The organism is Clostridium sp. AF19-22AC, assembly GCF_003479085.1.
Lineage (GTDB): Bacteria > Bacillota > Clostridia > Lachnospirales > Lachnospiraceae > Faecalicatena_A > Faecalicatena_A orotica.
This window is the reverse complement of sequence record NZ_QUGN01000018.1, coordinates 57,672-115,134: the sequence shown is the minus strand read 5'-3', so window position 1 is coordinate 115,134 and position 57,463 is coordinate 57,672. Positions and strand designations below refer to the sequence as shown.

At 44.0% G+C, this 57,463-nt stretch carries 48 protein-coding genes, 1 pseudogene and 1 riboswitch (1 of these 50 running past the window's edge); of the genes and pseudogenes, 43 read left to right on the top strand and 6 right to left on the bottom strand.

The window, feature by feature from the left end:
* Positions 1 to 386: 386 nt before the first annotated feature.
* From DWX43_RS18850 to DWX43_RS18790, 13 genes are all read left to right on the top strand, one after another.
* Positions 387 to 1,850 carry an amino acid permease gene (locus DWX43_RS18850; RefSeq protein ID WP_118621437.1) on the top strand — a complete coding sequence of 488 codons (1,464 nt, stop codon included), beginning with the start codon at positions 387 to 389 and terminating at the stop codon, positions 1,848 to 1,850.
* An 18-nt stretch (positions 1,851 to 1,868) separates the two neighbouring features.
* Positions 1,869 to 4,937 carry a beta-galactosidase subunit alpha gene (gene ebgA / locus DWX43_RS18845; RefSeq protein ID WP_118621436.1) on the top strand — a complete coding sequence of 1,023 codons (3,069 nt, stop codon included), beginning with the start codon at positions 1,869 to 1,871 and terminating at the stop codon, positions 4,935 to 4,937.
* Positions 4,938 to 5,376: 439 nt separating this feature from the next.
* The gene (locus tag DWX43_RS18840; protein WP_118621435.1) at positions 5,377 to 5,895 is read left to right on the top strand and encodes a nitroreductase family protein; all 519 of its coding nucleotides are present in this window, start codon (positions 5,377 to 5,379) and stop codon (positions 5,893 to 5,895) included.
* A complete protein-coding gene (locus DWX43_RS18835) occupies positions 5,879 to 6,556 on the top strand; it encodes an alpha/beta hydrolase-fold protein (RefSeq protein ID WP_182440759.1) in 678 nt (225 codons plus the stop codon). The genes DWX43_RS18840 and DWX43_RS18835 overlap by 17 nt, the downstream gene beginning before the upstream one ends.
* 101 nt (positions 6,557 to 6,657) lie before the next feature.
* Positions 6,658 to 9,198 (top strand): FAD-dependent oxidoreductase, encoded by a 2,541-nt coding sequence (locus tag DWX43_RS18830; RefSeq protein WP_118621433.1) that lies wholly within the window; start codon positions 6,658 to 6,660, stop codon positions 9,196 to 9,198.
* A 153-nt stretch (positions 9,199 to 9,351) separates the two neighbouring features.
* Positions 9,352 to 10,023 carry a response regulator transcription factor gene (locus DWX43_RS18825; RefSeq protein WP_118621432.1) on the top strand — a complete coding sequence of 224 codons (672 nt, stop codon included), beginning with the start codon at positions 9,352 to 9,354 and terminating at the stop codon, positions 10,021 to 10,023.
* A 10-nt stretch (positions 10,024 to 10,033) separates the two neighbouring features.
* Positions 10,034 to 10,993 carry a HAMP domain-containing sensor histidine kinase gene (locus DWX43_RS18820; protein WP_243099399.1) on the top strand — a complete coding sequence of 320 codons (960 nt, stop codon included), beginning with the start codon at positions 10,034 to 10,036 and terminating at the stop codon, positions 10,991 to 10,993.
* 122 nt (positions 10,994 to 11,115) lie between these two features.
* Positions 11,116 to 11,823, top strand: coding sequence for an ABC transporter ATP-binding protein (locus DWX43_RS18815; RefSeq protein ID WP_118621431.1), 708 nt, complete (start codon positions 11,116 to 11,118; stop codon positions 11,821 to 11,823).
* Entirely contained in the window at positions 11,820 to 14,486 is a 2,667-nt protein-coding gene (locus DWX43_RS18810; RefSeq protein ID WP_118621430.1) for an ABC transporter permease, read from the top strand. Before DWX43_RS18815 ends, DWX43_RS18810 begins: the two co-directional genes overlap by 4 nt.
* Before the next feature lie 15 nt (positions 14,487 to 14,501).
* On the top strand, positions 14,502 to 15,353 hold the full coding sequence (locus tag DWX43_RS18805; protein ID WP_118621429.1) for an AraC family transcriptional regulator: 852 nt from the start codon (positions 14,502 to 14,504) through the stop codon (positions 15,351 to 15,353).
* A 111-nt stretch (positions 15,354 to 15,464) separates the two neighbouring features.
* Positions 15,465 to 16,820 carry an MFS transporter gene (locus tag DWX43_RS18800; protein WP_118621428.1) on the top strand — a complete coding sequence of 452 codons (1,356 nt, stop codon included), beginning with the start codon at positions 15,465 to 15,467 and terminating at the stop codon, positions 16,818 to 16,820.
* A gap of 23 nt (positions 16,821 to 16,843) precedes the next feature.
* Positions 16,844 to 19,201 (top strand): alpha-xylosidase, encoded by a 2,358-nt coding sequence (gene yicI, locus DWX43_RS18795; RefSeq protein WP_118621427.1) that lies wholly within the window; start codon positions 16,844 to 16,846, stop codon positions 19,199 to 19,201.
* 169 nt (positions 19,202 to 19,370) lie between these two features.
* On the top strand, positions 19,371 to 20,054 hold the full coding sequence (locus tag DWX43_RS18790; RefSeq protein ID WP_118621426.1) for a YoaK family protein: 684 nt from the start codon (positions 19,371 to 19,373) through the stop codon (positions 20,052 to 20,054).
* Between the two features lie 104 nt (positions 20,055 to 20,158).
* Here DWX43_RS18790 and asnB (DWX43_RS18785) read toward each other — a convergent pair whose 3' ends face one another.
* The 3 genes from asnB (DWX43_RS18785) to dpsA form a co-directional block, all read right to left on the bottom strand.
* Positions 20,159 to 22,009 (bottom strand): asparagine synthase (glutamine-hydrolyzing), encoded by a 1,851-nt coding sequence (asnB, locus tag DWX43_RS18785; protein ID WP_118621425.1) that lies wholly within the window; start codon positions 22,007 to 22,009, stop codon positions 20,159 to 20,161.
* A gap of 79 nt (positions 22,010 to 22,088) precedes the next feature.
* Positions 22,089 to 22,667, bottom strand: coding sequence for a dipicolinate synthase subunit B (locus DWX43_RS18780; protein WP_118621424.1), 579 nt, complete (start codon positions 22,665 to 22,667; stop codon positions 22,089 to 22,091).
* Between the two features lie 13 nt (positions 22,668 to 22,680).
* A complete protein-coding gene (dpsA, locus tag DWX43_RS18775; protein ID WP_118621423.1) occupies positions 22,681 to 23,577 on the bottom strand; it encodes a dipicolinate synthase subunit DpsA in 897 nt (298 codons plus the stop codon).
* Between the two features lie 156 nt (positions 23,578 to 23,733).
* On the opposite strand from dpsA, the gene guaA reads away from it, so the two are divergent.
* The 22 genes and pseudogenes from guaA to DWX43_RS18670 all read left to right on the top strand — a co-directional run bounded on the left by guaA (position 23,734) and on the right by DWX43_RS18670 (position 46,297).
* Entirely contained in the window at positions 23,734 to 25,053 is a 1,320-nt protein-coding gene (gene guaA / locus DWX43_RS18770; RefSeq protein ID WP_330582291.1) for a glutamine-hydrolyzing GMP synthase, read from the top strand.
* A gap of 17 nt (positions 25,054 to 25,070) precedes the next feature.
* Positions 25,071 to 25,472, top strand: a pseudogene (locus DWX43_RS18765) (TnpV protein).
* A gap of 552 nt (positions 25,473 to 26,024) precedes the next feature.
* Positions 26,025 to 26,225 carry a hypothetical protein gene (locus DWX43_RS18760; protein ID WP_147356317.1) on the top strand — a complete coding sequence of 67 codons (201 nt, stop codon included), beginning with the start codon at positions 26,025 to 26,027 and terminating at the stop codon, positions 26,223 to 26,225.
* Positions 26,226 to 26,539: 314 nt separating this feature from the next.
* A complete protein-coding gene (locus tag DWX43_RS18755) occupies positions 26,540 to 26,890 on the top strand; it encodes a hypothetical protein (protein ID WP_118621420.1) in 351 nt (116 codons plus the stop codon).
* A gap of 90 nt (positions 26,891 to 26,980) precedes the next feature.
* On the top strand, positions 26,981 to 27,121 hold the full coding sequence (locus DWX43_RS27675; RefSeq protein ID WP_330582292.1) for a BsuBI/PstI family type II restriction endonuclease: 141 nt from the start codon (positions 26,981 to 26,983) through the stop codon (positions 27,119 to 27,121).
* Positions 27,090 to 28,373, top strand: a complete 1,284-nt coding sequence (locus DWX43_RS18745) for an SIR2 family protein (protein ID WP_243099397.1) — start codon at positions 27,090 to 27,092, stop codon at positions 28,371 to 28,373. Before DWX43_RS27675 ends, DWX43_RS18745 begins: the two co-directional genes overlap by 32 nt.
* A gap of 15 nt (positions 28,374 to 28,388) precedes the next feature.
* Positions 28,389 to 30,191, top strand: a complete 1,803-nt coding sequence (locus DWX43_RS18740; RefSeq protein ID WP_118621418.1) for an ATP-binding protein — start codon at positions 28,389 to 28,391, stop codon at positions 30,189 to 30,191.
* On the top strand, positions 30,184 to 30,411 hold the full coding sequence (locus DWX43_RS18735) for a KTSC domain-containing protein (protein WP_118621417.1): 228 nt from the start codon (positions 30,184 to 30,186) through the stop codon (positions 30,409 to 30,411). The genes DWX43_RS18740 and DWX43_RS18735 overlap by 8 nt, the downstream gene beginning before the upstream one ends.
* 57 nt (positions 30,412 to 30,468) lie before the next feature.
* The gene (locus DWX43_RS18730) at positions 30,469 to 31,410 is read left to right on the top strand and encodes a bacteriophage abortive infection AbiH family protein (RefSeq protein ID WP_118621416.1); all 942 of its coding nucleotides are present in this window, start codon (positions 30,469 to 30,471) and stop codon (positions 31,408 to 31,410) included.
* A 64-nt stretch (positions 31,411 to 31,474) separates the two neighbouring features.
* Positions 31,475 to 32,584: a topoisomerase II gene (locus tag DWX43_RS18725; protein ID WP_118621415.1), complete on the top strand. Its 1,110-nt coding sequence runs from the start codon at positions 31,475 to 31,477 to the stop codon at positions 32,582 to 32,584.
* A gap of 346 nt (positions 32,585 to 32,930) precedes the next feature.
* Positions 32,931 to 34,097, top strand: coding sequence for a virulence RhuM family protein (locus DWX43_RS18720; protein WP_118621414.1), 1,167 nt, complete (start codon positions 32,931 to 32,933; stop codon positions 34,095 to 34,097).
* A 305-nt stretch (positions 34,098 to 34,402) separates the two neighbouring features.
* A complete protein-coding gene (locus DWX43_RS18715; RefSeq protein ID WP_118621413.1) occupies positions 34,403 to 35,701 on the top strand; it encodes a sugar ABC transporter substrate-binding protein in 1,299 nt (432 codons plus the stop codon).
* A 107-nt stretch (positions 35,702 to 35,808) separates the two neighbouring features.
* The gene (locus DWX43_RS18710; RefSeq protein WP_109730136.1) at positions 35,809 to 36,714 is read left to right on the top strand and encodes a sugar ABC transporter permease; all 906 of its coding nucleotides are present in this window, start codon (positions 35,809 to 35,811) and stop codon (positions 36,712 to 36,714) included.
* A gap of 2 nt (positions 36,715 to 36,716) precedes the next feature.
* The gene (locus DWX43_RS18705; protein ID WP_109730137.1) at positions 36,717 to 37,553 is read left to right on the top strand and encodes a carbohydrate ABC transporter permease; all 837 of its coding nucleotides are present in this window, start codon (positions 36,717 to 36,719) and stop codon (positions 37,551 to 37,553) included.
* Between the two features lie 28 nt (positions 37,554 to 37,581).
* A complete protein-coding gene (locus DWX43_RS18700; protein ID WP_118621412.1) occupies positions 37,582 to 38,898 on the top strand; it encodes an ADP-dependent glucokinase/phosphofructokinase in 1,317 nt (438 codons plus the stop codon).
* A gap of 98 nt (positions 38,899 to 38,996) precedes the next feature.
* A complete protein-coding gene (locus DWX43_RS18695) occupies positions 38,997 to 39,860 on the top strand; it encodes a ketose-bisphosphate aldolase (protein WP_118621411.1) in 864 nt (287 codons plus the stop codon).
* 29 nt (positions 39,861 to 39,889) lie between these two features.
* Positions 39,890 to 40,735 carry a MurR/RpiR family transcriptional regulator gene (locus DWX43_RS18690; RefSeq protein ID WP_242995955.1) on the top strand — a complete coding sequence of 282 codons (846 nt, stop codon included), beginning with the start codon at positions 39,890 to 39,892 and terminating at the stop codon, positions 40,733 to 40,735.
* A 94-nt stretch (positions 40,736 to 40,829) separates the two neighbouring features.
* The gene (locus DWX43_RS18685) at positions 40,830 to 41,516 is read left to right on the top strand and encodes a D-lyxose/D-mannose family sugar isomerase (RefSeq protein WP_118621410.1); all 687 of its coding nucleotides are present in this window, start codon (positions 40,830 to 40,832) and stop codon (positions 41,514 to 41,516) included.
* Between the two features lie 278 nt (positions 41,517 to 41,794).
* On the top strand, positions 41,795 to 41,887 hold the full coding sequence (locus DWX43_RS27440) for a putative holin-like toxin (protein WP_018593238.1): 93 nt from the start codon (positions 41,795 to 41,797) through the stop codon (positions 41,885 to 41,887).
* A 344-nt stretch (positions 41,888 to 42,231) separates the two neighbouring features.
* A complete protein-coding gene (gene asnB / locus DWX43_RS18680; protein WP_118621409.1) occupies positions 42,232 to 43,770 on the top strand; it encodes an asparagine synthase (glutamine-hydrolyzing) in 1,539 nt (512 codons plus the stop codon).
* A gap of 16 nt (positions 43,771 to 43,786) precedes the next feature.
* Positions 43,787 to 44,662, top strand: a complete 876-nt coding sequence (locus DWX43_RS18675; protein WP_118621408.1) for an AraC family transcriptional regulator — start codon at positions 43,787 to 43,789, stop codon at positions 44,660 to 44,662.
* A 261-nt stretch (positions 44,663 to 44,923) separates the two neighbouring features.
* On the top strand, positions 44,924 to 46,297 hold the full coding sequence (locus tag DWX43_RS18670) for a dicarboxylate/amino acid:cation symporter (RefSeq protein ID WP_118621407.1): 1,374 nt from the start codon (positions 44,924 to 44,926) through the stop codon (positions 46,295 to 46,297).
* Positions 46,298 to 46,303: 6 nt separating this feature from the next.
* On the opposite strand, the gene DWX43_RS18665 is transcribed toward DWX43_RS18670, so the two are convergent.
* The gene (locus tag DWX43_RS18665) at positions 46,304 to 47,173 is read right to left on the bottom strand and encodes a DNA methylase (protein WP_109730144.1); all 870 of its coding nucleotides are present in this window, start codon (positions 47,171 to 47,173) and stop codon (positions 46,304 to 46,306) included.
* Between the two features lie 2 nt (positions 47,174 to 47,175).
* Positions 47,176 to 48,447 carry a DNA methyltransferase gene (locus DWX43_RS18660; protein WP_207666098.1) on the bottom strand — a complete coding sequence of 424 codons (1,272 nt, stop codon included), beginning with the start codon at positions 48,445 to 48,447 and terminating at the stop codon, positions 47,176 to 47,178.
* Positions 48,448 to 48,664: 217 nt separating this feature from the next.
* Positions 48,665 to 48,771, top strand: a riboswitch (TPP riboswitch).
* A 175-nt stretch (positions 48,772 to 48,946) separates the two neighbouring features.
* Between DWX43_RS18660 and thiS the strand changes: the two genes are divergently transcribed.
* The 8 genes from thiS (at position 48,947) to DWX43_RS18620 (ending at position 55,640) form a co-directional block, all read left to right on the top strand.
* Positions 48,947 to 49,144, top strand: a complete 198-nt coding sequence (thiS, locus tag DWX43_RS18655; protein ID WP_118621406.1) for a sulfur carrier protein ThiS — start codon at positions 48,947 to 48,949, stop codon at positions 49,142 to 49,144.
* Positions 49,145 to 49,148: 4 nt separating this feature from the next.
* Positions 49,149 to 49,778, top strand: a complete 630-nt coding sequence (thiF, locus tag DWX43_RS18650) for a sulfur carrier protein ThiS adenylyltransferase ThiF (protein ID WP_118621405.1) — start codon at positions 49,149 to 49,151, stop codon at positions 49,776 to 49,778.
* Complete coding sequence (locus DWX43_RS18645) at positions 49,778 to 50,551, top strand: thiazole synthase (protein ID WP_118621404.1); 774 nt, start codon at positions 49,778 to 49,780, stop codon at positions 50,549 to 50,551. The genes thiF and DWX43_RS18645 overlap by 1 nt, the downstream gene beginning before the upstream one ends.
* Before the next feature lie 89 nt (positions 50,552 to 50,640).
* Complete coding sequence (gene thiH / locus DWX43_RS18640; RefSeq protein ID WP_347559310.1) at positions 50,641 to 51,777, top strand: 2-iminoacetate synthase ThiH; 1,137 nt, start codon at positions 50,641 to 50,643, stop codon at positions 51,775 to 51,777.
* Positions 51,770 to 52,369, top strand: a complete 600-nt coding sequence (locus DWX43_RS18635) for a thiamine phosphate synthase (protein ID WP_118621402.1) — start codon at positions 51,770 to 51,772, stop codon at positions 52,367 to 52,369. The genes thiH and DWX43_RS18635 overlap by 8 nt, the downstream gene beginning before the upstream one ends.
* Before the next feature lie 242 nt (positions 52,370 to 52,611).
* Positions 52,612 to 53,994 (top strand): sodium:alanine symporter family protein, encoded by a 1,383-nt coding sequence (locus DWX43_RS18630; RefSeq protein ID WP_118621401.1) that lies wholly within the window; start codon positions 52,612 to 52,614, stop codon positions 53,992 to 53,994.
* A 125-nt stretch (positions 53,995 to 54,119) separates the two neighbouring features.
* A complete protein-coding gene (locus DWX43_RS18625) occupies positions 54,120 to 54,554 on the top strand; it encodes a hypothetical protein (protein ID WP_118621400.1) in 435 nt (144 codons plus the stop codon).
* 165 nt (positions 54,555 to 54,719) lie between these two features.
* Positions 54,720 to 55,640, top strand: a complete 921-nt coding sequence (locus DWX43_RS18620) for an aldo/keto reductase (protein ID WP_118621399.1) — start codon at positions 54,720 to 54,722, stop codon at positions 55,638 to 55,640.
* 313 nt (positions 55,641 to 55,953) lie between these two features.
* On the opposite strand, the gene carB is transcribed toward DWX43_RS18620, so the two are convergent.
* Positions 55,954 to 57,463: the 3' portion of a carbamoyl-phosphate synthase large subunit gene (carB, locus tag DWX43_RS18615; protein WP_118621398.1), read on the bottom strand. 1,715 nt of this gene lie beyond the right edge of the window; 1,510 of the gene's 3,225 nt are visible here — the last part of the coding sequence; its start codon lies beyond the right edge, outside the window — the gene reads right to left on this strand; its stop codon occupies positions 55,954 to 55,956.

Sequence of the window (57,463 nt, the reverse complement as noted above, 5' to 3'; positions counted from 1 at the left end):
GGTCAAAGCAAACCACCGGCTAAGCCGGTGGTCGTGATTACTAAAGTATACTCCCGGTAAGGGGATTGTTCAAGCAGGAAAAAAGAGCGAGTCAACATATGTATAACTATTCAACATAAATGATAATCGTATAAAATCCTGTGGATGCCGGGAAATGGCTGGATTGTTATTTTTATATCAAATCACAGCAGGAAACACGCTGAAATGTGGGGGGATGTTACCATATACGAAAAAGGGATTTTAAAATAAAAGATATAAAACTGTCAACATAAGTATAAAACACTTCAACATATCTGATAGAATTCAGAATATCAGGGTGCTACAATAATAACCATAAAGCAGATGCGCAAATGCTAAAAAAAGGAAAACGATAAGGAGAAACTCTCATGGAAAAATCAAATTCAAGAGAAAGACTGGGGGCAGCTGCCCTGATGATGATGACCTTCTCTGCTGTTTTTGCATTCCCTAGTATCATCAATAACAGCATCCAGATAGGTCTTGCAACAATCCCGGCGTATATATTTGGTTCTGTATTTTATTTCCTTCCGTTCATACTGATGATCGCGGAATTTGCATCTGCAAACTCAGGAAAAGAATCAGGAGTGCACAGCTGGCTGGAATGTGTTTTAGGTCCAAAATGGGCATTCCTTGGTGCCTGGACATATTTCTTCGTAAACTTATTCTTCTTCTGCTCCCTTCTTCCGCAGACACTGATCTATGGGTCCTATGCTTTTGTCGGAAGAAACGTATTTACGGGTGACAACGGAACAAGAATCATCGCAATCATCTCTGTTGTACTCTTCTGGCTTGCAACCTATGTATGTGTAAAGGGAGTCAGCTGGATTTCAAAAGTTACAGGATTTGCAGGAAGTGCACGTTTATTAATGGGTGTGGTATTTGTTATTCTGGCGTTTATCGTCGTATTCGGATTCGGTGAGGCTCCGGCACAGGAATTTACAATGGAATCCATTACACCGAAGTTTAACTGGACCTTCTTCATGACAATGGCCTGGGTATTACAGGCAGTCGGAGGCGGGGAGAGTATCGGAGTCTATATTAAGGACGTAAAGGGCGGCAATAAGACATTTGTTAAGATCATGGTGCTCTCTACAATCGTAGTTGGCGTGATGTATGTGCTGGGTGCAGTAGCGGTAGGTCTTGTCGTACCATCAGAAGTGCTCTCCGGTAACTTCTCAAACGGTATTTTCGATATCTTCAAGATACTGGCAGGCAAATTCGGAATTCCAAACGGTGTGATTGTCAGGCTGGTAGGACTGATTCTGTTTCTCGGAAGCCTTGGTTCACTGGCACTGTGGACGGCAGCCCCTGTAAAAGTATTTTTCTCCGAGATACCGGAAGGTGTATTCGGGAAATGGCTTGTTAAGACGAACGAGGAAGGTAACCCGACAAACGCATTATTTGTACAGGGAATCGTTGTAACAATCCTGTTAGTGATTCCGGCACTCGGAATCGGTAATATGGACAGTTTTCTGGAGATGCTGATCAACATGACCGTGGCGACTTCACTGCTTCCTGTCTTATTCCTGATTGCGGCATATATTGGACTGCGCTGGAAGAAAGATAAGATGCAGCGGGACTTCAAATTCGGCAGCAGAACATTCGGTATCGTGGCAGGTATTTTCCTGATGGTTGTATTCCTGTTTGTATTCTTCATGTCAACAGTACCGGAGCCGACACTAATGAAACAGGCGCTTGACGGGACACTTCCGGCTGGAACGGCAAACCCGATCGGAACACTTGCTTACAATATTGTAGGTCTGGTTATATTCGTAGGTGTTGCATGGATCTGCTGGAACCGTTATGAGAAAAAACAGAAAACTATCAAATAATATATTGGAGGATTCAAAATGAAAATCTGGGAAAACCATCAAATAGACGGCATCAACAGGATGCCAGCAAGAGCACATTTTTTAACATTTCCAACGAGGGAAAAGGCACTTCTTAATGACAACAAATACACACATGCATTCAAAAATCTGAACGGGGTATGGAAATTCATGTTTCTGGATGCACCGGAATACAGCCCGGAGGGATTTTTTGCAAGCGAATATGACACATCCACTATGGATGACATCACAGTTCCGGGAAACTGGCAGCTGCAGGGATATGGGAAAATGCACTACTCCGATCTGTGGTATAATTTCCCGATCAACCCTCCGTTTGTACCGACAGAGAACCCGACAGGCATCTATAAGCGTACATTCTTTATAGAGGAGAGCTTCAGGGGAAAACAGATCATCTTAAGATTCTGCGGAGTGGATTCCGCATACCACCTCTGGGTCAACGGGCAGGAAGCAGGCTACAGCAAGGCCGCCAGAAATGAATCAGAGTTTGACATTACCGACATGGTAAAGGTTGGTCAGGAGAATGATGTGACAGTCCGCGTGTACCAGTGGTCTGACGGGACCTACCTTGAGGATCAGGATATGTGGTGGGAGAGCGGCATCTTCCGTGATGTGGAACTGCTCGGCGTTCCGAAGGACGGAATCCGTGATTTTAAAGTAACAGCGGATCTGGATGAAACATATACAAATGGGCTTCTGCGTGTTGAGGCGGCACTGCGGACAGAAGAAAACGTACAGGTAACATTTGAACTTATGGATGCACAGGGGAATACAGTCCTGACAGAGACGGCTGGCAATCACGGCGAAAAAGTCTGCATGGAGGCTGTTGTAGAAAACGCAGAACATTGGAGTGCAGAGATTCCTTATCTCTATAAGCTGCTTATGACCGTGGAAAAAGACGGACAGGTAATTGAGGTGATTCCGCAGAATGTCGGATTCAGAAATATCCGCATGAATGGCGATACCTTCCTCGTGAACGGCGTTGCCATCATATTCAAGGGAATGAACCGCCATGACTATAATCCGAGAAACGGGCGTGTTGTGGCAAAAGAGGAGATCGAAAAAGATATTATCCTCATGAAACAGTTCAATGTCAATGCAATCCGTACGTGCCACTACCCGGATTCCTATTATCTGTACGACCTTTGCGATGAATACGGAATGTACCTGATTGATGAGACAGATCTGGAGTGCCACGGCTTCGAACTGACCGGAGACTACAAATGGATCACGGACGATCCGACATGGGAGACGGCATATGTATCCAGAATGACACGCATGATTGAGCGTGACAAAAACCACCCGTCTATCATCATGTGGTCTCTGGGAAATGAATCTGCTTTCGGCTGCAACTTCCGCAGGATGACTGAAGTGGCACACGAGATGGATTCTTCCAGACTGGTTCATTATGAGGGTGACTTTGATGTGGAATCCGCAGATGTATATTCAACGATGTATACCTGGCTGGAAAATCCGGATAAACCATTCCTCATGAAGGATATCATAGAAAAATCCCAGAAACCGCATATTCTCTGTGAATACTGCCATGCAATGGGAAATGGGCCGGGCAACCTGAAGGAATATCAGGATTTGTTCTATGCACATGACAAACTTCAGGGCGGATTTATCTGGGAATGGTTTGACCACGGTATCGAGTCATACACCGAAGACGGTGAAAAATACTACCGTTACGGGGGAGACTTTGGCGATGACCCGAGCAACAAAGATTTCTGCATCGACGGAATGCTGATGCCTGACCGAACCCCTTCACCGGGCCTCTATGAATATAAGAAAGTTGTAGAACCGGTAACAACATCAGCGGTAAATCTGGAACAGGGAATCATCCACCTGATAAGCCGTTATGATTTTGCGGATCTGGATCAGTTCCGTCTTGTATACAGCATAATGGAAGATGATGTGATGATTCAGGGCGGAAGTATGGAACTGCCGTCTATTCCGGCAAGGTCAGAGAAAGAAGTGAAGATTCCGTATGACTTCGCATCAGTAAAGGCAAAGCCGGGGGCAGAATACTACCTGAATCTGTCCTACCAGTTAAAGGAGCATACAGCGTATGCACCGGCCGGACATGAGCTTGCAACGGCACAGTTCAAGCTTCCGGTTTATAAAGAAGGAATCGAAGTAGTTCCTGAGGGAATGCTGAGGGTGACAAAAGAACACACAGTCCTTCATGCAGAAGGCGCAAATTTCCATGTAGACTTCGATCTGGTACGCGGTAATATCACCAGCATTGTCAGAGATGGCATGGAAGTGATGAGCAAAGGCCCGCGCCTGACACTCTGGAGGGCACCGATCAGCAACGATATGGAAATTATCGACCAGATGAAGAAGGTACATTTCCTTCATTTGGAACACGAAGTGGTAACAGAGGTGCAATATCAGGAAGAAAATAACTTCCTCAGAGTACAGGTTGATACGATCAACAGTACCACAAACAGCGCATGGCATTTCAAGACAAGGTATTCCTATGTGGTATGCCCGACAGGGGATGTTCTGATTCAGGTAGAAGGAACGCCGTCCGGAAGGACAGATCTGGCGCCGGATATGTTCCCGCGGATCGGGGTGACGATGCATCTGGACCAGTCAATGGATCAGGTACGGTACTTCGGAATGGGACCGGGGGAGAATTATGCAGATTCCAGAGAAGCCGCCATGATGGGAGTATACGAAAATACAGTGGACGGATTATTTACCAACTATGTTGTTCCACAGGCAAACGGAAACCACATGGACTGCAAATGGGTATCTTTGACAAACGACAGAGGCATGGGCCTTGTAGCGTCAACCGAAGATAGCTTTAACTTCAGTGCATCACGCTTTGAGGAAAAAGATCTGGACGATGCAAAACACACATGCGATCTGAAAAAACGGGATTATGTTGTATTCAACATAGACTACAAACAAAATGCACTCGGGACATATGCCTGCGGTGAGTGGCAGCTGGACAGATACCGTGCAAAATTTGAACCATTCAAACTGTCATTCAGAATCACACCGTTTAACAATAAAGAAATAAGCGACAAACAAGTAGCGCATGAGAGGGTTCGAGTTTAGCTGGTAAGTTTTAGACTGGGGACGCAAAATCAAGGGATGGCCGCCGGTCTGGCAAGGGCACGCATGCCGTTTTGAATTGCGGACGCAGACCTGAGAAATTCTAAGAAGCATCCAGCCGGAAAGGCGGGGCACAGATGGCACATCACGGGAAATCTGATGATTTCCCGCGCTGGGCCATCCGCTTTTATGATTCGGAATCATAAAAGCTCCCCATTTTTCCGGCTGTCTCCTTCTAAGAATTTCTAGGGGCTGCTTTAGCGATTCAGAACGGCATGCGTGTCCTTGTCAGGCCGGAGGCTATCCCTTCATTTCGCTGGCGCATCAGGTAAGAAAAGTATGCCAGCTAAGGAGGGCTCGTGACGGAGGCAGCAATTATTATTTACCATATTTTTTTTACGTGTTAAAATGGAAGAAATATATGGTGAAGGAGTGGTTTTTGATGAATGAGACTTTGAACACGTTGGAGACGCGCAGGAGTATTCGGAGTTATAGGAGTGAGCAGGTGCCGGAAGATGTTTTGGAGGAGATTCTGCGGGCGGGGATGTATGCTCCGACGGGGATGGGGATGCAGTCTCCTGTTATGGTGGTTGTGCAGGAGCCGGAGATGATCAGGAAGTTGTCTGCACTGAATGCAGCGGTGATGGGGACTGACAGTGATCCGTTTTACGGGGCTCCTACGGTTATTGTGGTGCTGGCGGACAAGGAGCGGGGAACTTGTGTCGAAGACGGTTCTTTGGTGATGGGGAACCTGATGAATGCGGCGGCTTCTCTTGGGATTGGTTCTTGCTGGATTCACCGTGCGAGAGAGGTGTTTGCAGGGAATGAGGGCGAAGAGCTTATGAAAACGTGGGGACTCGACCCTGAAAAATATATCGGCGTCGGGCACTGCATTTTAGGCTATGCAGCAGAACAGGGAAAGGCAAAGCCGAGAAAAGAGGGATATGTTATCCGTGTATAAGGACTCTGTCAAAATAGACGATTACACGATAGAAATTTTTCGTGGGGATTCTGCTACTGATTTATCCGTCATCTGGCTTCACACCTTTCCGGGGGAGGCGGAAGAAATATGGGAAAGGCTTTCCGGGATCAGTACTCTGCTTGCGGTAACCGGTAATGACTGGAACCGACAGTTTTCCCCGTGGCCTGCTTCAAAAGCTTTTCGGCAGGGGGAAGATTTCGGCGGCGGGGCGCCGGACTATCTTAAATATTTCCTTGAAACGCTGCTGCCGGGGGCAGAAGAAAAGCTTCCTTTTGAGCCAAAAGTGAGAGGGCTGGCGGGATATTCAATGGCTGGCCTTTTTGCAGTGTACGCAATGTACAACACCCCGGTTTTCAACCGCATAGCCTGTATGTCTGGTTCGCTCTGGTTTGACAATTGGAAAGAGTATGCCCTGACACATTCCCCTGTACCTGAAAACCCGGCAGTCTACCTGTCACTGGGGAGTAAAGAGCATAAAACTAAAGACCAGAGAATGTCGCAGGTAAAAACGATTACAGAAGAGCTGGCTGTTTACTGGGGAAAAAGCTGCCGGGTAACATACGAAACTGTGCCCGGAGGCCACTTCACAAATGTTGCTCAGAGAATCGCCCGGGGAATTACACAAATTGAAAAAATGTAACATATATAAGACACAGCGATCTGATGAACGTTCCATGTTTAAAATATCCATTTTGTGGAATGCTAACCGAAACGGAAAATTATTATGAAACGGAGGAGCATATGAAGAGTCTGGAGCTAAGGAAAGGTTTTTACTGGACAGGAGTTATAGATAGTGATCTGCGTGTGTTTGATATTATTATGTATACGGAATTCGGAACTACATACAACTCGTATGTAATGAAAGCCGGAGACAAGACCATTTTATTTGAAACGGCAAAGGTAAAGTTCTGGGATGATTACCTTGAAAAACTGGAGGAACTCACGACGGTCAGCGAGATTGATTATCTGGTGGTCAGCCACACGGAGCCGGATCATGCGGGAAGTGTGGAACGTCTGTTGGATCTCTGTCCGCACCTGAAGATTATTTCCACGGGAACGGCAAATACGTTTCTGAAGGAGATCGTGAACCGGGATTTTACTGGAATCGTGATTAAGGACGCTCAGCGCATGACAATTGGAGACAAAACGCTGTATTTTATGGCAGTTCCAAATCTGCACTGGCCGGATACGATGTACACCTATATCGAAGAGGAACAGATACTGGTTACCTGTGATTCTTTTGGATCGCACTACGCCTTCAGTGACGTCCTTGTCAGCAAGGTCAGAAATCAGGAGGATTATAAAAAGGCGGCAAAATACTATTTCGACTGTATTATCGGACCGTTTAAATCGTATATGCAGCGGGCCCTGGAGCGGGTAAAGCAGATGGATGTCACCATGATCTGCACCGGGCATGGGCCTGTTCTGGATGACAAGATTGACCAGATGTACAGGTGGTATGAAGAATGGTGCACGGTTATAAACCCGAACCAGCGCAAGACGGTGGTGATTCCATATGTCAGTGCCTATGGATATACCGAACAGATGGCACAGGATATTGCGGAAGGGATTCAGGAATGCGGTGATATTGATGTTAGGCTTTATGATATGGTAACCTCTGACACGGATAAAGTAATCGCGGAACTGGGATTTGCAGACGGAATCCTGTTCGGGACCCCGACGATCGTAGGGGAGGCGCTGAAACCGATATGGGACCTGACTCTTGCGATGACTCCTGTGACACATGGCGGCAAACTGGCCGGAGCATTCGGAAGCTATGGCTGGAGCGGGGAAGGAGTGCCGCATATCGAGGAGCGTTTAAAACAGCTTCGCATGCAGGTCGTGGAAGGATTCCGGGTACGGTTCAAGCCGAATCAGGCAGACCATCAGGATGCTTTTGACTATGGTTATAATTTTGGCTGTGTCCTTCTGGAGAAACCGAACACGAAGAAAAAGTCGGGCAGAAGTACGCTGGTGAAGTGTCTGGTCTGCGGTGAAATCTTCGATTCATCCCTGGAAATCTGCCCGGTCTGCGGAGTCGGACCGGAGAACTTTGTCCCGGTTGAGGCAGAAGAAGTCACATGGCATCATGACACCAGTGATTTTTACCTGATTCTGGGAAACGGTGCCGCCGGATTTTATGCCGCACAAGCGATCAGGGAGCGGGATGCGACGGGATCGATCGTCATCGTTTCCGATGAACCTTACCGTTCCTACAACAGGCCGATGCTGACAAAGTCTATCATGGCGGAATTAGATGAAGACCAGATTGCGATACAGAATGAAAACTGGTATGAGGAACAAAAGATCGTGCAGATCCTCGGAAGGCGGGTGGTATCGGTTGATACGGAAGAAAAGGAGGCTGCACTGGACGATGGCAGCAGGCTGAAATATACGAAGCTGATCTATGCACTGGGGGCAGAATGTTTCATACCGCCGATACCGGGAAGTGAGAAAAAGTCTGTCGTTGCGATACGCAGGCTGGAGGATACAAGAAAGATTGCCGCGCTCCTGCCGGAAGTGAAGAATGTGGTCGTAATCGGAGGCGGAGTTCTGGGACTGGAAGCAGCATGGGAGATGAAGAAGGCAAAGTGCCAAGTGACGGTAGTGGAAATTGCGCCTATGCTGATGGGGCGCCAGCTTGATTATCCTGCGGGGGCACTTCTGCAGTCCATCATTGAGGGATGCGGCATTGGAATCAGGGTTGGTGTGCAGGTAGAGAGCGTACAGGGAACAGAGAAAGTGACAGGGGTAAAACTAAAAGACGGGGAAGTCATCCCAGCCGAGCTGGTCATCATTTCGAGCGGGGTACGTGCAAACATCGGACTTGCGGAAAAGATGGGGCTCAGGACGGATAAAGGCGTGGTCGTGAACAGCAGGATGGAAACCAGTATCCCTGATATCTATGCATGTGGGGACTGCGCACAGTATAACCAGATCAATTATGCAATCTGGCCGGAGGCAGTAGACCAGGGCAGGACGGCCGGAGCAAATGCCACAGGGGACGATAAGGAATACACTCCGGTTCCGGCAGCGCTGACCTTCCACGGGATGAACACGGCCCTTTATGCGGTCGGGGATACTGGAAAGAATACGAATCTCATATATAAGACGGTAGAATTAAAAGATATGGGAAGAAAACAGTATAAAAAGTACTATTTTCTGAATAACCGGCTCTGTGGAGTCATCCTGATCGGGGACGTTTCGGAGATGGGGGAAATGATGGAGGCCGTCGAAAAACGGAAGAGCTATAAAGAACTCATGACAAAGACAGGCGCCTGAGAAATACGGGAAGAACAGCAGTTATAAACGACATAAAAAAACTTTGGCTCCCCGCCTGTCAATAAGATGACAGGCCCGGGAGCCATTGACGTTTCCTGCCCGGACATACTATAATGCTGTATAGATATGATAATGACGATATCGAGGTAAGAAATGAAGAAGATTCTGATTATTGAGGACGACATGGATTTGCAGGAGGGGCTGGCGTTTTCTCTGCGAACGGACGGATATGATACATATACAGCAGGAAGTATTCAGGAAGCGGTTCATGTGATGTCTGGGAATTGTTTTGACGGTATGATTTTGGACTGCAATCTGCCGGACGGCAGCGGGTTCCAATTCTGCAGGGAGATCAGGAAGACCAGCAACATCGGTATCCTGATGCTGACGGCAAGAGACACGGAACTGGATGAAGTGAAGGCGCTGGAGCTTGGCGCGGACGATTTTATGACAAAGCCTTTTTCCATTGCAGTGCTCAAGGCCAGACTGAAACGGCTCCTTGGCAGGAACGATGAAGGGCAGTGCCTGCTCTCGCACGGAATCCGTCTGGACCCAAAGGAATGCCGGGTTTATAAAGGCGAAGAAGAGATTTCCCTTACGAAGGTGGAGTATAAGCTGCTTTTGTTTTTTATGGAGAATCAGAACCAGGTACTCTCCAAGGAGCAGATTCTGGAGCGCATCTGGGACAGTGAGGGAAGATTTGTGGATGAGAATATTGTCTCGGTAAATGTACGGAGGCTGCGGCAGAAGGTAGAAGAGAATCCGGCAGAACCGGCATGCATTAAGACGGTGCACGGGCTGGGATATGTCTGGAAGGAATCATAGGAGAGACGAAATGGAATGGATGTGGGCGGAAAACACAGGTCTGGTCATTGTGGTCTGTGCGGTGATGGCGGCTGTCATATGCGCTGCCGCGGCACTGTTTTTTTACAGGGAAAAGAACCGGATATACCGGATGGCATGTAAGATGATGGATGAGCTGCTCGATGATAAGGCTGTTACGCCTTCCGGACTGAAAGAGGGGGAGGCAGCGGTCCTGTCAGGAAAGGCAGAGCGGATACAGGAAAAGCTGCGCGCAGAGATCGGTCAGGCAGCAGGGGAAAAGGAGCAGGTTAAGAGCCTGATCTCTAACATGTCCCACCAGCTGAAGACCCCGCTTGCGAATATCATGATGTATGAGGAGATCCTGAGTGCGGACGGAAAAGGCGGGAGAAGTCTTTCGGAGGAAGAGCGGAAACATTTTCTGGACAAAATGCATGTGCAGTCTGAGAAAGTGAACTGGATATTGAATTCTCTGTTTAAGATGGTAAAACTGGAAGAAAATGCGATAGTCTTCGAGGCTGGCCCCGGCCTGATTAGAAAGACGCTGCTTGATGCCGTGAATCTGGTGTATGAAAAGGCCCAGAAGAAACAGATTGAGATCGAAACCGAGTATTTCCCGGACTGCCTCTTGTATCACAATCCCAAATGGACGACGGAGGTATTTGCGAATATTCTGGAGAATGCGGTAAAATATACGCCGGAGTACGGAAAGATTACAATCGGTATGAGAAGGATGGAGATGTATACAGAAATCTGGATCCGGGACACGGGACGGGGAATCGATAAGGGGGAACTGAACTCGATTTTCAAACGGTTTTACAGGAGCCCGGACGTGGAAAATGTGGAAGGATCAGGAATCGGGCTGTATTTGGGCAAACTGATATTGGAAAAGGAAAAAGGGTATATGAATGTGGCTTCCGTGAAAGGGGAAGGAAGCTGCTTTTCTGTTTTCTTACAGAACTGCCGGAACTAGAATGTGTTTGATTCTGACAGTTTTGTAAGATTTTCTTTTTTATTTGTAGGATCACTGTAAGAGGACCTTGTTAAGATAAATATGTAAAGGAGCATGTGAAAAAGAAAGGGCGTGTGTGAATAATGAAAGTATTAGAAGTACAGAATGTGGAAAAGATATACGGCTCCGGCGAAAATAAGGTCCATGCACTGCGTGATGTAAGCTTTGACGTGGAGTTAGGCGAGTTTTCGGCGATTGTGGGGGCGAGCGGGAGCGGAAAGAGTACGCTTTTGAACCTGATCGGCGGACTGGATGTGCCGACGAAGGGAACGGTTGTGGTCCGCGGCCATGATGTGGCAAAACTGAGCCGGAAGGAACTGACGATTTTCAGGCGCAGGAACATTGGTTTTGTATTCCAGAACTACAGCCTGATGCCGGTGCTGAATGTGTATGACAATGTAGCGCTCCCGGTAACATTTGACAAGGGGAAATATGTGGACCACGAATACATCAGGGACCTGCTGACAGAACTGGGACTCTGGGAAAAGAGGAAGAACTATCCAAATGAGCTGTCCGGCGGCCAGCAGCAGAGAGTGGCCCTTGCACGTGCGCTTGCCAACAAACCGGCTCTGATTTTGGCGGATGAGCCGACCGGGAATCTTGACTCACATACAACAATCGAGGTCATGGGATTGTTAAAAGCCAGCAGTAAAAAGTATAATCAGACGATTCTAATGGTGACACATAATGAAGCGATTGCCCAGACCTGTGACAGGACGATCCGGATTGAAGACGGGAAACTCTATGACGGGGAACTGGAATTTTATACAAGAGGCGGTGAGGGAAAATGAAAAACAGCATCCGCCTGGCATTTGCCTATTTAAAATACTATAAGAAACAGACGCTTGCATTGTTTCTGGGAATTGTACTTTCGGCGTCGCTGCTGACCGGGATCGGGTCCCTGCTTGACAGCGGCAGGACTGCCTCTCAGGAAAATGCGAGGGAGAAATACGGAGACTGGCATTATTCTCTCCGCTGTGATTATCCGTGGTATTCAGACTTTCAGGAGCATACAAAAGGGAAAGGCTATGAAGTGGAGAAGGCAGGGGTCCTGACCGTCCGCAAGATCATAGAAGAACCTTTCGAGATAAAATTATGCTATGCAGACGCCGGTTACATGACCCTCATGGGGCGCCGGTTAGAGGCAGGACATTATCCGCGGGAGAATAACGAAGCAGCCGCAGATACCTACACACTGAAAAATCTGCAGATTGAGGCTGAACTGGGGGCAAGGTTCGAACTGGACGGGGAGGAATTCATTTTAAGCGGAATCATATCGGATATGCCTGAATCGGAAGGTATGCAGGTATTTGTTAATGAAGGGCTGGATTACGGGACTAACGGGAAATTTTTATATCTGAAGTTTGATGAATCTAGAAGGGTTTACCGTCAGATGGTGAATTTCGCAAATACGTTCCAGACCGATAAAACGAGTATATATATGAATGATAAGGTTGCAAGATATGCAGGCGGGGAAGCAAAAGCAGCGTTGTGGGAGACTGTCAAGTCGGGCATTTCTATGGAAGGAACCGGGTTCCCGTATATATGGGCAGTGCTGAATATGTATTGGAACCTGACGGAAAAAGCAGTCCTCGCAGCACTTGGCCTGTTTGGGATCTTCATTATTTATAGTTTATTTCAGGTATCCGTCATTAAAAGAATGTCGCAGTACAGTATCATGCAGGTAACGGGCCTCGGAGAAGGGGCAACTTTTGGTATCCTTGCAGCAGAGCTGGGCATGATTTTCCTTGCAGGATATCCGGCGGGGTGTCTTCTGGGAAACGGTGTGGCTGCACTTTTATATCAGAAGGCAGGAAAGATCTTTGTACAGCCGGAGGATTTTATAGTACATTCAGGCGCCGCTAAGGAGCAGGCAGCCCAGATGATGAATATGCCGGACCCGGGAGCATTCCATTTTTCACGCAGCGTGGCAGCAGGGGGAGCTGCATTCCTGTTTCTGGTGCTTCTTTTTCTGGCATGGATTTTAGTCAGGAAAATGCGTAAGATGACGGCCCGGGAGCTTCTGGCAAAAGACAGTGGCAAAAAGAAGAACCGGAAAATCTACAGTACAAAGACCCAGAGCCTGACGGGAGTACTGACCAGAAAGTTTATGTTTGCAAGAAAAGGGGCATTTGCAGGTGTCCTGATTTCACTGTCGGCCGGGAGCCTCATTTTCCTCGGGACGGCTTATGTGACAGAGAACACGAGGATTAACAATGAACTGAAATTTAAGGCGGACGACGGCCTTGGATCGGATATGCAGGTATTGGAAGATTCCGATGTCTTATCGGACGTCATGCCGGAAGATACAGCCGCCCGCCTGCGTGATATAAAAGGCATCAAATCCGCCTATGCGGTGCGCTATATGCCCGGAGAGATCTCTCTGCCGGACGGTATGCTGAAGTGGACGAGTTATTATCCGGAAATCGCCGGGGAGGAAGGTTTTGACCCCGATCCGGTTCTGATGGAGAAATACAATGGCATAGCCATCCAGACAGGTGAAGACGATTATAAGCTGAAAGTCAACATCTATGGATATGATGACGGGATGCTTGAGGAAATGAACGAGTATCTTCTGGAAGGGTCCATCGATCCTGAAAAAATGCGTAAGGAGAATACCGTCATTCTGAAAACACTCATGGGCGGACAGGGAACCTATGAAGGGATCAGCCTCTCATCGGGAGACTCAATACAGTTAAAGACCCCGGTAAATACGGAAGTTTCACAGGAAGTCCTGAAGTTTCTGGCGGAAGAAAACCAGTACCGGGAAAAGAATTTTAAGATATCCGCGCTCGCGAGCAGGCCGCTTGCAAAGGTGGATACTTATATCGGGGATGACGGCACAAACCGTGTTGACATCATCATGACGAATGAGCAGATGAAAGAGAATTTTGGAGTGGAGGGGTACCAGACCATGAGTATCCGTCTGGAGGAAGGCGCAGATGCGGAACATGTGTCGGCCAAAATCCAGAAGGTAACATCCGGGATACGGAAATGTATCGTAAAGGATTATACACAGCAAATTGAGACACAGAACCTGTTTCTGGCGAGGAAGATGCTGTTTTTCTATGGCGTCGCGCTGATTCTGCTGGTCATCAGCCTTCTGCATATTATGAACAGCATGCAGTACCTTGTGACAGCGAGAAAACACGAGTTTGGAATCATGCGGGCGATGGGAATCACAGATGCCGGCTTTCGGAAGATGCTCGTGAAAGAAGGACTGAGGTACGGCATTTATTCCAGTCTGGTCATGGCTGCGGCATATCTGGTTCTGCAGAAATTTTTATATTACTTTATCATACATGTTTATCTCTATCTGCATCCGAAGGCATCACTGCCGGCATTCCCGATACTGCTTATGGCGGCGGTGAATATAGGGATCTGTATTGCGGCGGTGCTCATATCCGGGCAGGCTGTGTTAAAAGAGCAGATTATAGAAGAAATAAGAGAATAAGAAACAGGGGGCTTTATGGAGAGTAAAGAAGTGCGGCACGAAATTGTTTTCAGTAATGCGGACATTGATGTCAGGTTTTATTTATCTGCAGATGACGGGGGATATGTTCCCCCGCATTGGCATGACCATATCGAAATGATCTATATGCTCGAGGGGGAAATCCAGATTCATTGTGAGACAAGAGAAATCCATGTAAAGGCAGGCGAACTGATTGTCCTGAATTCTAAAGAAATTCATTCGATCTGGAGTACAAAGAACCAGGCCCTTGTACTTCAGGTTTCTGATAAAATTCTGGAAAAATATGTGCCGGACTACGAACTCCTCCAGTTTCAGGCGGTGCCCGGACCGATGAGTCCGGCCGAAGCGACGAAGATGGAGCGGCTGAAGAAAATCTGCCATGATATGTATGTAATCTATGAGGTGCGCCCGGACGGGTATCTGCTGAAGTTCAACAGCCTTTTGTATGACCTGCTGTTTTCACTGGTCCACTCATATTCCATAAAATTGGTGGAGAAAGAGGTCAGCCGGAACCAGAAAAACAGGGAGAAAATGAAGGAGATTCTGACCTTTCTGGACAAGCACCATGAAGAACAGCTGACGGTGCAGTCCGTGGCGGAGCACTTTAATTATCACCCGGATTATTTATCCCGGATTATGAAACGGCAGATCGGGATGACGGTCAGTGAATACTTATATGAAATCCGGATTAATTACATATATTATGATCTGATGAACACAGCTGATTTTATCAATGAGATATTTGAGCGGCATGGCTGTACCAACTACCGGGTGACGATGCGGTGGTTTAAAAAGAGATTTGGCTGTACACCGAAAGAAAAGCGTAAAATGGAACGGGAAAAATTGTGAAAAGTCGGAAATGTACTATTTTTGAGTCGTTTTTACTCCTAATGCGGCTGAAAAACCTGTGATATACTTCATCTTGATCTGAGGTAACAGTTCAGGAAGGAAGAATGAAAAATGGAAGGTACAAAAATAGGTGTAAAGGAACGGCTGGCGTATGGCTTCGGGGATCTGGGGTGCAATATTATTTATTCGGCCATGTCAGCATTTGTTTTGTTCTATTACACGGACTATGTAAAAGTAAGCGCCCTTACGATTGGCACAATCATGCTTGTTTCAAGACTTTTTGACGGGGTGACGGACCTGGTCATGGGAGTCATTGTAGACCGCACAAAATCAAGGTTCGGAAAATGCCGCCCCTGGATTTTAAGGATGGCAGTCCCATTTGCCATTGCGGGAATACTGCTGTTTTCCGTGCCGTCGGGACTGGGCGAAACGTCAAAAATAATTTATATTTTTATTACATACAATCTTGTTTCATCCGTTGTATACACGGCAATCAATGTGCCATATGCAACATTAAACGCATTGATTACTCAGGACCAGTATGAACGGTCCGTCTTAAGTATTTTCAGAATGACACTGGCTACAACCGGGACACTGCTGATTACAAATCTGACACTGCCGCTGGTGGAATTCTTCGGGGATAATCTGTCTGCATGGACGAAGACATTTGCAGTATTTGGAATCTTTGCGGTCATCATCTTTGTGATCACATTTGCGGGAACAAAAGAAAGGGTAAAACCTTCGAGGACAACAAAGCAGGAGAAGGTTCCGTTTTTCAAGGGGATCGGAATTCTCTTTAAAAATAAGTACTGGATCATGATTACACTGACTCTTGTATTCATCTTTATCCAGTATTCACTCAATGGCGGCGCGGCAGTTTACTATGCAAAGGTCATATTGCATGATGCGAAAATGGTGGGACCGATGAACCTCGTTGCCAGCGTCGTCCAGATCGTGGCAATGTTTACGATGGCCTTCTTTGTAAAGCGGATCGGAAAACGAAACATGATGATTGTCGGTGCGGTAATCTATGGACTCGGATTCGGAATGTTTGCTTTTGTGGGAATGAGCTATGCAGGCGTCATGTTTGCATCTGCACTGAAAGGAATCGGAAATGCATGTATTTCTTCCTGTATGTTTGCGATAGTCTCTGACACGATCGAGTACGGCGAATGGAAGACCGGATACCGTACGGAAGGTCTGGTTAACAGTGCATCCAGTTTTGGATTTAAAGTCGGAAATGGACTGGGATCCGCCATGCTCGGATGGATACTTGCACTGGGGAACTATGCAGAAAATTCCGTGGCCCAGAGTGCGTCCTCTGTGATGGCGATTAAAGCACTGTTCATTTATATACCGGCCGCAATCGCAGTTATCCAGATTATTATCATGCTGTTCTACCACCTGGACAAGGAATATGATTCTATCGTGGAAGACTTAAGCAACGGGAAGACAGAAGCTGTATAAACGGATTGAGGAGGAGATCAGGTATGAAATTTACAGAAGGTTACTGGGAAAAGAATGAGCGGGCAAATGCACAGTATGCGGCACAGGCATTTGCTGTGGAGGAAATCGAAAACGGAATGCGTGTGACGGCGCCTCTCCGTGTGATCAGCGATCGTTCCGGGGCATTGGATGTGGGAACGATCACGACAGAGTTTACCGCGGTTAGGAAAGATATTATCAGTGTGCGGAGCTATCATTTTGAGGGCTATGAAAAACGGGAACCAAGATTTGAACTGAACAGGGAGATGCAGGATGTTTTGGTGGAAATCACGGAAGACGAAGCGGTCATGACTACGGGAAGGATGACGGTGCGTGTAAACCGTCAGGATTTCCTGATTTCCTTTGAAGCGGATGGAAAACTTCTGACTTCCTGCGGATTCCGTAATCTCGGATATATGCAGTATGACCGGAAACATCTGACAAAGTTTCCGGAGGAGAATTATATGGCCGCGGATTATCAGCCATACATGATGACAGAATTGTCTTTAGCACCGGGGGAATGTGTGTATGGTCTGGGAGAACGTTTTACTGCCTTTGTAAAAAATGGGCAGGTAGTTGACTGCTGGAACGAAGACGGAGGAACTGCGTCACAGATCGCCTACAAGAATATCCCGTTTTATGTGACGAACAAACATTACGGAGTCTTTGTGGACCACAGTGACCATGTGGCATTCGAGGTGGCGAGTGAAAAGGTGGAGGCCGTCGGATTTTCCGTAAAGGGGGAAGAAATACGCTACAACCTTATTTACGGGGATGATATCAAGGACGTACTGGTTCATTACACAGATCTGACCGGAAAGCCTGCGCTCCCCCCGGCCTGGTCCTTCGGGTTATGGCTGTCCACTTCCTTTACGACAAGCTATGATGAGGAGACGGTCAGCTCTTTCATACAGGGGATGGAGGACCGGGACCTTCCGTTGGATGTTTTTCATTTCGACTGTTTCTGGATGAAGGAATTCCACTGGTGCGATTTTGAGTGGGACAGCAGAATTTTCCCGGATGTAGAAGGTATGCTGAAACGGTATAAGGAAAAGGGACTGAAGATCTGTGTGTGGATTAATCCGTATATTGCCCAGGGGACGAAGTTTTTCCGGGAGGGACTAAAAAACGGTTATCTCCTGAAACGCGCTGATGGAAAAGGAATACGGCAGGTGGACAACTGGCAGCCGGGTATGGGGCTCGTGGACTTTACGAACCCGGAGGCGGTGAAGTGGTACACCGCAAAATTAAAAAAACTGCTGGATATGGGAGTCGACTGTTTCAAGACTGATTTCGGTGAGCGGATCCCGGTGGATGTGGAATATTTTGACGGTTCCGATCCGTGGGGTATGCATAATTATTATACAAACCTGTACAATACAGCGGTTTTTGAACTTCTGAAGAAGGAAAAAGGAGAAGGTGAGGCAGTTCTTTTTGCCAGAAGCGCAACAGCGGGCGGACAGCAGTTCCCGGTTCACTGGGGCGGGGATTGTTCAGCGACCTATCAGTCAATGGCGGAAAGCCTGAGGGGCGGATTGTCATTTACCCTGTCAGGATTCTCCTTCTGGAGCCATGATATCGGAGGGTTTGAGCTGACAGCGAGCCCGGACGTGTACAAGAGATGGCTCCAGTTCGGCCTGCTATCCACCCACAGCCGCCTGCATGGTTCCAAGAGTTACAGGGTACCGTGGCTGTTTGATGACGAGGCAGTCGAGGTATGCCGCAGGTTTACAAAACTGAAACTAAGGCTGATGCCGTATATTTATCAGATGGCCGTCCTTTCCCACCAGTCGGGAATCCCGTCCATGAGGGCAATGGTTATGGAATTTGAAAACGATCCGGCGGTAAAATATCTGGATATGCAGTACATGCTCGGAGACAGCATCCTTGTGGCGCCTGTATTCTCATCAGATGGAAGTGTTGAGTATTACCTGCCGAAAGGAACGTGGACGCACCTGCTTACGGGAGAGACGAAGGAAGGCGGGGCATGGTACAAGGAGACCTATGATTTCCTGTCACTGCCGCTGTTTGTCAGGGAGAATACGCTCCTGCCTGTCGGGGCAAATGAGCAGACGGCGGATTATGAGTTCGCGAAAAATGTGCAGATTCAGGTGTTTGAACTGCAGGAGGAAAAAGAAGCAGTCTGCCATGTTCCTGACCGGAAGGGAAATACAAGCCTTACAGTAAGCGGAACCAGAACCGGAAACAGAATCAAACTGAAAACTTCTAAAGTGGAGGAGATGTCATATCTGCTCAGAAATATGAAGGAAGTGAAACAGGTGAGCGGGGCGGAAATCAAAGAAATCACCGAACAGGGAGTGATTCTGATTCCTGCGGCACACGAAGTGACGATAGAATTGTGATGACATATTAAGTGGGCTTTGTGCAGATGAATAATATCCATCTGCACAAAGCCCGAAACTTTTTAGAAAAAACTTTACATTCTCCCGGCACGCCGTATAATGGTGAAGGAATAAAATAAACGGAGCAGTTAATTCTTAATATATTTATTACGGACGGGAGGCATGACAGATGATGAAATGTAAGGCTGGCCGGCAGATGTCGGAATCTATGGTGCTTGCGGTATTCCTGACGCTGGCAGGGGGCTTTCAGGATGCGTATTCTTATAATTGCAGGGGGAAGGTCTTTGCGAATGCACAGACCGGGAATATTGTGCTGCTGGGGCAGAACCTGGCACAGGGAAATTACGGGACAGCGCTCCACTACCTGATGCCGCTGGCAGCATTTATCGGCGGGGGATATGTGACAGAATGGGTGCATCATTTATATAAAGAGCATCAGAAAATACACTGGCGGCAGATTGTACTGCTTGTCGAGGTGGTATTGTTGGTCATAGTGGGACTCCTGCCGCATTCGATGGATGTACTGGCAAATGTGCTGATGTCCTTTGCATGCGCCATGCAGGTCAACAGTTTCCGCAAGTTCAGGGGAATTCCGTGTGCGACAACCATGTGCATCGGAAATATGAGGAGTGCGACGGAAATGCTTTGCAGGTACCATATCACGAAGGATAAGGAATTAAGAAGAAAAAGCTTGCATTACTATTTTGTGATTCTAATTTTCGCGGTCGGAGCGGCGGTTGGGGCAGTGATGAGCATTCATATTGGACTGCGTGTCATCTGGATTGCGGCGGCGCTGCTGTTTGTCGGATTTGTACTGATGTTTATCAAAGAAGATATGGGAAAAAGATCTTAAAATGACTGATAACCGGGTTGTTTCAGAATGAATGTGGGCGGAAATGTGAGTGTGTACATTTCCGCCCTGTCTTTCATTAGGAATGGATAATCTGTTTGATCCATCTATATGATCCTGATCTTGTATTTTTCCAGCCAGTAATTTACCTGGAGCATATAGGCCAGCATCTGGGGCCCGGCCATCAGCTGTCCGTACCAGGGTTTCCCGTAGTCGGACGGACTGTTCAAGAATGCGTGGACTTTTTTTGTATCCAGCAGGGTACGGACCGGGGCGTTTGCATCCGCGAGTACTTCTTTCAGCTGATCTCCGAGCAGCTTTTCATATGTGGGATCGTAAGTTTTGGGATAAGGACTCTTCCTGCGCCACAGAATTTCTTTCGGCAGCAGACCCTCACCGGCGTGCCTTAGCAGTCCTTTCACGATTCCGTCCGGGCACTTCATTTCCCACGGGACGCTGAAGATGTATTCCACGATCCGGTGATCAGCCAGGGGGACTCTTGCCTCCAGACCGTTATACATACTGGTGCGGTCCATCCGGTCCAGCAGGGTCACCATGAACCAGCGCAGATTCAGGTATGCGATCTCCCGACGCCGTTTTTCTTCTGGTGTATCTCCAGCGAGAAGGGGAGTTTCGTGAATCGTCTTTTCATAAGCGGCACGTGCATAATCTTCCATATGCAGTTCATGGATGACGCTTTCATCCAAAAGCGCCTGCCGTGGCTGCATACTCATGGACCACGGGAACGCGTCCGTCCGGAAGGCCTTTTCACTGTGGAACCAGGGGTATCCCCCGAAGATTTCGTCTGCACATTCCCCTGTCAAGGTTACCTTGTTATATTCCTTCACCTGAGAACAGAAATACAGCATAGAAGATTCTACATCCGCCATGCAGGGCAGGTCTCTGGCATCAACTGCCTTAAAGAGACAGTCCAGCTGATCCTGATTACTGCACTCAAGAAAACGGTGATTTGTTCCGGCAAACTGGACCATCTGCTCCACAAAAGGGCGGTCCTGACTCGGCTGGAAGGAGTTGGATTTGAAGTATTTGTTATTATCTGTGAAGTCAAAAGAAAAGGTATTCAATACTTTTCCCTGCTTTTTCAGCTCCTTTGCACAAATTGCAGTAACAAGGCTGCTGTCCACTCCGCCTGAGAGGAATGTGCTGATCGGAATATCAGAAAGCATTTGCTTTTTCACGGCATCTTCCACCAGCCATGCGGTCTTTTCGACTGTTTTTTCAAGAGAGTCCTCATGGGGATGACTCTCCAGTTTCCAGTAAAAGTCTTCTGTACAGGAGGTCCTGTCAAAGGTGATACATTGGCCGGGCAGAACTTCCAGAACATCTTTAAAAACACCTTTCCCGTAAGATTTTGCCGGACCGAGGGCAAAGATTTCACACAGTCCGTCTCTGTCAAGAACCGGCTCTACCCCCGGATAGGCAAACAGCCCCTTTATCTCAGATGAAAATACGAGAGTCTCGCCGGTCATCGTATAAAACAGCGGCTTAATACCGAGCCGGTCCCGGAAGAGAAATAGTTCTTCCGACGCAGAATCCCATAAGGCGATTGCAAAAATTCCGTTTAACTTTTTGATGTAATCCCTGCCATGAAGCATATAACCTTCCAGAATCACTTCCGTATCGCTTGTCGTCCGGAACTTCACCCCTTCCAGCAGCAGCTCTGCTTTCAGTTCATCCATGTTATAGATCTCACCGTTGAAAACAATCGCACACTCCCTGCCGTGCCGCGCTTTTACAAGCGGCTGGTGTCCGGTCACCAGATCAATGATTTCCAGACGGACATGTGCAAGGCCACAGATGGGGCTCAAATAAGTACCTTCATCATCAGGTCCCCTTTGTTTCTGCGCATGATTCATACCGTTCAAGATGCCGAGCCACTTCGTTTCTTCTGTCTTATAATCCCTGTAGGGATTAAAAAATCCAGCAATTCCGCACATTTTTTCTTCTCCTTTTTCATACCTTATATTGAATCTGCCCGGAGGGACTGGGTTACAGGATGTGCCCTCCGGGGAATATTTACTGGATGACCGGCTGATACTGCCTTCCTTCTAAAGCAGCCTCAATAGAAGGAATTAGAAGCTCTGTATGCGCGATCATGGAATTCGGCTTTTTCTTCGGATTATCCTGACCAAATGGGATGAAATATATATTTTTGGCATTCATCAGAAGGCCGATATTTTTCATATTCATTCCAAGGGCATCGTTTGTTGAGACGGAAATCAGAAGAGGCTTGTTGTTCCGCAGATGAGCCTTTGTAGCCATCAGTGCGGGAGTATCGGTGATCCCGTTGGCAAGCTTTGCCAGAGTATTTCCGGTGCAGGGGAAGAGAACAAGAATATCCAGCAGGCTTCCGGGGCCAATCGGTTCAGCCTGTGATATAGTCAGCATCGGTTTTACACCCGTGATTTCCTCCGCCTTATCGATGAAGGTTTCCGCCCTTCCGAAACGGCTGTCGATACTTCCTGCTGCATCGGAAAAAATCGTCTGTACGAGGGCTCCTTCATCCACCAGTTTCTGTAGTTCTGTAAATGCTTTTTCGTAGGTACAGAAGGAACCTGTGAAGGCTACTCCAATCGTTTTTCCTTTTAAAGACAATTTGCATCACTCCTTATTCATTATTTGAAAGCATTGCAGCTTCGATGACTCTTTTTACCGCTTTGGCCGAAGATGAGGGGGCGTATTTCCCGGGAAGCCCCGGACATAACACTGCGTTTCGTCCCAGATGCCGGGCTTCTGCGTAATCCACTCCGCCGGGAGCAGAGGCAATATCAATGATCGTTACGGAAGACTTCATATTATTTAAAATTTCTGCGGTCACTACTTTTGCCGGAATTGTATTGAATATAAAATCAAATTCCCCCGCACATGCCGCAAATTCTTCCAGACTTCCGGTCCGGTCACTAACCGTTCCCGCAAGTGCTCGTTCCTTCGGCTGGTCGGAACTGGCATATACATAGCAAAACATGCCCCGCAGATAAGAAACAAGCGTACTTCCGCATTTCCCATAACCTAGCACGGCACACTGGCTGCGGTGAAGATTCTGCGGGCTCCTCTGAATGGCTTCGCAGATGGCACCTTCTGCTGTGGCGATCGTATTATAAACCGCAAGAGATTCATCCTGCATAAGGTCATGTACAGAAACTCCCGCCTTGCGGACCGTATCCTTAAATTCCCCGGAAATACAGCCGGCAAAAAATGTCTGGCCTTTTCTGAGTAAACCCAGCAGGGAAGAAAGCGTAAGGTCTTTATCCAGAGAGTTCTGATTCAGATGGACGCCGTTTTTACTGAAAGGAATCGGACAGATAATACAGTCGGAGGAGCTTATTGCTTCTTCAAGGGACGAGGCCGGGGCAACATAAGAAGCGTCTGAGCATCTGCCTTCATCCGGCGCAGCCATCAGGGCATAGTAAATGACGCGGTTCTGATGGTGTGCCAGCTCTTCAGCCAGATATACCTGCCGCATATCTCCGCCAATGACCGCGTAATCGTATTGTGGATACTCCATTGTGAAACTCCTGACAAAATACAATTTTATTTATTATATGCAGAGAATAAAATATGTGATATTTCTATTTCATGGATGGAAAAACATAGAGTGTTCAGTTATAATAGAAGAAGATTCGCAATTGTTCATAGTAATGAACAGATGTGAGGATTATAAATGATCGAACGAAAGAGAGGAAAACAAATGAAACAGGACATGATAGTTATTCTGGACCTGGGGAGTACGAATAACACAGTGCTTGCCCGTGAAATCCGCGATCTTGGCGTATACAGCGAGATTCACCCTCACGATATCACCGTGGAAGAACTGAATGCATTGGATAATGTCAAAGGAATCATTTTAAACGGTGGAGAAAACCGTGTCGTAGATGGACAGGCAGTCGAGGTCAATCCGGCAGTTTATGACTGCGGATATCCGGTCATTTCCGTAGATTATCCGGGATCAAAGTGTGAAAAACAATACGCGGAACTGCCGGATACGGATACATTAAAGTCCTTTGTATTCGATGAGTGCAGAGCAGAAGCAAACTGGAACATGAAGAATTTCGTCGAGGACCAGACCGAACTGATTAAACGTCAGGTCGGAGACCGCAAAGTATTGCTTGCCCTTTCAGGCGGTGTAGATTCATCCGTAGTCGCTGCACTTCTGCTGAAAGCGATCGGCCAGCAGTTGGTGTGCGTTCATGTTAATCATGGCCTGATGCGTAAAAATGAATCAGAAAGTGTTGTAGAGGTATTCAAGAACCAGCTGCACGCAAATCTGATCTATGTAGATGCCACAGAACGTTTTCTCGGCAAACTGGAAAACGTCGCGGATCCGGAAGAAAAACGTAAAATTATCGGCGGAGAATTCATCCGTGTATTCGAGGAAGAGGCACGCAAACTGGATGGTATCGACTTCCTTGGACAGGGAACGATTTATCCCGATATCATTGAAAGCGGAACAAAGACAGCTAAAATGGTGAAGTCTCACCATAACGTAGGGGGCCTGCCGGAAGATCTGCAGTTCGAACTGGTTGAGCCTCTGAAACAATTATTCAAAGATGAAGTTCGTGCATGCGGAATCGAACTCGGTCTGCCGCCACACATGGTATACCGCCAGCCGTTCCCAGGACCAGGATTAGGTGTGCGCTGCCTCGGAGCGATCACCAGAGACAGACTGGAAGCTGTCAGAGAATCCGATGCGATTCTGAGAGAAGAATTCGAGAAAGCAGGACTGGATAAGAAAGTATGGCAGTACTTCACAGTAGTGCCGGACTTCAAATCAGTCGGAATGAAAAACCATGAGAGATGTTTCGAATACATGGTCATCCTGAGGGCAATCAATACAGTAGATGCAATGACAGCCACCATCGAAAAGGTAGACTGGGAAGTATTGGAGAAGATAACCGGAAGGATATTGGCAGAGGTGGAGAATGTCAATAGAGTGTGCTATGATATGTCACCGAAGCCGCCGGCGACGATAGAATTTGAATAACGTACAGAACCCTGGAAATGCCTACAATGGGCATTTCCAGGGTTGCTTTATGTCGTTTGGCTCTACTTATAAAAATTGACTTTCTTAGAAAAGACGGATTGTATTATGCAAATTTGATGTTGCTGAAGGGTACAGATTATCCAATTGTGAAGTATGGACATATGAGGAGGAGATATTTGCAGGACTATCGTGAGGTGGAATACCTTAGATTACTTCTAAATGGTGATTTGAATGAGCATCTACACAGGGTGGATGTGGAATGGGAGTAGCGGATGGAGGTGTTAATTGATCAGATGATGGAAAGGTGGGGGGTGACTGAACAGCTTAAATTGGAGAATCAGATGGAATGGGTTGGCAGGATGCATAATATTAGGTGTTCAGTGGGAGAAGTGGTGTTGAGAGAAATTGTATACCTGTAATATTTGCGTCGAGTGGTAAGCTGTTCCGTATTTTTTTATGACAAAAGTGATAGAAAAAGACGAAAAGAAATTGTATAATAGAAAAGAGTATATCAGCAAAATTTATGTGGAAGACGTGTATGATGTGTTAAGTACCTAATATGTGATTTGGATAGATGATGATATAAGTTAGAATGTATTGGCTTGTAGAGCAGGGGTTAGCACCAAAGAGAGTACTTCTTGTTGTAGTACCACTTATTATAATTTTTTTGTTGGAACACATAAAACGAGTTTTGGAGAGAAAAGGAGATAAGAATATGGGAAAGATGAAGAATGCTTTTGATGCGCTAATTGTAAACTTAGGTTGCTTTATTAATTTAAGTGGTAATGTAGCAGGAGGTGCTCTGCTAGCCAATGCGTTCTAAGAATCAGAGCAAGTTGCAGATATTTGAAGTGAAGGAGTTGTAGCAATGATAGATGGTATTATTGAACAGACCAATTCATATATAGATGAAATACCCAAGAAAGAAAAAATACGGGCAGTTTTTTACGAGTAAGGAAACAGCAATGTATATGGCTGGCTTGTTTTCGATTGCAGAGGATAAAGAAACATTAACAGTCCATGATGCAGGTGCAGGTATTCTGTCTTGCGCACTTGTTGAAGTATTGCAAAGCAAGAAAGTAAGTCTTACCTGCTATGAGACAGATAGCAATATTCTGGAAATATTGAGAATCAACCTGAAGTATATAAAAAAATGCAGAAATAGAATTTGAGTATGAGATTATAACAGAAAATTATATTACAAGCCAATATTTGGACTTTAATCATATTATAGGTGGAAATCCAGAGCCTAAGAAGTACGATGTTGTAATCGGTAGTCCGCCTTATATGAAAATTCTGAAAGATGCATCTGAAGCAACTGCAATGCCAGAAGTTAAAAAAATTTAGAGCATATTTTTTGACAGAGAGTAAGCTGGAGCATATTCATTTATTTATCAGCAGGAATAAAGTGTTTGACAAAGAAGATGTTTCGTAGGAAACGATTATTATTAAAGTAAGGAAGACGCAGATTCAGCCAGAAGAAGTGGTGATTACATCTTCACAGAACAACAATGATTTTGAGAATGTAACGGAATTACGAGCACCTTATGGCGTTATTGTGTCGGGTGCAGACAAATATGTATATTGGGTTACTGACCAGAATGAAATTGAGGTTTTGGAAAAGTTGAATAGGTTGGGACATACATTACCAGATATTGGATTAAAAATGAAAACAGGTTTAACAGTAGATTTTAGAAATCGTAACATTCTGAGGGATGAGAGTGAGGTAGGTGCAATTCCACCATTTTATTCACAGCATATCCAAGATGGTATTGTGAGATTCTCGATTAACAAAGAACATGAGTATGTTGTTACAGATCAAAGAGGATTGAAGTAGCAAAATTTCAGTAACATCTGTTGGTCCGATGGATCCGAAACGTATTATTGAAGTTTCGGAAATGACGAAGAATATAACTGCTGGAAAAAAATTGTAACAGCCTTCCAGAATTTTACAGTATTCAAAAAATTCTCGGAGAGTCTGGCTTGGGAAACAGAAGTGTGGATTTCAGAAATGCCTGACCATATGATACATTTGAATGGAGATAGGTTTATGGGACCGAGAAAGTAGGGAAAAGAAGATGGTAAATATGTTTTTTGATCCAGCAGAATATATTAAGGGAATTCAACAATTACTAATATCGGATAAAAAAAGAATTGCATTTCTTTGTGGCGCAGGAACTTCGTTGGCTAAGAAGAATAAAGAAACAAAAAATGCGCCAGCTGTTGCAGCAATGACAAGGAATGTTGTGAATGAGTTAAAAAAGAATCCCAAGTATGAAACTGCTATAGATGAGATTGTAACTGAAATTACACAGGAGAAATTTAATATAGAATCATTTTTATCAAATGTTGAAGAAAAGAAAAACATTATTGGTAAAGGGCAGCTAAATGGTTTGAATAAAAAGGGATTTGAAGATTTAGCTAAAGAGATTGAAAAATTAATCCATAAAGAAGTTAGTATTCATGAAAAAATAAGTGATAGTGATTATCCTAATATGGTACATAATGATTTTGCAAAATGGATAATAAAGGCGGAAAGACAATATCCAGTAGAAATTTTTACGACCAACTATGACTATTTATTTGAAATGGGATTAGAGAATAATGACATACCATATTTTGATGGATTTACGGGGGGATATAAACCATTTTTCCTTGCAGAGTTAACAGAAAATTTCACATATTTACCCAGACAAACAAAATTATGGAAAATACATGGTTCATTAGGGTGGAAAATAGATGATAAAAAAAGAGTTATTAGAACGAACCCTGATGACAAAGATTTACTGATTTATCCATCAATATCCAAATATGAGAATTCAAAAAAGTTGCCATATACTGCATTGATGGACAGGCTTTGCAATTATTTAAAACAATCTGATTCGGTACTTTTTGTTTGTGGCTATTCTTTTAGTGACGAACATATAAACGAACGAATATTGTCTGGATTAAGAGGCGAAAGTACCTCTCATGTATATGTGTTTTTTTATGATATTGTGTGGAACGGAAATGAGAAAATTTACTCTTTTACGGAATCACACCCACTCGCACAAATAGCATTAAGCAATAGTCGTGTATCAGTATTTGCATGTAGAAATGCTGTTATTGGTGGTCAGTATGGGGAATGGTGTCTAAAGCGGGAACCAGATTCAGATGATACAATAAGTGTAAATCTTTTTTTTGATGAAGATGCTCCAGAAGATGTGAATGTACCATTGAATACGGAACAAAGAGGAAATGAGGGATGGACAGGTAAAGGAGAGTTTATATTGCCAGATTATGCGAAATTTATTGCATTCTTACAATCATTGATTTACTAATTTGGAGGATATTGAATGAATTCAAAACAAACAGTCATAGGTGAGATAATAAGCGTTAATGGAAATGCAATAAGTGTCCATTTGTTAAATACTGTAAAATCAAATATGATAATAATTGAGGGGATTGTATATAGAATAGGACAAATAGGGTCTTTTCTAAAAATACCATTAGGATATGCAATTTTGTATGCGATTGTAACTCAAACAGGTGCAGCTGCTATGCCAGATAGTTATCGTGAATTGTATGAAAATGATCCGACTGCAATCCAAAATCAGCAATGGTTGACAATGGTATTAGTAGGAGAACAACAGGGAAATAAGTTTTCACGGGGAGTATCACAATCGCCAACAACGGGTGATGCTGTTCATTTAGTTACTATTAAGGATTTAGACATCATATATGGAAAATATGATGAATTTACATCCATAGATGTTGGAAATATTAGCATTTCTGAAAGCTTAAGAGCAAGAATAGACTTGAATAAATTAGTTACTCGCCATGCTTGTGTATTGGGTTCAACAGGAAGCGGAAAATCAAATGCAGTAGGTGTTTTATTAGAGTCAATAGAGAAAAAGAAATTTCTTAATTCAAGGATTCTACTGATTGACCCACATGGAGAATATAATAGTGTTTTTAAGGACAAATCTATTGTTTTTAAAATTCATGCAAATGCAGATGAAAATCAAAAGGAGTTGTATATTCCCTTTTGGGCTTTACCATTTGAGGAACTTATAAACTTATTTGGTGGAACCTTAAGTGATGTGAATCGGGAATATATTAGAAGTAAAATAGTAGATGCTAAAATTAAAACAGCGGGGGAGATGCATTTACAGGTTGAAAAAGAGTTTATTTCCGCGGATTCTCCTATACCATATAATATAAAACAATTATGGTTTCAGTTGGATGACTTTGAAAGACAGACTTTTTCAGAAAGAGCAAAGCCTGAGACTAAGACATCATTACGTGTTGAAGGAAATGCAGATGAACTGGTTTCAAATGAATATCAACCTGCAAGTGCTGGAGGCGGTAGTCCCTTTTTGAATAATCAAGCGAAGGGGATTCTGACTTTCCTTGATAATATGCGTTTAAAATTAAAAGATTCAAGATATAGCTTTTTGTTTGAACCTGGTGAATATAATCCGAATCAAGACGGAGTAACAGATAAAGCATTAGGTGAATTGCTTTTGCAATGGTTGGGTAATGCAGGCAAAATATCAATACTAGATTTTTCTGATGTCCCGAGTGAGATTATGGTATCTATTGCAGGTACTTTGCTGAATATTGTTTATGATGCATTATTTTGGGGACAAAATCTTTGCGTTGGAGGTAAGCAGCAACCACTTTTGGTTGTACTTGAAGAGGCACATAATTATTTAAAAGCAGGTGAAAATTCTATTGCATCAAGAACTGTACAAAAGATTGCTAAGGAAGGTAGAAAATATGGGGTGGGATTGATGCTTGTGACCCAAAGACCATCAGAGCTGGATGAAACGGTATTGAGTCAGTGTGGAACAATAGTTGCATTGCGGATGAATAATAATAAAGACAGAAGTCATGTTCGTGGTGCAATACAGGACGAATTACAAACAATGATCGATTTACTTCCAAGCCTTAGAACAGGAGAAGCGATTATTTCGGGAGAAGCTGTTCAGATACCATCGAGGGTTCAGTTTTATAAATTGGGAAATGCACCAAAAGGATCGGATCCAAATGTAGTAGAATGTTGGATGCATGAACCACAAGTAGATGCTTTATTATATCAAAAATTAGTTACAATGTGGCAAAACCAACAATTTAAGGAGAAGGAAAATGAGTGATTATGGAGTGGACATGGTTCCTGTTAGTTCATCGAATGTAGATAGCGTTGGATACAATGATGAGCAGCAAATACTATATGTAAGATTTTTAAATGGTTCACTATATATTTATAAAGGAGTGAGCATGTATGAATATGATGGATTGCTTAATGCACCTTCTGTAGGTTCATATTTGCATAGAAATATTAGAAATGCATACCCATATGAAAGAATAGAATAAATGGATATGTAAAATATTTTCTCAATTTAGCATTAATAGAAAAATGAAGGAGACAATATGGGAGCTTTATTTATTGCTGGAAATGGATTTGATATAGCCCATAGAATTCCATCGAAGTACAGTGAATTTAGGAAATACTTAATTAGAAATTACCCGGATGCACTTAAATATAGAGATGAAAAAATATATTTAAATGATTTTGATTATATTGATGCTGACGAATTTGCAGCAGAAATTTTGTTAAGTACAATGGATAAAGTAGAGGGAGAAGATTGGCTGAATTTTGAAGCGGCATTAGCTCATATAGATTTTAGTAATAAGTTTCCTATGCCAAATCATAAGGAGAATGAAACACAAGAAGAGGATAATGCTCTTATGAAAAACTATTTATTATATATGGATATGGTTTCGAGTGGATTTATTGCATGTACTGAATGGTGGCAGGATTTCTTTCAGAAGTGGATAAGAGAATTGCAGATTACTATTAAAGTTTGCAATTATGAAAGCAAGAAAAGTTTAAAAGAACTTTTTAGGGGAACTGAAATTCTGTTTTTCTCTTTTAATTATACAAAAACATTAGAGAAAATCTATGGAATCAAGGATGTTACTCATATACATAATAGTGTTGGACAAAAGCTAGTTTTTGGTCATGGAGAAGATGATGCAAAGTATGAAGAAAGAAACATGGATTCCATGCTTGGTTCTTCCTTTCTAGATGATATGGTAATGTCATTTAGGAAAGATACTGAGTTTCCAATGATAAGGTGTAAAAAATTTTTTAAGAAACTTAATCGTAATATTGATAAAGTTTATTCATATGGATTCAGTTATGGAAAAGTAGATGGTACTTATATCAAGCGAATAATAAACAGTATTTCCCCAAATGCAGTATGGTATTTTACCGAGTTTGAAACAAAGGACTCAGAAGCATTAAGGATTAAAAAAATTAAGTTGCGCAATTATGGTTTTAAAGGAATATTTGGTGTATATAATGGTTAAATGTAATAATTGTCCGCATACTATGCGGACGATTATTTTGGATTTATAAGGGAGATAAAAAGAAATGTATTGGAGTACGTGGGCATATGCAGAACACCTAACAGAATTACTAAAAAAGAATCAACAGGAAGTTTTAAATATATACGCTAGACTAAGAGCAAAAGAAGGAAAAGAATATTGTTGCTCTTTACAGTCGCTACATAATACGATAGGTTCAAAGAATAATACATTTGTGGATAGCATAAGGACGGAATTTATTAATCCAAAAGATTTTGAGGCACAGTGGATAAAGGGATTGTGCGATTCATATGGAGATAAGATTTATGAGGGAGCGAACGGACAGTATCAATATATTATTCTTGAGATGATGAAGTATCCTATTTGTAGAGAATATATTCATAGATTTTTGGAAAGAAATTTTTATCGGAATTTAAAAGAGAGAAAGCGATACAAGCCATCTGAAAATCTATGGGAAGTATGGTTTGGTAGTAATCCATTATACTGGGGCATATTGATTAGTCCGGCATATAGAAATGGTGTATGGACTAATGATGTTAGCGAAATTAGACGTGCCGATTATGAGTATTGGACAATTGGGCATATTTTAGAGACGGGTATCGTTGTACCAAATAATCCAAAACCATTTCAGTTTTCCGATTTACAAGCATTTATTAGTTTTTATGAACAAATAGTAATGAGGCTATCTAAGTCAGAATATGAAAAGGAAATAATGAGGAGATATTTTACGTATCTTAAAATAAAAAGTGATGTAGAAAACACTCCGTTATTAATACCTGAATTCCGATTTGATAATGACCTGATAGTCCACAAATATCGATTGGATTTTACAATTTTAAACCCATTTACAAGACAATTAATAGGTTTTGAAATAAGTCCTCAATCTACTCATATGAATATTAAAGGAATAAGAAGTAAGACGCAGATACAAATGAATGAAGATATTAAAGAGCAGTGGGAAAAAGAAATGGCGAAAAGAAATGAATTTTTCAGACAGTACGGGGTTACGACAATTACATTTACAGATAGAAATCTACAAAATATTGATGATTGTTTTTATACCATTACAGAGTACTTAGAAATGCGAGATGTAGAAAGAACTTCATTTGAAGAACAAGAAAAAAGATTAGAGAAAATATTAATGAAATGTGGATGATGCAATTAAATTATTTAGGATACACATAAGTTTGGAAAATAGATTGTTTGACAAAAGTTTAGGAAAGTATTGGCTTTAATAATTTCGAATAAGAGAATAGGAACTGAAAAATATAGAGAATATGATGATGAAAAGACACAAAAGTGTACCGAAAATCACATGAATTACATCATCCGCATCCGAATTCGATTAGTACGAACGTATACTGAATTATTATAAATGACAGGTAATCTATATGATTGCCTGTCGTATTTATATAAATTAGAATTGTCTCGATATTCATAACTAATTGTTGTCAATATGAATATAGAGACCGATAATTAATTGAAAGGAGACTTGCAGATATATGGATAATAATGGAAACATACTAATTTATCAAAATGAAAAAGGTGACACTAAAATTGATGCATTTTTCAATGACTCTACAATATTGATGTCACAAAGAAGTATTGCAGAATTATATCAAACCTCCGCTCAAAATATTACATTACATATTAAAAATATATATGAGGATGGAGAATTGGAGGAAAATTCAACTTGTAAGTATTACTTACAAGTTCAACAAGAGGGAAATAGGCAAGTTCAAAGAGAGATAAAAGCCTATAATTTCCAAGTTATTTTAGCCATCGGATACCGTGTTAGAAATAATATAGGAATACACTTTAGAAATTGGGCTTCTTTAATTCTGACGGAATATATGCAAAAAGGGTTTGCAATGAATGATGAAAGATTGAAAAACCCGAAAGAGTTTGGTGCGGATTATTTTGATGAGTTATTAGAACGTATCCGGGATATACGTGCATCGGAAAAAAGGGTATATTTAAAAGTACGTGATATATTTGCGACATCCATAGATTATGATCCAAAATCCGAGGCGGCTGAAATATTTTTTAAAACTGTTCAGAATAAATTACATTACTCTGTTCATGGTCATACTGCCGCTGAACTGATTCTGGAGAGAGCAGATGCGGCAAAAGATAATATGGGGCAAACTACATTCAAAGGTGCAAAGGTTCGTAAATCGGATGTAACTATTGCAAAGAATTATCTCAATGAAGAAGAGATAGAGAATATGAACAGAATTGTAACAATGTATCTGGATTATGCAGAGGATCAGGCAAAACAGCATATCCCCATGCATATGAAAGATTGGGAAGAAAAGCTAAATGCATTTCTAAAGTTTACAGGAAGAGAAGTTCTGGATAACGCTGGTTCAATTTCAAAAGAGATAGCAGATAATTTAGCGATGAAACAGCATGATTTATTTGAAGCACATAGAAGAAAAACTGTAGATTATGATAATGTAGAGGCTCTTCCTGATTTACCTGAAAAAAAATTACTGATTTATGGCAACATTTTGCATCAAAAATTGCATCTGAATTATACTGAATTACTCCAACTCGTAAAGGGCTGGAGTAATTTTATGTCTACTCGCATTACTATTTGTCTAATACGATTTTTCATCCGAAAACCGATCCTGCCAACATCTTATATAAAATACAATCCCCCCTAAATCTAAATCTACTTGGTCACCTGAAACATATGAAATAAAATTACTTATCACAGCTTTTTAACCGTGATTTTGCACAAAATAAAGATACTATATTAGTGCATATTTATGTTTATGCATATAACCCATAAAAAAGCATTGACAATATGAAATTTTATTTTATAATAGACTTATACAAAAAGCATAATTAATTGGGGTTAAAGGCCGGAAAAATTGTCAAATAAAGACAAAATATGCGCCTTTAATAAGAAAATAAAGATTCTGAACTCAAAATGCTGAAAAAAAATTTAATTTAAGGAGGAGAAGTTATGAAAAAGAAAACGGTTATGAAGAAGGTGCTTTCTATTGGCCTGGCAAGTGCTATGGTACTTTCCTTAGCGGCTTGTGGCTCCGAAAAAAAAGAGGACGAAAAGAAACAGGAAGGTGACAGTAGTGGTGTGACACTTGAATTCCAACAGTGGTGGGGTGTAGAGCTTCCGGAAGGTGCACTGCAGAAGATTTGTGATGACTTTACGAAAGATACAGGAATCCAGATTGAACTTTTGAGCAATCCATATGCCGACACGAAGACACAGATTGCAGCCGGTGCAGCGGCAGGCACAATGGCGGATGTAGTAGGGCTTGATGGTGCGTGGGTATATGATTTTGCAAAACAGGGTTCCATTTCAAATTTAACAGAACTGATGAAAGAAGACGGCTATGATGACTCACAGTTGTCAGACCAGATTAAATACGAAGGAAATACATACATGATCCCGGTTGTGAATTTTGCATATCCATTGTATGTAAATATGGATATTCTTGAAAAGGCAGGGGTTTCTGAGATTCCGGCCACCTGGTCAGAATTTTTGGCGGCACTGGATAAGATCAAAAATAATACAGATGCGGCAGGATTTTCTATTCCATTATCCACAGAGGCACCAAATGGTATCCAGAATCAGTTTATGACATGGTTATGGGCTTCAGGCGGATCGATGCTGAAGGATGGCGCGCCGAACTTAGAAGGTAATAAAGACCTTGCCAAGGTGGTTGATTTTGTGAAAGAGATGAAAGATAAGGGCTACATCGCTGATGGGGCAGAGGCTATGAAGGAGCAGGATATGGTAAATGAATTTGAAAACGGACGTCTTGCATTCATGGTAGATGGAATTTCACATTTGACACTGATCAAAGAAGAAAGCCCGGATTTGAATTTTGACTATGCAAAGATGCCTGTCATGGACGGATACGAAGGCGAGAGTGGAATGGATGTTGCAAACTGGGGAATTGGAATTGCTGAGAATTGTGAGAACAAAAAAGAGGCTATGCAGTTTGTAGAATATCTTATGAGCCCAGAAGTAAATGCAGAGTTAGCACAGCTTGCAAATGCATTCCCTGGCAATGCGAATGCTAAGCCGGATTATTCTCAGAACGATGAATTATTCAAAAAAGCATTTGAGATTTTCCAGAGTGGGTATGCAACAAATGAGTTTACAGGCCTTCCGACATCAGAAGATCTCATGAGAAGTTTCAATGAGCAGTTAGTGTTATATCTGGATGGAGATACAGCATCTGTAGATGAAATGTTAGGAGCAGCCCAGAAAGCCTGGGAGCCGGCATTTGAATAATTAGGAAGAATATATTTTCAAAGAAGAACAATACGGGCTGTGCGTACGCGTGCAGCCCGAACAAAAAACGAAGGGAGTGAGATGAATTGGCAAAAGGCGGTAGGTTCATGAACCAAACAGCAGGGAAAGGCAAGAAGGATATCTTAAAAAGACAGGCTACACCGTATGTATATTTATTACCCACGGTCGTCTTAATGTTTATATTGCTGGTGATACCGATTCTTATGGTCATCAGATATTCATTTTATGATAATGTGATTATTAATAAGAATCCGGTATTTGTGGGATTGCAGAACTATAAGGCAGTATTATCCGATCCGAATTTTCTTGTTGCGATAAGGAATACACTGTTCTTTGTAATTGTCAGTATTATAGCTCATCTTATCATAGGGATGGTGTTTGCCCTAGTTCTGAATACCAGATATCTTGGAGACAAAACGAAAGGTATTTTCAGAGTGATTTATGCACTGCCGTGGATGTTTACAGCATCAGTCATTGCGATTCTGTGGAGAATGATGCTGAATCCCAATGGTGTGATCAATTATCTGATTACATCAATGAATCTTGTGAATGATAATATATCATTTCTGGCTTCCAGGGATATCGCTCTGAAAGCGGTTACTCTTATTAATATCTGGTCTGGATATCCGTTTTATATGATTAGTATTTTGGCAGGCCTGCAAGGCATTTCCACAGATTTGTATGAAGCCTCCGCTTTGGATGGGGCGAACGCAGTCCAGACATATTTCAGGATTACAGTGCCACAGCTAAAGCCAATTCTTATCAGTCTTCTGATGTTGGATTTTGTATGGACATTACAACAGTTTGCTTTGATATGGATGACGACTGGTGGTGGACCGGTCAATGCGACAGAGACGATCAGTACTTATATATATAAGCAGGGATTCACGAAATATCAGTATTCGATGGCATCGACAGGGGCTGTAATTCTTCTTATTGTATGTACAATTATTGGAATCTTCTATGTCAGACAGCAGAGATCGGGGGATTAGGTATGATAGGAAAGAAAAAAGTATCGGTTCAGATTTTAATTGTTATTATCTTAATTCTGGGTGTCATATGGGCAGGGTTCCCTATTTTGTGGATGTTCCTGAACTCCTTTAAGCCTAATGCGGAAATTTTTGCATGGCCTCCGACCTGGATCTCTGAGAATTTCAGCTTTGACGCGTATAAGGCGATATTTTCCAATCCGGAGCAGGTAAGGTTCTTTGTAAATAGTTACGTGATTGCAGGGCTGGTTGTAATAGTAACTTTGATCGTAGGAATTATGGCATCGTATGCCTTCAGCCGTTTTAATTTTCCGGGGAAAGGGCTGATCAATACAATTATCGTAAGTGTACAGGCAGTTCCGCCGATTACGTTATTGATACCTTATATCAGCCTGATCGTGACTCTCAGATTGTATAACACATACGGGGCGCTGATTCTTACATATTTAGTATTTACGCTTCCGTACTGCATTTTGATGACAACGGGATATTTCAATACGCTTCCTAAGGAACTGGATGAGGCTGTTATGATTGACGGAGGTTCCCGCTGGAAAGCATTGTGGAAAATACTTGTTCCTACTGCAATACCGGGACTGGTTTCAGTTGGAATGTACACCTTTATGCAGGCATGGAATGAATATTTGTTTGCATTAGCCCTGACTAAGACAAATGATATGCGTACAGTGCCGGTTGGTATCAACCTCTTGATGGGGCAGCATGCATATGAATGGAACCAGATGATGGCTATGAGTGTACTTGGATCGCTGCCAATTCTGGTGCTCTTCCTTTTCTTCCAGAAATATTTCATTGCAGGCATGACAGCAGGATCGGTAAAGAATTAATAAGCATTGCCAGAAAAGAGGTGAGAATGTGGAAATAGAACAGAAATATGAACATGCTTTTGAAGAACTAGGGGAAATCGTACAGACACGGGTGGAGAAAAAACGCTACACGGCAATGGGATATACGAGCAACTTAGATCTTCTGTGTGATTTCCGGGCAGAGCTTTTGAATCAGATGCTTGAAGAATACCTTCCGGACGGGAGGCTGGCGGAGATGGGGATCGTAGACAGTATACATACGATGGAAGAGCTGTTATCGACGATTGTATACTATTGTTCACGGGGAATAGGTGGTGAAGCGGATATTGAAGATACGAGGCTCGTAGAAGAGTGCTTTCCATTTCAATACGGGATGGGGGGAACTGCGGTTCAGGCAGCGCTTGCTCTGGCGGAAATCGGATGTCCGTCTCTGGTGCATTTGACAGACGATTCAAAAGAGGTGTGTGATTTACTAAAAACGCCATCTGTCTATACAGTTTCTCAGGAAGGGCAGCTGGTGCATGCGGACGAATTGTCCCAGACCCAGAGTCAGGAAGTTCATTGCATCATCCAGTTTAAAAAAGGAGATATGATCAGGCTGGGGAGTCAGGAGGTGACCATCCCCTGTTCCAACCGTCTGATTATTACTAAGATTACCGTAAATGAATTTGTACCATTTTCAATACCATATTTTGAGTGGATAGAGAAAAATGCAGAAAATGTAAGCAGTAATGTATTGTCAAGCTTTAATGCGCTTTTAGATCCAAAGGTTTTAAAGGCACGTCTTGATTTTGTGAAGCAGCATGTGGAAAAATACCGCAGGAATAATCCGGAAGGAATCGTTTTCTTTGAAGATGCCCACTACCATAATAGTGAGGTGAAAAGGCTGTGTCTGGAAACCGTCTATTCGTGTGTAGACATTGTAAGCCTGAATGAGGACGAATTGAAATATACACTGAAAGAAATGTATGATTTTGATGTAGATACTGAGAATATTATTTCTTGTGTACAAGGCGCAAAATTTATTCGTAAAAAGTTTGGGATACATAAGGGGGTCATTGTTCATACGAAAGATTATTCCATGTATGTAGGGGATACGCTGAAAGCAGATATAGAAAAAGGCCTGATGTATGGAAATATGCTGGCAACAGCAAAGGCACAGAATGGCTGGTATGGGACAAAAGAGCAGGTCAAAGAGGTGCTGGGATTTGAATTAAGCCCGAAAGGGGCAGAGAACTATCAGAAAATTAAAGAGAGTGAATATCAAAAAGAAGTCATACTGGTTCCTTCCAAATATATAGATAAGCCCAGATATACGATTGGATTGGGGGATTCCTTTGTGGGGGGAGTGCAGATGTGCTTTTGAGTAAAATTAAATATGTGAATGAAATTTTATTTCATACAATGATTGACATTATTCAATGTCTGAACTAAAATAATAGAAGATATGCGGAGGAAATAGCTATGTTAATGAACATGAAAGAAATCTTATCTGTTGCAAAGGAAAATAAATTTGCGATTCCTGCATTCAATATTTCCGATTATTCAATGTTTCTTGGGATAATGGATATTTGTGAAGAGACAGATTCTCCAGTAATTATCGAGATCCATCCGGATGAGTTGAGTTTTACAGGGCCGGAAATGGTAACAGCTATCAGGGAAATGGCGTATAAATCACCGGTCCCGGTATGTATTCATCTGGATCACTGTGGTGATTTCGGGAAAATCATTTATGCGATTCAGGCAGGATTTACATCTGTTATGTTTGACGGAGCGGAGCTTTCATTTGAAGACAATATCGAGAATACTAAGAAAGTAGTGGAAGCTGCTCACCCGGCGAATGTATCTGTTGAAGCAGAGCTCGGAACGATTGGATCTACGGACCCGGCTGATTTTGAAGGGGGAACAGCTAAGATTATCTACACAGATCCGGAGGATGCTGCTAAGTTTGTTGCTGCAACGGGCGTGGATACACTTGCTATAGCAATCGGAACGTGTCATGGCCTGTATCCGGCAGGAATGAATCCAGAACTTAAGCTTGATATCTTAAAAGAAATCGAAGCAAAGGTGGATATACCGCTGGTACTTCATGGTGGTTCGAATAACCCGGATAAAGAGATTGGGGAAGCTGTGACATTGGGCATTAATAAGATTAATATTTCATCTGATATCAAAGTTGCATATTTCCAGAAAATGAGAGAAGTACTGAAAGATGAGAGCTTAAGAGAACCTAATGTAATCGAGCCGGTTTGTATGGAAGCTATGAAAGCGTGTGCAAAACAAAAACTAGAATTATTTCAGACGATAGGAAAGGCCTCATTATATTAAGGGGATACTTAATATAGGAGAAAGAGAAAGTGGACAATACGATATTTGAAAAAGAAGCATTAGAAGTGATTAAGGAAAATTATGATTCTATATTTTCAGCAGAAAAGAAGGTAGCAGACTTTGTGCTGCAGAATCCTCAGAAGGCGGTAGACTCTAATGTTTCAGAGCTGGCAAAGCAAAGTGGTGTGAGTGATGCGACTGTTGTCAGAATGTGCCATCACATAGGGTATACAGGATATTACCAGTTCAGGATAGCCTTGAGCCGGGAATTAGGAAGAAAGCAGTATGCAACATCATCGCGTTTGCAGAATAAGGATGAGGTGGGAAAGGTATTCCACGATTATGCAGAAGCAATGATAGCAATAGGTGAAAGAATCGACGTGGATGTTATGTGGAAGTGCGTTAACCTATTGAAGACATGCAGGCAGGCACACCTTATGGCAGTAGGAAATACATGTCCGCTGACTCAGTATATGGGATTTCGTTTGGGAAGGCTTGGAATTAAGAGTACATATAATGTGGCAGCAGAATATTTTTTGAATCATGTGAATCTGGCTGATCCGGATGATATTCTGATAGCTATTTCACAGTCGGGAACATCCAGACAGGTCGTACAGGGTATGGAACTGGGTAAGGAAAAGGGACTTAAAATTATTGCAATCACCGCATTTGCACAATCACCGGTGGCTGCTCTGGCAGACTATGTGCTGCTTTCTGCTGGCAAGGAAGAGCCTTTTAATTACTATAAAGGATATGCACACCTGAATGAAACGGCAGTGATTGATGCACTCTTGAATTTTGTTATGAATGAAGAGCTGATTAAAAATAAACAGGCTGATAAGCCGGAGATTATTTTGTCAGAATATAAGATGTAATTCTGACTCTTGCTGGAACAGCGGTTTTACCTTTCGTGTCGATGTGCATGACTGGTGTACCGCTGTTCTTTTCTAAGATTAAGGAGGAAAAAGAATGAAGCGTTCAAAAATCAATCAAGTCATAAAAGATATGGAACAATTAATCAAAAAGCATGGTTTTGAGATGCCCCCGTTTGCATCATGGACAACGGAAGATTGGGGGAAGGCAGGGCATGAGTACGATGAAATAAGGGATAACAAGCTGGGATGGGACATCACAGACTTTGGCCTTGGAAAATTTGAAGAGGTAGGTTTTTCCTTATTTACAATCCGGAATGGAAACCAAAAGATGAAGGAGAAATATAAAAAGCCTTATGCAGAAAAGCTTCTGATGCTTTACGAAGGTCAGACAGCCGCAATGCATTATCATGTGAGCAAAATGGAAGACATCATAAACCGGGGCGGGAATGATGTATATATCACCGTATATAATGGAACTAAAGAAGAAACCATGCTGGATACAGAGGTGGAGGTATGCTCTGATGGGAAGAGGGAGATGGTTCCTGCAGGGACAAAAGTGCGGTTAAGACCTGGTCAGAGCATTACGATTACGCCATATATGTATCATGATTTTATTGTCCCGGAAACGGGGGGACCGGTACTTCTCGGGGAAGTTTCTATGTGCAATGATGATGACAATGATAATTTCTTCTATGATAAAGCGGTAGGTCGTTTTCCGGCAGTGGAGGAGGATGAAAAGCCGTACCGGCTTTTATGCAATGAGTATCCTGATGTAGAATAGAGAGGGGATATGGTATAGAGTAACATTTTGCGGAAAACTAAACTGCTGTAAAATTTTAAGTTGAATTTTACAGCAGTTTCTTGTGTAATAAAACTACGAACAAGAATAATAATATCAGAGTCTGATATATGGAAACTATATTTGTGCTAATTTTTTTATATTATCAATGAAAGATGGTGAGATTGATTCTTTCTCAATCTTATAATAAGATTTCCCTATGAGCACCGTGTACAGGGTGGAAGCCTCCCATACTTTACTGAAGAGGGGAGGTGGTGCAGATGGATACATACGAGGTTTTAAGCCTTCTGTTTTTGGGCGGCTCGTTCCTGATAGCATTGCTGACCTATATAGATAGGAATAAGCGAAAATAAAAAATGCCTACCCTGTCGTGCCAACAGGATAGGCGCGTCTGAAAAGACGTAAAACCTTAACTTGAGGGCTTCCACCTTGTGGGCGGATGCTCTATTTATATGTTTAGTATATACTAGGAACAAAGATATTGCAAGGGCATGATATCTGGTCTGGTTATAGTGATTGGGATTTTGTTACTGTCTACAGGTTGCCTGTTAACAGTAACAAAGTTTTGGGAAGCCCATCCCATATCCCACCCCATTTGTTGCCCAATATTTAATAATATGCTAAAATGGACAAGTAAATCAACTGAAGAAGTCAAACTATTTATAAGAAAATTTATTTATACGAAAGGAACACACTCATGATAAAAATTCAGGAATACAGTGGACATATTCGAAACTGGGAAGCGCTTTGCAGGGAGCTTGAGATTGACTCTTCTTTATCGAGGGAAGAGCGTGAGCAGGCAATTTTAGTGAAGGCATATGAAGCATGGGGAGCTGACATGGCCAATCACATGCATGGGATGTTTGCATTTGCCCTTTGGGATGACGAGGAGAAGAAGCTTTTCTGCCTGAGGGATCAGTTTGGCACGAAGCCGTTCTATTATTATGAGACGGCGGACGGGAAGCTCCTGTATGGCACCTCTGTCCGCAAGATTATGGAGCAGCCGGGATTTGTGAAAGAGCTGAATGAGGAGATGCTGCAGTTATATCTGACGTTTACATACCCGGCGGGGGAGAACACTTTCTTCCGCGGCATGAAGAAGCTTATGCCGGGGCATTATCTGACATGGCAGAGAAGGGAACTGAGGATTCACCGATACTGGGCGCCGGAATTTCATCCGGACGAGAGTAAGTCTCTTGATGAGTGGGCGGATGAGATCCATACAACGCTTCAGGAGATTATGACGGAGGTGAAGTCTGCTGATGAGACTGCACAGTCATTCCTGTCAGGTGGGGTGGATTCTTCTTATGTACTGGCGATGTCTGATGTAAAGATGGCGGATTCCTGCGGCTACGAGGAAGAACGTTTTGATGAATCGAAATTAGCACAGCAGACGGCAGATATTCTCGGGCGTAAGTTTTTCAGACGTGTCATTACCCCGGAAGAATATTTCGCAACAGTTCCTTATGTGATGTACAATATGGAGCAGCCACTCGGGGATGCTTCGGCCATCGTGTTTGCCATCGGCTGTAAGGCTGCGACCGACCATACGAAGATCTGCTATTCCGGGGAGGGCGCAGACGAGTTCTTCGGTGGATATAATATGTACCGCAATGCAGAACGCTACGGGGAAAATCTGAAGACGTTTTATGTCGGCAATACAAACATCATGAAGGAAGACGAGAAGAAACGGATTCTGAAAAAATACGATCCGGACGTTCTTCCGATCGAACTGGCGGAACGGATTTATGAGGAAACGGAAGGGCTTGACCCGCTTTCCAAGATGTCAGATGTAGATATCCAGATCTGGCTTGAGGGAGATATTTACCTGAATGTCGATAAGATGAGTACAGCTGCCGGACTGGAGATCAGGATGCCGCTTACGGACACAAGAATCTTTGATATTGCGTCAAGGATGCCTTCAAAATATAAAGTAAACGAAGAACAGAATAAGGTGGCGTTCCGCACGGCTGCGGCAAAAGTACTGCCGGAAGAAATTGCTTTCCGTAAAAAACTGGGATTCATTGTGCCGATTCGTATTTGGATGGCAGACGACAGATACAATCAGGATGTGAGGGAGAAATTCCACAGTGAGATGGCTGAGAAGTTCTTCAATGTAGACGAGATCAATGCGATTTTCGACGACTACATTGGCGGTAATTCCGATAACTGGAGAAAAATATGGACTATCTATACATTCCTTGTCTGGTATGAAGAATACTTTGTAAAACGCTAAACAGGAGGATGCAAAGATGGACTGGATGCAGGGCTTGCAGAATGCGGTCGATTTTATAGAGGACCATATTGGGGAAGAGATAGACTACGCGGAGGTTGCAGCGCAGGCTTATTCATCAAACTTTCATTTCCAGAGGGTCTTCCATATTATCTGCGGATATTCCTTAGGCGAGTATATCCGGAACCGGAGGCTGTCACTTGCGGGGACGGAATTATCCGCGGGCGGCAGTAAAGTGATTGATGTTGCACTGAGGTACGGCTATAACAATCCGGAGAGTTTCAGCAGGGCATTCACCAGATTCCACGGGATTACGCCCCAGCAGGCGAAAACCGGGAATGTGAATCTCAAATCCTTTTCCAGAGTTTCCGTAAAACTGATACTAGAAGGTGGAACGGCAATGGATTACAGAATTGAAAAGAGAGAATCCTTCCGGGTGATTGCAAAGAAGGAAAGGTACGGGGGCGGCGAAGAGGAGAACACGCAGAAAACGATACAGGCCACATGGGCGGAGTGTATAGAGAATGGTACGATCGACACTTTATGCAGATACCTGCGTCCGGAAAATATATTCGGCGATGCCATCGTGGGAATCAGCATGGGGGAAATGCGAGGCAAAGATTTTGACTATGCGATTGGGGCAGCATATACAGAAGGTGAAGTCGAAGAAGGCCTGACAGTCGAAGAGATACCGGCTGCAACATGGGTGATTTTTCCGTGCACCGGGGCCATGCCGGACGCATTCAGGGAGCTTTGGAAGAAAATATACACGGAATTTTTCCCTGCGAGTAAATACCAGCCGGCCGGGGGCGTGTGCATTGAAGTGTATCCGAGTGCAGAAGTGGATGACCCGGACTATCACTGCGAAATCTGGATTACAGTAGAAGAAAAATAAGGTTTTGACAAGAGAATAAAAGTTTTTTCCGGTGTGATTTGTGCCGGAATCTTAAAACGCACAGCAGGACTGTACTGAACGTCTGCTGTGCGTTTTTTAGAGTTATTGAATAAAAGTACTGGGAATTACAGCCACTTTATAGAAATCGCCAATAAATACATGATAAATTTCTATTTGATGGATAAGCTACAAGGTAATAAACTATAGAAGTATATCTAAAAAGGCATCATTGTCATAGCGGAAAGAAAAGGAGATTTTTATATGGACCTTTTGTTAAGTATAAACTGGACAGCGCTGCTGGTGCTGGCCATTGCATTGCTTCTGTTTAAAGTATTGAATTATATCGCTTACAAAGTAAACTGGACACTCGTGATACTGAGCAGTCTTGTGATGGGGGCTGTATTGGGTATCTTATTTTCATCAAAGGATAATGCATCGCTCATCTGGCTGGAACTGATCGGTAAGATCTATGTGAAAATCATCACGGCTCTGGTTGCCCCGGTCGTCCTCGTTTCTGTGATATCCGGTTTTATTTCACTGAATAATAAAGAAAAGATGAAAAGCATCGGACTAAAATCCGTTTTCTGGCTCCTGCTTTCAGCGGCGGCCGCTATTGCCCTGAGTATGTTCTTTGGAATTGTAACAGGGATTGGTAAAAGCGGGGGCGCCGTATTTTCGGATATTTCTTCGGTAACAGACAGCACGCTGTCTTCCTATGAGGGAATGAAAACATCGTTTGACCAGGTTCTGCTGTCCCTGTTCCCGGCGAATGTGATCGGGGATATGGCATCAAACAATGTGACCGCCATCATCATCATTGCGATTGCCGTGGCAGTTTCTTATGTTGGTGTAGCGTCTGAGGAAGGGGAAGAGAAAGTAAAAGGATTCCGGGATTTAATAGAGGCGGTCAAGAAAATTATATACCGTATTCTGGCATATGTGATCGACCTGACTCCTTACGCAGTACTCTGCCTTGTAGCGGGATCGGCGGGGAAATTATTCAGCGACAGGGCTGCATTGATCCAGCTGGTTCTGCTTGTTGCGCTGATCTATTTTGTAAGCTTCCTGCATGCCTATGGTTTTAATGCCATTCTATTGAAGTTTTATGCAAAGGTAAGTCCGGTCAGATTTTTTCGGAAAATTTTTGATGCACAGGCCGTCGCATTTACGACGCAGAGCAGTGTCGGATCGCTTCCTGTGACAATCGAGGGGCTGACGAAGAAAGCCGGGGTAGATGAAGAAGTGGCAAACTTTACCGCGCCGCTGGGAACGACGATTGGCATGCCGGGCTGCACCTGTATCTGGCCGGTGCTTCTGGTTCTGTTTTATGTCAATGCGGCGGGACTGGACTGGGGAGTGGGAGAATATGTTATTCTGGCATTCATGACACTGGTGCTGTCTCTCGGCGGGGCCGGAGTGCCGGGCATAGGAGTCGTCTCAGCGGTTGCACTGTTCAGTGCAATGAACCTCCCGGTCGCAGCCGTTGTGCTCCTGATGCCGATCAACAATATTTCAGACATGGCCCGCACACTGGTAAATGTTACGACCGCAAATGTTGCGGCCGCAGTCGTTGCACGGGGCACAGACCTTCTCGATGACGAGATATTTCTTACAGAAAAGCAGGGGAACAAATAAAAATATTTAGAATAACTTATTTAAAGCCCTGACCGCATCTTCCTGAGACTGGAAGGGCAGGGGGATCTTCTCACCATTTGAATATTTAATTACAATCTCATACTGGTAAAAATGTTCTGCGCCGAGTGTCTGTGTGGATATTCCCTTAGAAATATGTGCACATGCATCGGCGGCGTTGGAACATTCATTGGAACTGCCGTACAATGTCACGACATCAATCCCGGTGACTTTACTCTGGAGGGCATCTCTTAAACCGTCGCAGAACGCAGTCAGCTGGCTCTGGTTATTGTCAAGGAGGGCTTTGGCGATCACGTCTGTCTGCTCCTGAGTCAGCGCTTCGTACTGTTCCACCCGTTTCTGAAGTTCTTCTTCCGGAGTATCTTCCTCCCAGTGGGCGTCGATTCCCTGAGTGGCAAATGCCTTTTCGATTTCCGCCATTGAGAAGTATAAGATGCGGAAACCTTCTGATTTTAGCTGTCTCAGCGAATTATCCGTAAAATCCCCTGCAAGCACCGCGCCAAAGAACGGTAAATAAATATTGTATCTGCTGATTAACGGTTTGATGGCCCCGGATATTTCTTGGGCCTTGTTTTTTGAATGTTTTGTATACCGTCTCCATGCCATCTCGATGAAAGCGCGGGGATGGCCCATGACAAACTCGCTGCCTTTTTCCTCAATCACGATGTCCAGTTTGTGCTTATTCTCGTTGACATCGGCCCATATGACCTCTTTTCGCCCGTTTCTGGCAGGTCTTTTATGCTTATAGTCCAGATACATTCCGTATTCTTCTGCAATCGGCCTGCAGTAATTAATGATAGTCAGTTCCAGCAGGTCGCCGATAATCTGCCCGAAACGATGTGCCGGTGATTTTGCCATTTTTACCCCCTCACCCACAGGCGCCCTTCTTTTAAGGGAACGCTGTGCTTTCTGTTTTTCCATTTTACATTTCGATCACGTGTCTTTTCAAACCAGTATTCTTTAAAACCTGCGGAAATAGCCAGTCTCCCCAGCCATTCATCGACCGGGACATAAATCCCGTAAGGTGCGGAATCACCGATTACAAAGCAGGTCAGGGAACCATCCTTGCAGACGCGGCGGAGGTTCTTCCAGATTTTAGCGAGATCCAGAAAATAAAGCGCGATCATGGTATGATAGTTCTTTTTGCCGCCGTGGAGCTCCTTCTCGGCGTCTAACTGCCTGCAGACGTCCAGTATTTCCTCATAGATCGGTTTAAGCAGCGGTGACTTCAAAAATTCATAAGTATCTTTGCGCTCGCGGGAAACCATCTGTGAACAGGAGCGGACGAGATTTGGCCGTATCTTCTTCTGCAAATCCCCCCAGCCCTTGATTTCCCCGAGTACGGACAGCTCCAGACGGGTCGCGTCGGCATAATCATAATTATTCGCATACGGGGGAGAAGTGATAATCAGATCTACGCTGTCAGCAGGGACGTCAGAATCCTCCCTTGCATCCTGAAATAACAGATTTGCTTTGGATTCATGGGAATGGGCCTGCATATACTGCATGTCCCCGCACATGATGTCTGTCTGTTTCTGAAAGGCTTCGTATGCATCCGCGACCCTTGCCTTTGTTTTATTGGGTAGCACATACTGCCATGTGGCGGTTCCGGCATGAGAAGCGCTGCGCAGGATTGAAATAAAATTCATCCATGCCAGAAGATATTCATCTGTATCATCCTTATTGATTTCCAGTGCTTTTCTTAAATAATTTATTTTTTTCAGATTATCGATATCATAGCTCTTATAAACGATATCAGGATAAGTATACATCTTGGTCTTTAAATGCTTCGCACAATCCAGTATCTTATCGGCCTCGCGGATGAACAGGTCCGTGTTGGCAGGCCATGATAGCTTGGCTTTTGCTACTTTATAGACAAACGGATGTCCTTCATATCCAATGGATGAGATCCCCATTTTATCACATACTAATAGTGTTGTTCCGGAACCGGCAAACGGGTCCATAACGGTGACGGCATCTTTCGAAAGCTGGCTGGAGGCCAGATATTCATGAATCATACTTTCAACCCACTCTGCTGAGAAACCGGCTGAATAGCGGTACCACCTGTGGAGTGGAAGGGACATATTATCGATGAAAGTTGAAGTGCTGTCTTTTTGAATGCTGTTAGCCATCGTTGTTTCCTTTCATTTTTGGTCTGAAATTACAGTATAACACAAAATTTAATCCCGAAGGGTTCCTGATAGAATTTCCAGCATTTTTTTAATCTTTTCACGGAGGACGCCTACTTTATGTTATCGACCTATATTGTAACAAATAATCGCAAAAAAGTACAGAATTTGCTTTTTTCAAGCTTGACAAAAATTTTGTGATCATGTATATTTATACACATAAATTGAACAGGGGAGCTTATAGATAGGCTGAGAGGAAGTTGTGAACTTCGACCCATATACCTGATTTGGATAATGCCAACGTAGGAACGGAAGTAAGTAATATTACGGGAAGTGCCTGAGGCATTTCCCGTTTTTGCGTTTTGGCTTTAAATTACATAAGCAGTACCGACGAGAGTGAATGAGAGTTCATGAAGGGGTGCACCACCGCGGGTGTATTTCTTTTGTGAACTCTTTTTCCATTATAAAAGAAATATGAAAATAATCGAGAGGAGGAAATGATATGCTGAAAGTAAACGGAAAGGACAGGATGTTTACGGCCGGAAAAACCGTGATGGACCTGCTTAGGGAAATGAAATACCCGGCGGAACGTGTAGCCGTTGAAAGAAACGGGGATATCGTGCCGAAGAGATGTTTTTCCGAGGTCTGTCTGGAGGACGGGGATACGATCGAGGTTGTAAGTTTTGTGGGAGGGGGCTGATGATATGCTGACATTCGAAGAAATAGAAGCGGCGCTTATCCAGCGGCATACAGAGGAAATACAGAAAAAACTGAAGACTGCGAAAGTGGCGGTGGCCGGGCTTGGCGGACTCGGCTCCAATGTGGCCTTTGCGCTGGCAAGGATCGGCGCCGGGCACCTGCACCTGATTGATTTTGACCGGGTGGATATCACCAATCTTAACCGGCAGCAGTATTTTATCCGGCATATCGGCCTGTACAAAACGGAGGCATTAAAACAGGAGCTTGAGGAAATCAATCCGTATCTGGATATTAAGACAGATTGTGTGAAAGTGACGCCGGAGAATCTGACAGAGCTGTTTCAGGAGGAAGATATTGTCTGTGAGGCGTTCGATGAACCGGAGGCAAAAGCAATGCTGGTCAACGGGATTCTGGAACATTTTCCGGACAAGTTTCTCGTAGCGGCATCCGGCATGGCGGGATATGGCGGCAGCAATGCGATTCATACGAGGAAGATTACAGAATATTTTTACCTGTGCGGGGATGAGACCGCAGAATCCGCGCCCGGAAATGGGCTGATGGCGCCCAGAGTGGCACTCTGCGCCGCCCATGAAGCAAATCTGATCACAGAATTAATTATAGGAGGAAAAGAATAATGGAACAAAAAGACACACTGGTCCTTGGGGGACATTGTTTTGAATCACGTTTTATCTTAGGTTCGGGCAAATATTCACTGGAACTGATACGGGCAGCCGTGGAAAAGGCCGGGGCACAGATTATTACACTGGCCCTGCGCCGGGCAAATGAGGGAGGAATGGCAAATATTCTGGATTACATACCGGAAAATGTAACGCTCCTTCCGAATACTTCAGGAGCCCGGAATGCTGAGGAGGCAGTGCGGATAGCCCGTCTGTCCAGAGAAATCGGGTGCGGGGATTTCGTGAAGATAGAAGTGATCCATGACTCCAAGTATCTGCTCCCCGACAATTACGAGACAATCAAGGCGACGGAAATTCTGGCAAAGGAAGGTTTTATCGTAATGCCTTATATGTACCCGGATCTGAATGCGGCGAGGGACCTTGCAAATGCCGGTGCAGCCTGTATCATGCCTCTGGGATCACCGATCGGTTCAAACAAGGGGCTCTGTACAAAAGAGTTTATCCAGATTCTGATCAATGAAATTGACCTTCCGGTCATCGTGGATGCCGGCATCGGGAAACCTTCACAGGCCTGTGAAGCAATGGAAATGGGCGCGGCAGCGGTCATGGCGAATACGGCGATCGCGACTGCCGGAGATATCCCTGCAATGGCCGAAGCCTTTAAAAAGGCAGTGGAAGCCGGGCGCAGTGCATATCTTTCAGGGCTGGGCCGTGTACTGGACCAGGGGGCAAGCGCCTCATCCCCGCTTACCGGGTTTCTGGCAGAATAGGAGGAGAAATGGGCAAAGAGAATCATGTAAATGAAAGTATTTTAAATGCTGAAATCAAGGAATGGCAGAAGAAAAACCGCATCGACCATATGACCTATCTTCCGGGAATGGAAGTAATCGAATCAGAAATTCAGGAACAGGTATTATCTGCCATGAATACATACGATTACAACAAGTATACAGAAGCGGATGTCCGGCGTGCACTGGCACACGACAACCGCACACCGGAGGATTTTGCGGCGCTTCTATCCCCTGCGGCGCTGCCCCTTTTGGAGGAACTCGCACAGTGTGCAAGAATAGAGACGAGGAAGCATTTCGGAAACGGTGTGAATATGTTTACCCCTGTCTACATAGCCAATTACTGTGAAAATTTCTGCATTTACTGCGGGTTTAACTGTCATAACAAGATTAACCGGGCACAGCTTGGCGAGGAAGAGATCGAGAAGGAGATGAAGGCGGTTGCAGAAAGCGGGCTTGAGGAAGTCCTGATCCTGACAGGGGAGAGCAGGGCAAAATCCAGTGTGGAATATATCGGAAAAGCCTGTGAAATTGCACGAAAATATTTTAACGTCATCGGTCTGGAGATATATCCCGTTAATTCGGATGAATACGCTTATCTCCACAAATGCGGAGCAGATTATGTGACAGTATTTCAGGAAACCTACAATGCAGAAAAATATGAGACACTCCACCTGGCCGGGCATAAGAGAATCTTCCCTTACAGGCTGAATGCACAGGAGCGTGCACTCAGAGGCGGGATGCGGGGCGTTGGTTTTGCGGCGCTGCTCGGACTGGACGATTTCCGCAAAGACGCATTTGCGACGGGAATGCATGCCTACCTACTCCAGAGAAAATATCCGCACGCCGAAATCGCATTTTCCTGCCCGCGGCTGCGCCCGATTATCAATAACGAGAAGATCAATCCGATGGATGTCCATGAACCGCAGCTCCTTCAGGTAGTTACGGCCTACAGACTGTTTATGCAATATTCGAGCATAACGGTTTCGACAAGGGAATGTGCACGGGTAAGGAACAATCTTGTCAATATTGCGGCCACGAAGATTTCCGCCGGCGTCAGCACGGGAATCGGCGAACACGTGGAAGACATCGAAGAGAAGGGCGATGACCAGTTTGAAATATCGGACGGGCGTTCGGTGGAGGAGGTCTATCAGGATCTGCTTGATCTGGACCTGCAGCCGGTCATGAAGGATTATCTGTATGTGTAGGGGGGAAGATTGTTATAAAAATATCATCGCGGTTACAAACAGAAATTTATGTGACCGCCCTTACATGGAGCAAATCGAAAGAATCTGCTCCAGGCATCCGAAAGCGGTGCTGGTCAGAGAAAAAGATTTGCCTGTGGATGAGTATGCACGCCTTCTGGCACAGGTGCAGGAAATCTGTCTCAGATATGGCGTGCAATGCATTGCACATACTTATACAGATGCGGCTGTACAATGTGGAATTGATGTGATTCATTATCCTATGAATCTTCTGCAGGATGAGATGCATCACCACGTATCTAAGAAAAAAATACTTCATATAAGGAAGAAGGGAGCTTCGGTACATTCCGTTGGAGAGGCACTTCTGGCAGAAGCGCTGGGAGCGGATTACCTCACGGCCGGACATATTTTTGAGACCGGATGCAAAACGGGAGCAGCACCCCGTGGGAAAGATTTTTTACGTTCCGTCTGCACAGCCGTGAAGATTCCGGTCTACGCGATTGGCGGGATGAGCGCGTCGGAAAAATGCGTGGAAAGTATGGTTTTATGCGGCGCAGCAGGCATATGTGTGATGTCAGAATGTATGCAATGGTAAAAGTGCACAAAATTTATTTTTGTAATTATTAGACAAAAAAATGTCAAAAATGTTGGAAACCCCCGTAAAATCAAAGGACTCCGTTAAAAATTTCACTAATAAAATTTCTATTAAATTTTTATAAATTCTGTGCAATTCCACATATTGAATTGTTGGCAAATATACTATATTATTTTAGTGAATAGGTAAAATAAATAGATTTATAGAATCACACTATAATCTAAGAACAGGGGGATCAGCCATTGGAAGCATTGGGAGAAATTGTTGTAAAGGTGAATGATTTTCTGACGAGCTATTTATTGATCGTAGTACTCGTCGGAGCAGGAGTCTGGTTTACAGTCAGACTGGGATTTGTTCAGATCAGAGGGTTCAAAGAGGGCTGGAACCGGACATTTGGGGGCCTGTTCAAAAAGCAGGGAGCAGCCGGGGCAGACGGTATGTCATCTTTCCAGGCACTGGCAACAGCAATTGCTGCACAGGTAGGTACAGGTAACCTGGCAGGAGCGGCAACAGCAATTGCAGTCGGAGGTCCGGGAGCGATCTTCTGGATGTGGGTCAGCGCATTCTTTGGAATGGCAACGATCTATGCAGAGGCCATGATGGCACAGAAGTACAAAGTTGTCGGAAAAGACGGCGTGGTTACCGGCGGTCCGGTATACTACATAAAGGCAGCATTCCACAACAATATGTTTGGTAAGATACTTGCCGGGGTCTTTGCAGTTTTAATCATTCTTGCATTAGGCTTCATGGGAAATGCGGTACAGGCCAACTCCATCGGAGACGCATTCAACGGAGCATTCGGTATCAATCCTGTTATCGTAGGCGTGATTGTTGCCATCCTTGCATTCCTGATCTTTGCAGGAGGTATCAAACGTATCGCTTCTGTAACAGAAAAAGTCGTACCAATTATGGCATTGTTCTATATCATTGGTTCACTTATCGTAATTTTTGCTAACTTCAAGAATATTCCGCTTGCATTTGAAGAAATCTTTGTAGGTGCATTTGCTCCTCAGGCAATCGGCGGCGGTGTGCTTGGAGCTACAATCCAGAAGGCAATGCAGAAAGGTGTTGCACGTGGACTGTTCTCAAATGAAGCAGGTATGGGTTCCACACCTCATGCACATGCAATTGCAAAAGTAGATCATCCGGCAGAGCAGGGCTTTGTAGCAATGATGGGAGTCTTCATTGATACATTTGTTATCCTTACATTAACAGCACTTGTTATCATCACAACACGCTCGGTAACACCAGATGGTTCTTTAACAGGAACAGCACTGACACAGGCAGGATTTACAGCAGTATTCGGCAAATTCGGATCAATCTTTATCGCGATTTGTATGTTCTTCTTTGCATTCTCTACCATTATTGGATGGTATTTCTTCGGAGAAGCAAATATAAAATACTTATTCGGACCGAAAGCCGTAAAGATTTACACAGTTCTGGTATGTGTATGTGTAGTACTTGGTTCTATTGCAAAGGTAAGCCTTGTATGGGATATGGCAGACTGCTTTAACAGTATGATGGTTATTCCGAATATCATCGGCCTTGTATTCTTAAGTAAGGTAGTTAAGAGCGTACATGACGACTACTATAATAACTTCAGAAAGAACAAATTAAAGAAATAACTACCCTGCGTGAGATCGAAAGGTCTCACGCTTTTTCGTTTTTCAACAGAATTGATCTTACAAGAAGAGGAATATTTTTACAAAAAAAGCCCACACTAAAGAAAAAATGAAAGAAGGTATTATGTGTGGGAGAACAGACGGTAAAACTATTGAATGAATGCAGCAAAGGCTGTAAAATGGGGATCGACAGCATCGAACAGGTCAGGAAGTTCATCACGGAAGATGCAGAACTGGAGAAAGTAATCGGGCATTATGATGAAAAATACAAGAGGCTGGACGAAGAAACCGCACAGCAGCTCCGTAAATACGGGGAACCCGAAAAAGAACCACCCATAATGGCGGAAGCCTTTTCATGGATGACGACAGAGATGAAACTTATGGTCAAGGGTAACCGCAGAGAGGTGGCAAAACTTATGATAGATGGCTGCAGCATGGGAATCAAATCAATTAGCGAGGCCCTCAACAGCAATACGGAGGCGGAAGAACCGGCGAAGTCCATAGCAAAAAAATTAGTCAAAGCCCTTGAAGATTTCATGAAGGATATGAAGCCGTTTTTGTAGCTTCGTCTCTGATTTCCCTGAAAGCTCTTGACGAAGCTATTTTGGTAAGCATATAATAATAGAAACGAAAACCCAACATGCCACTTTATCAAGCGGACTACGTTGGGTCTTTTCCTTATTTTGATACTATAATGAAGTCGATTATTATGCAGGAGGATACAAGAGATGAAGAGAATGACATTGGGAACCAGCAGCCTGGAAGTTCCGGTAATCGCGGCGGGATGCATGAGAATTAATGCTCTGGATGAGGAAGATCTGGAGAATTATATCAATAAATGCATGGAACTTGGCATGAACTTCTTTGAACATGCAGATATTTACGGCAGCGGAAAATGTGAGACGCTGTTCGCAGAAGCATTTGAACGCACCGAGTTCAGACGCGAGGATATTATCCTCCAGTCCAAATGTGGAATCGTACCCGGTGTTATGTATGACTTTTCTAAGGAACATATTATTAAATCCGTAGAAAACAGCCTGAAAAGACTGAACACAGATTTTCTGGATGTTCTGGTGCTCCACCGCCCGGATGCCCTTGTGGAGCCTGAAGAGGTTGCGGAAGCATTTGACCTTTTAAACGCATCCGGAAAGGTCAGAAACTTTGGTGTATCGAATCACAAGCCGATGCAGATAGAATTGCTGAAGAAGTATGTCAAGCAGGACATCGTAACGGACCAGCTTCAGATGAGTATTCCATTTTCTAATATGATTGCCAGCGGGCTGGAAGTGAACATGCTGACAGACGGGGCAGTAGACCGTGACGGCAGTGTTCTGGACTACTGCAGGCTGAAAGATATGACGATTCAGGCATGGTCACCATTCCAGTATGGGTTCTTTGAAGGCGTGTTTATTGGCAGCAGCAAGTATCCGGAACTGAATCAGCAGCTGGAGGATCTGGCTGAGCGTTATGATGCCACACCAACTACAATAGCAACAGCATGGATATTAAGACATCCGGCCCATGTTCAGATGATCGCAGGGACAACCAACCTGAACAGGCTGGAAGAGATCGCACAGGGAAGCGAAATAAACCTGACGCGGGAAGAGTGGTATCAGATTTATTTGAGTGCGGGGCATATACTGCCTTAGGTTTCGAATAGAGTCCGCCCGGTGTAACCGGGGAAGGGGCTTATGGGAATGCGTCTTTTGATGATTAGCAGCCCTAAATGAAAACGAGCGGGAAATGAAGGCTGAAATCAGGCTTACAAAGCCTGATTTCAAGCCGGCCTACAGAGTAAACGCATCCAGCGTTTACTCGCATGCCGGCGATGCCTTCATTTCCCGCTCATTTTCATTTAGGGCTGCTTTTCATCAAAACCCGCACTCCCATAAGCCCCTTCCCCGGTTACTCCGGGCTGCTTTATTCGAATCGGAAGGTAGTGGCTCAAATGAGAAATGATTCCTATTTATCTGTGATTTCGCTGTGCAGTTCCTGTAAGGATTTTACATCCCCGTTGCCGTGTTCTTTCACGTACTTGATTCCTTTGGCTGTGGCTCTTGCGGCTGCCATTGTGGTCATGTATGGGATTTTTCCTTTGATTGCTGCTTTTCTTAAGTAACTGTCATCGTGGGCGCTGTCTTTTCCTACCGGGGTGTTGACGATGAGGTCTATCTTTCCGTTGGTGATCAGGTCCAGGATGTTTGGTCTGCCTTCATAGAGTTTCTTTACTTTCTCAGCTTCGATTCCGTTTTCGCGGATCAGGTCGTAGGTCGTTCCTGTTGCAACAATTTTAAATCCGTCTTCGGCAAAGCTCTTTGCGATCTCTACGACTTCCGGTTTGTCCTTGCGGCTTACGGAGATCAGGACGGTTCCTGACAGCGGAAGTTTTGTCTGGGTTGCTTCCTGAGCCTTGTAGAAGGCTTCACCGTAGGATGCGGAGAGTCCAAGCACTTCTCCTGTGGAACGCATTTCAGGTCCGAGTACCGGGTCTACTTCCTGGAACATGTTGAACGGGAACACGGCCTCTTTGACACCGTAGTTCGGGATGTTCTGTTCCTTTAATGACGGCACCGGAGACGGTCTTCCTGTAATTTCGGAAGTGATAATGTCGGTAGCGAGCGGCACCATGCGGATGTTGCAGACCTTGGATACAAGCGGCACGGTTCTGGATGCACGTGGGTTAGCCTCCAGTACATATACTTTTCCATTCTCGATTGCGTACTGCATGTTCATGAGGCCCTTGACATGCATTTCTTCTGCAATTTTTCTTGTGTATTCTTTGATCGTGTTTACATTTTCCTCTGAAATGTGTACAGAAGGGATGATACATGCGGAGTCACCGGAGTGTACGCCGGCAAGCTCGATATGCTCCATAACTGCAGGAACGAATGCATGTGTTCCGTCACTGATTGCATCTGCTTCACACTCCATTGCGTGATTCAGGAAACGGTCGATCAGGATCGGGCGGTCAGGTGTAACGCCTACCGCAGCCTGCATGTAGTTGGACATACTTTCATCATCATACACAACTTCCATTCCACGTCCGCCTAATACATAGGACGGGCGAACCATAACCGGGTAGCCGATTTCCTTTGCGATATTGATTGCTTCGTCTACGTTAACAGCCATTCCGGATTCCGGCATCGGGATTTCCAGTTTTTCCATCATTGCACGGAACAGGTCACGGTCTTCTGCAAGGTCGATGACAGACGGTGCGGTTCCCAGAATCTTCACGCCGTTCTTTTCCAGGTCTGCGGCAAGGTTCAGTGGTGTCTGCCCGCCAAACTGCGCGATGACACCGACCGGTTTTTCTTTCTTATAGATACTTAAGACGTCTTCCAGAGTCAGAGGCTCGAAGTAAAGCTTGTCTGAGGTATCGTAGTCTGTGGAAACTGTTTCCGGGTTGCAGTTTACGATAATCGTCTCAAAGCCAAGTTTCTTTAATGCAAGTGATGCATGTACACAGCAGTAA

Coding starts and splice junctions, on each gene's coding strand:
- DWX43_RS18715 (WP_118621413.1), top strand. CDS start 34,403: ATGAAAAAGAAAACGGTTATGAAGAAGGTGCTTTCTATTGGCCTGGCA.
- DWX43_RS18745 (WP_243099397.1), top strand. CDS start 27,090: ATGGAGATAGGTTTATGGGACCGAGAAAGTAGGGAAAAGAAGATGGTA.
- DWX43_RS18790 (WP_118621426.1), top strand. CDS start 19,371: ATGATGAAATGTAAGGCTGGCCGGCAGATGTCGGAATCTATGGTGCTT.
- DWX43_RS18720 (WP_118621414.1), top strand. CDS start 32,931: ATGGATAATAATGGAAACATACTAATTTATCAAAATGAAAAAGGTGAC.
- DWX43_RS18760 (WP_147356317.1), top strand. CDS start 26,025: ATGGCTGGCTTGTTTTCGATTGCAGAGGATAAAGAAACATTAACAGTC.
- DWX43_RS18695 (WP_118621411.1), top strand. CDS start 38,997: ATGTTAATGAACATGAAAGAAATCTTATCTGTTGCAAAGGAAAATAAA.
- thiF (WP_118621405.1), top strand. CDS start 49,149: ATGCTGACATTCGAAGAAATAGAAGCGGCGCTTATCCAGCGGCATACA.
- DWX43_RS18670 (WP_118621407.1), top strand. CDS start 44,924: ATGGACCTTTTGTTAAGTATAAACTGGACAGCGCTGCTGGTGCTGGCC.
- thiS (WP_118621406.1), top strand. CDS start 48,947: ATGCTGAAAGTAAACGGAAAGGACAGGATGTTTACGGCCGGAAAAACC.
- asnB (WP_118621425.1), bottom strand. CDS start 22,009: ATGTGCGGAATTGCTGGATTTTTTAATCCCTACAGGGATTATAAGACA.
- DWX43_RS27440 (WP_018593238.1), top strand. CDS start 41,795: ATGGATACATACGAGGTTTTAAGCCTTCTGTTTTTGGGCGGCTCGTTC.
- DWX43_RS18710 (WP_109730136.1), top strand. CDS start 35,809: ATGAACCAAACAGCAGGGAAAGGCAAGAAGGATATCTTAAAAAGACAG.
- DWX43_RS18825 (WP_118621432.1), top strand. CDS start 9,352: ATGAAGAAGATTCTGATTATTGAGGACGACATGGATTTGCAGGAGGGG.
- DWX43_RS18645 (WP_118621404.1), top strand. CDS start 49,778: ATGGAACAAAAAGACACACTGGTCCTTGGGGGACATTGTTTTGAATCA.
- DWX43_RS18800 (WP_118621428.1), top strand. CDS start 15,465: ATGGAAGGTACAAAAATAGGTGTAAAGGAACGGCTGGCGTATGGCTTC.
- yicI (WP_118621427.1), top strand. CDS start 16,844: ATGAAATTTACAGAAGGTTACTGGGAAAAGAATGAGCGGGCAAATGCA.
- DWX43_RS18705 (WP_109730137.1), top strand. CDS start 36,717: ATGATAGGAAAGAAAAAAGTATCGGTTCAGATTTTAATTGTTATTATC.
- DWX43_RS18665 (WP_109730144.1), bottom strand. CDS start 47,173: ATGGCAAAATCACCGGCACATCGTTTCGGGCAGATTATCGGCGACCTG.
- asnB (WP_118621409.1), top strand. CDS start 42,232: ATGATAAAAATTCAGGAATACAGTGGACATATTCGAAACTGGGAAGCG.
- DWX43_RS18735 (WP_118621417.1), top strand. CDS start 30,184: ATGAGTGATTATGGAGTGGACATGGTTCCTGTTAGTTCATCGAATGTA.
- guaA (WP_330582291.1), top strand. CDS start 23,734: ATGATCGAACGAAAGAGAGGAAAACAAATGAAACAGGACATGATAGTT.
- dpsA (WP_118621423.1), bottom strand. CDS start 23,577: ATGGAGTATCCACAATACGATTACGCGGTCATTGGCGGAGATATGCGG.
- DWX43_RS18810 (WP_118621430.1), top strand. CDS start 11,820: ATGAAAAACAGCATCCGCCTGGCATTTGCCTATTTAAAATACTATAAG.
- DWX43_RS18660 (WP_207666098.1), bottom strand. CDS start 48,447: ATGGCTAACAGCATTCAAAAAGACAGCACTTCAACTTTCATCGATAAT.
- DWX43_RS18740 (WP_118621418.1), top strand. CDS start 28,389: ATGAATTCAAAACAAACAGTCATAGGTGAGATAATAAGCGTTAATGGA.
- DWX43_RS18835 (WP_182440759.1), top strand. CDS start 5,879: ATGTTATCCGTGTATAAGGACTCTGTCAAAATAGACGATTACACGATA.
- DWX43_RS18815 (WP_118621431.1), top strand. CDS start 11,116: ATGAAAGTATTAGAAGTACAGAATGTGGAAAAGATATACGGCTCCGGC.
- DWX43_RS18830 (WP_118621433.1), top strand. CDS start 6,658: ATGAAGAGTCTGGAGCTAAGGAAAGGTTTTTACTGGACAGGAGTTATA.
- DWX43_RS18730 (WP_118621416.1), top strand. CDS start 30,469: ATGGGAGCTTTATTTATTGCTGGAAATGGATTTGATATAGCCCATAGA.
- thiH (WP_347559310.1), top strand. CDS start 50,641: ATGACCTATCTTCCGGGAATGGAAGTAATCGAATCAGAAATTCAGGAA.
- DWX43_RS18725 (WP_118621415.1), top strand. CDS start 31,475: ATGTATTGGAGTACGTGGGCATATGCAGAACACCTAACAGAATTACTA.
- DWX43_RS18805 (WP_118621429.1), top strand. CDS start 14,502: ATGGAGAGTAAAGAAGTGCGGCACGAAATTGTTTTCAGTAATGCGGAC.
- DWX43_RS18820 (WP_243099399.1), top strand. CDS start 10,034: ATGGAATGGATGTGGGCGGAAAACACAGGTCTGGTCATTGTGGTCTGT.
- DWX43_RS18675 (WP_118621408.1), top strand. CDS start 43,787: ATGGACTGGATGCAGGGCTTGCAGAATGCGGTCGATTTTATAGAGGAC.
- ebgA (WP_118621436.1), top strand. CDS start 1,869: ATGAAAATCTGGGAAAACCATCAAATAGACGGCATCAACAGGATGCCA.
- DWX43_RS18850 (WP_118621437.1), top strand. CDS start 387: ATGGAAAAATCAAATTCAAGAGAAAGACTGGGGGCAGCTGCCCTGATG.
- DWX43_RS18635 (WP_118621402.1), top strand. CDS start 51,770: ATGTGTAGGGGGGAAGATTGTTATAAAAATATCATCGCGGTTACAAAC.
- DWX43_RS18685 (WP_118621410.1), top strand. CDS start 40,830: ATGAAGCGTTCAAAAATCAATCAAGTCATAAAAGATATGGAACAATTA.
- DWX43_RS18620 (WP_118621399.1), top strand. CDS start 54,720: ATGAAGAGAATGACATTGGGAACCAGCAGCCTGGAAGTTCCGGTAATC.
- DWX43_RS18840 (WP_118621435.1), top strand. CDS start 5,377: ATGAATGAGACTTTGAACACGTTGGAGACGCGCAGGAGTATTCGGAGT.